The 57671-nt window shown below is 41.9% G+C and carries 56 protein-coding genes and 1 pseudogene (2 of these 57 cut by a window edge); 30 read left to right on the top strand and 27 right to left on the bottom strand.

Features of this window, described 5'->3' with window-relative positions; genetic code table 11:
- From DDV96_RS04415 to rplS, 27 genes and pseudogenes are all read left to right on the top strand, one after another.
- On the top strand, positions 1-1073 hold the 3' portion of the coding sequence (locus DDV96_RS04415; RefSeq protein ID WP_116693519.1) for a tetratricopeptide repeat-containing sensor histidine kinase. The gene continues 814 nt to the left of window position 1, outside the view; 1073 of the gene's 1887 nt are visible here — the last part of the coding sequence; the start codon falls outside the window, past its left edge; the stop codon is at positions 1071-1073.
- The gene (locus DDV96_RS04410) at positions 1073-1822 is read left to right on the top strand and encodes a LytR/AlgR family response regulator transcription factor (protein WP_116693518.1); all 750 of its coding nucleotides are present in this window, start codon (positions 1073-1075) and stop codon (positions 1820-1822) included. The genes DDV96_RS04415 and DDV96_RS04410 overlap by 1 nt, the downstream gene beginning before the upstream one ends.
- Before the next feature lie 195 nt (positions 1823-2017).
- The gene (locus DDV96_RS04405) at positions 2018-4096 is read left to right on the top strand and encodes a thiol-activated cytolysin family protein (protein WP_116693517.1); all 2079 of its coding nucleotides are present in this window, start codon (positions 2018-2020) and stop codon (positions 4094-4096) included.
- Between the two features lie 78 nt (positions 4097-4174).
- The gene (locus DDV96_RS04400; RefSeq protein WP_116693516.1) at positions 4175-4711 is read left to right on the top strand and encodes an ester cyclase; all 537 of its coding nucleotides are present in this window, start codon (positions 4175-4177) and stop codon (positions 4709-4711) included.
- 96 nt (positions 4712-4807) lie between these two features.
- Entirely contained in the window at positions 4808-5740 is a 933-nt protein-coding gene (locus tag DDV96_RS04395; RefSeq protein WP_116693515.1) for an NAD-dependent epimerase/dehydratase family protein, read from the top strand.
- Between the two features lie 52 nt (positions 5741-5792).
- A complete protein-coding gene (locus DDV96_RS04390) occupies positions 5793-6725 on the top strand; it encodes a nuclear transport factor 2-like protein (protein WP_116693514.1) in 933 nt (310 codons plus the stop codon).
- A gap of 213 nt (positions 6726-6938) precedes the next feature.
- Positions 6939-7712, top strand: a complete 774-nt coding sequence (locus tag DDV96_RS04385) for a hypothetical protein (protein WP_240607675.1) — start codon at positions 6939-6941, stop codon at positions 7710-7712.
- Between the two features lie 127 nt (positions 7713-7839).
- Positions 7840-8175: a hypothetical protein gene (locus tag DDV96_RS04380; protein WP_116693513.1), complete on the top strand. Its 336-nt coding sequence runs from the start codon at positions 7840-7842 to the stop codon at positions 8173-8175.
- Positions 8176-8264: 89 nt separating this feature from the next.
- Positions 8265-8780, top strand: coding sequence for a hypothetical protein (locus tag DDV96_RS04375; protein ID WP_116693512.1), 516 nt, complete (start codon positions 8265-8267; stop codon positions 8778-8780).
- A gap of 20 nt (positions 8781-8800) precedes the next feature.
- Entirely contained in the window at positions 8801-9349 is a 549-nt protein-coding gene (locus DDV96_RS04370; RefSeq protein WP_116693511.1) for an acyl-CoA thioesterase, read from the top strand.
- Positions 9346-9870: a RidA family protein gene (locus tag DDV96_RS04365; protein WP_116693510.1), complete on the top strand. Its 525-nt coding sequence runs from the start codon at positions 9346-9348 to the stop codon at positions 9868-9870. Before DDV96_RS04370 ends, DDV96_RS04365 begins: the two co-directional genes overlap by 4 nt.
- A 68-nt stretch (positions 9871-9938) precedes the next feature.
- Positions 9939-10244 (top strand): EthD family reductase, encoded by a 306-nt coding sequence (locus DDV96_RS04360; protein ID WP_116693509.1) that lies wholly within the window; start codon positions 9939-9941, stop codon positions 10242-10244.
- A gap of 108 nt (positions 10245-10352) precedes the next feature.
- Positions 10353-10619: a hypothetical protein gene (locus DDV96_RS04355; protein ID WP_116693508.1), complete on the top strand. Its 267-nt coding sequence runs from the start codon at positions 10353-10355 to the stop codon at positions 10617-10619.
- 227 nt (positions 10620-10846) lie between these two features.
- The gene (locus DDV96_RS04350) at positions 10847-12127 is read left to right on the top strand and encodes an MFS transporter (protein WP_116693507.1); all 1281 of its coding nucleotides are present in this window, start codon (positions 10847-10849) and stop codon (positions 12125-12127) included.
- Between the two features lie 95 nt (positions 12128-12222).
- Complete coding sequence (locus tag DDV96_RS04345; protein ID WP_116693506.1) at positions 12223-12717, top strand: VOC family protein; 495 nt, start codon at positions 12223-12225, stop codon at positions 12715-12717.
- Positions 12718-12793: 76 nt separating this feature from the next.
- Positions 12794-12964, top strand: coding sequence for a hypothetical protein (locus DDV96_RS04340; RefSeq protein ID WP_165805946.1), 171 nt, complete (start codon positions 12794-12796; stop codon positions 12962-12964).
- Complete coding sequence (locus DDV96_RS04335) at positions 12961-13731, top strand: DUF6090 family protein (protein WP_116693504.1); 771 nt, start codon at positions 12961-12963, stop codon at positions 13729-13731. Before DDV96_RS04340 ends, DDV96_RS04335 begins: the two co-directional genes overlap by 4 nt.
- On the top strand, positions 13732-14466 hold the full coding sequence (locus DDV96_RS04330; RefSeq protein ID WP_116693503.1) for a DUF6090 family protein: 735 nt from the start codon (positions 13732-13734) through the stop codon (positions 14464-14466).
- Positions 14467-14925: 459 nt separating this feature from the next.
- The gene (locus DDV96_RS04325) at positions 14926-16095 is read left to right on the top strand and encodes an FIST signal transduction protein (protein ID WP_116693502.1); all 1170 of its coding nucleotides are present in this window, start codon (positions 14926-14928) and stop codon (positions 16093-16095) included.
- 107 nt (positions 16096-16202) lie between these two features.
- The gene (locus tag DDV96_RS04320) at positions 16203-17366 is read left to right on the top strand and encodes an FIST signal transduction protein (RefSeq protein ID WP_116693501.1); all 1164 of its coding nucleotides are present in this window, start codon (positions 16203-16205) and stop codon (positions 17364-17366) included.
- A gap of 4 nt (positions 17367-17370) precedes the next feature.
- Complete coding sequence (locus tag DDV96_RS04315) at positions 17371-18531, top strand: FIST signal transduction protein (protein ID WP_116693500.1); 1161 nt, start codon at positions 17371-17373, stop codon at positions 18529-18531.
- Positions 18528-20741, top strand: coding sequence for a sensor histidine kinase (locus tag DDV96_RS15985; RefSeq protein ID WP_240607674.1), 2214 nt, complete (start codon positions 18528-18530; stop codon positions 20739-20741). Before DDV96_RS04315 ends, DDV96_RS15985 begins: the two co-directional genes overlap by 4 nt.
- On the top strand, positions 20738-21109 hold the full coding sequence (locus DDV96_RS04305) for a response regulator (protein ID WP_116693499.1): 372 nt from the start codon (positions 20738-20740) through the stop codon (positions 21107-21109). Before DDV96_RS15985 ends, DDV96_RS04305 begins: the two co-directional genes overlap by 4 nt.
- 76 nt (positions 21110-21185) lie before the next feature.
- On the top strand, positions 21186-22226 hold the full coding sequence (locus tag DDV96_RS04300; protein WP_116693593.1) for an adenylate/guanylate cyclase domain-containing response regulator: 1041 nt from the start codon (positions 21186-21188) through the stop codon (positions 22224-22226).
- 55 nt (positions 22227-22281) lie between these two features.
- A complete protein-coding gene (locus DDV96_RS04295) occupies positions 22282-22857 on the top strand; it encodes a Pycsar system effector family protein (RefSeq protein ID WP_240607673.1) in 576 nt (191 codons plus the stop codon).
- A 135-nt stretch (positions 22858-22992) separates the two neighbouring features.
- Positions 22993-23454 (top strand): annotated as a pseudogene (tnpA, locus tag DDV96_RS04290) (IS200/IS605 family transposase).
- Positions 23455-25160: 1706 nt separating this feature from the next.
- Positions 25161-25511, top strand: coding sequence for a 50S ribosomal protein L19 (gene rplS, locus DDV96_RS04285; protein WP_116693498.1), 351 nt, complete (start codon positions 25161-25163; stop codon positions 25509-25511).
- Positions 25512-26432: 921 nt separating this feature from the next.
- Here rplS and DDV96_RS04280 read toward each other — a convergent pair.
- The 5 genes from DDV96_RS04280 to DDV96_RS04260 form a co-directional block, all read right to left on the bottom strand.
- Positions 26433-26984, bottom strand: coding sequence for a T9SS type A sorting domain-containing protein (locus DDV96_RS04280; RefSeq protein WP_165805965.1), 552 nt, complete (start codon positions 26982-26984; stop codon positions 26433-26435).
- A 114-nt stretch (positions 26985-27098) separates the two neighbouring features.
- Positions 27099-27983, bottom strand: coding sequence for a DUF5777 family beta-barrel protein (locus tag DDV96_RS04275; RefSeq protein ID WP_116693591.1), 885 nt, complete (start codon positions 27981-27983; stop codon positions 27099-27101).
- A gap of 2 nt (positions 27984-27985) precedes the next feature.
- Positions 27986-28363 (bottom strand): OB-fold protein, encoded by a 378-nt coding sequence (locus DDV96_RS04270; protein ID WP_116693496.1) that lies wholly within the window; start codon positions 28361-28363, stop codon positions 27986-27988.
- 8 nt (positions 28364-28371) lie between these two features.
- The gene (locus DDV96_RS04265) at positions 28372-28923 is read right to left on the bottom strand and encodes a YceI family protein (RefSeq protein WP_116693495.1); all 552 of its coding nucleotides are present in this window, start codon (positions 28921-28923) and stop codon (positions 28372-28374) included.
- Between the two features lie 6 nt (positions 28924-28929).
- Positions 28930-29295 carry a cytochrome c gene (locus DDV96_RS04260; protein WP_116693494.1) on the bottom strand — a complete coding sequence of 122 codons (366 nt, stop codon included), beginning with the start codon at positions 29293-29295 and terminating at the stop codon, positions 28930-28932.
- 428 nt (positions 29296-29723) lie between these two features.
- Between DDV96_RS04260 and lptB the strand changes: the two genes are divergently transcribed.
- Positions 29724-30467, top strand: a complete 744-nt coding sequence (gene lptB / locus DDV96_RS04255) for an LPS export ABC transporter ATP-binding protein (RefSeq protein WP_116693493.1) — start codon at positions 29724-29726, stop codon at positions 30465-30467.
- A gap of 162 nt (positions 30468-30629) precedes the next feature.
- Here the strand turns inward: lptB and DDV96_RS04250 are convergent, their stop codons facing one another.
- Positions 30630-31370: a CDP-alcohol phosphatidyltransferase family protein gene (locus DDV96_RS04250; RefSeq protein ID WP_116693492.1), complete on the bottom strand. Its 741-nt coding sequence runs from the start codon at positions 31368-31370 to the stop codon at positions 30630-30632.
- A 126-nt stretch (positions 31371-31496) separates the two neighbouring features.
- On the opposite strand from DDV96_RS04250, the gene DDV96_RS04245 reads away from it, so the two are divergent.
- Both DDV96_RS04245 and DDV96_RS04240 read left to right on the top strand, forming a co-directional pair.
- A complete protein-coding gene (locus DDV96_RS04245; protein ID WP_116693590.1) occupies positions 31497-32564 on the top strand; it encodes a putative type IX sorting system protein PorV2 in 1068 nt (355 codons plus the stop codon).
- Positions 32565-32770: 206 nt separating this feature from the next.
- Positions 32771-33925, top strand: a complete 1155-nt coding sequence (locus tag DDV96_RS04240; protein ID WP_116693491.1) for an Lnb N-terminal periplasmic domain-containing protein — start codon at positions 32771-32773, stop codon at positions 33923-33925.
- 1251 nt (positions 33926-35176) lie between these two features.
- Here DDV96_RS04240 and DDV96_RS04235 read toward each other — a convergent pair.
- The 21 genes from DDV96_RS04235 to DDV96_RS04135 all read right to left on the bottom strand — a co-directional run.
- Complete coding sequence (locus DDV96_RS04235) at positions 35177-36562, bottom strand: sugar transferase (RefSeq protein WP_116693490.1); 1386 nt, start codon at positions 36560-36562, stop codon at positions 35177-35179.
- A 34-nt stretch (positions 36563-36596) separates the two neighbouring features.
- Positions 36597-37613: a glycosyltransferase family 4 protein gene (locus DDV96_RS04230; protein WP_116693489.1), complete on the bottom strand. Its 1017-nt coding sequence runs from the start codon at positions 37611-37613 to the stop codon at positions 36597-36599.
- Positions 37614-37619: 6 nt separating this feature from the next.
- Positions 37620-38444, bottom strand: coding sequence for a GNAT family N-acetyltransferase (locus DDV96_RS04225; protein WP_116693488.1), 825 nt, complete (start codon positions 38442-38444; stop codon positions 37620-37622).
- Positions 38441-39292, bottom strand: coding sequence for a polysaccharide deacetylase family protein (locus DDV96_RS04220; protein WP_116693487.1), 852 nt, complete (start codon positions 39290-39292; stop codon positions 38441-38443). Before DDV96_RS04220 ends, DDV96_RS04225 begins: the two co-directional genes overlap by 4 nt.
- A 90-nt stretch (positions 39293-39382) precedes the next feature.
- A complete protein-coding gene (locus DDV96_RS04215; RefSeq protein WP_116693486.1) occupies positions 39383-40327 on the bottom strand; it encodes a glycosyltransferase family 2 protein in 945 nt (314 codons plus the stop codon).
- Between the two features lie 186 nt (positions 40328-40513).
- Complete coding sequence (locus tag DDV96_RS04210; protein WP_240607672.1) at positions 40514-41866, bottom strand: O-antigen ligase family protein; 1353 nt, start codon at positions 41864-41866, stop codon at positions 40514-40516.
- A 5-nt stretch (positions 41867-41871) separates the two neighbouring features.
- Complete coding sequence (locus tag DDV96_RS04205; RefSeq protein ID WP_116693485.1) at positions 41872-43041, bottom strand: glycosyltransferase; 1170 nt, start codon at positions 43039-43041, stop codon at positions 41872-41874.
- Positions 43005-44069 carry a glycosyltransferase family 4 protein gene (locus tag DDV96_RS04200; protein ID WP_116693484.1) on the bottom strand — a complete coding sequence of 355 codons (1065 nt, stop codon included), beginning with the start codon at positions 44067-44069 and terminating at the stop codon, positions 43005-43007. The genes DDV96_RS04205 and DDV96_RS04200 overlap by 37 nt, the downstream gene beginning before the upstream one ends.
- Positions 44066-45391 (bottom strand): glycosyltransferase family 2 protein, encoded by a 1326-nt coding sequence (locus DDV96_RS04195; RefSeq protein ID WP_116693483.1) that lies wholly within the window; start codon positions 45389-45391, stop codon positions 44066-44068. The genes DDV96_RS04200 and DDV96_RS04195 overlap by 4 nt, the downstream gene beginning before the upstream one ends.
- Before the next feature lie 3 nt (positions 45392-45394).
- Positions 45395-46453, bottom strand: coding sequence for a glycosyltransferase family 4 protein (locus DDV96_RS04190; protein ID WP_116693482.1), 1059 nt, complete (start codon positions 46451-46453; stop codon positions 45395-45397).
- Between the two features lie 58 nt (positions 46454-46511).
- Positions 46512-47567, bottom strand: coding sequence for an exostosin domain-containing protein (locus tag DDV96_RS04185; RefSeq protein WP_116693481.1), 1056 nt, complete (start codon positions 47565-47567; stop codon positions 46512-46514).
- Positions 47568-48317: 750 nt separating this feature from the next.
- The gene (locus DDV96_RS04180) at positions 48318-49493 is read right to left on the bottom strand and encodes a glycosyltransferase family 4 protein (RefSeq protein ID WP_116693480.1); all 1176 of its coding nucleotides are present in this window, start codon (positions 49491-49493) and stop codon (positions 48318-48320) included.
- A gap of 3 nt (positions 49494-49496) precedes the next feature.
- Positions 49497-50339 (bottom strand): sulfotransferase family protein, encoded by an 843-nt coding sequence (locus DDV96_RS15815; RefSeq protein WP_165805964.1) that lies wholly within the window; start codon positions 50337-50339, stop codon positions 49497-49499.
- Positions 50340-51398, bottom strand: coding sequence for a glycosyltransferase family 4 protein (locus DDV96_RS04170; RefSeq protein ID WP_116693479.1), 1059 nt, complete (start codon positions 51396-51398; stop codon positions 50340-50342).
- Between the two features lie 261 nt (positions 51399-51659).
- A complete protein-coding gene (locus tag DDV96_RS04165) occupies positions 51660-51980 on the bottom strand; it encodes a GIY-YIG nuclease family protein (RefSeq protein ID WP_116693478.1) in 321 nt (106 codons plus the stop codon).
- Positions 51981-52180: 200 nt separating this feature from the next.
- On the bottom strand, positions 52181-53566 hold the full coding sequence (locus DDV96_RS04160; protein WP_116693477.1) for an asparagine synthase-related protein: 1386 nt from the start codon (positions 53564-53566) through the stop codon (positions 52181-52183).
- A 293-nt stretch (positions 53567-53859) separates the two neighbouring features.
- A complete protein-coding gene (locus DDV96_RS04155; RefSeq protein WP_116693476.1) occupies positions 53860-54243 on the bottom strand; it encodes a GxxExxY protein in 384 nt (127 codons plus the stop codon).
- A gap of 246 nt (positions 54244-54489) precedes the next feature.
- Entirely contained in the window at positions 54490-55482 is a 993-nt protein-coding gene (locus tag DDV96_RS04150; protein ID WP_165805963.1) for a glycosyltransferase family 2 protein, read from the bottom strand.
- Between the two features lie 4 nt (positions 55483-55486).
- A complete protein-coding gene (locus DDV96_RS04145) occupies positions 55487-56443 on the bottom strand; it encodes a glycosyltransferase (RefSeq protein WP_116693474.1) in 957 nt (318 codons plus the stop codon).
- Between the two features lie 2 nt (positions 56444-56445).
- Positions 56446-57072, bottom strand: a complete 627-nt coding sequence (locus DDV96_RS04140; protein WP_116693473.1) for a NeuD/PglB/VioB family sugar acetyltransferase — start codon at positions 57070-57072, stop codon at positions 56446-56448.
- On the bottom strand, positions 57069-57671 hold the 3' portion of the coding sequence (locus DDV96_RS04135) for a DegT/DnrJ/EryC1/StrS family aminotransferase (RefSeq protein WP_116693472.1). 477 nt of this gene lie beyond the right edge of the window; only the last 603 of its 1080 coding nucleotides appear in the window; its start codon lies off the right edge, out of view — the gene reads right to left on this strand; its stop codon occupies positions 57069-57071. Before DDV96_RS04135 ends, DDV96_RS04140 begins: the two co-directional genes overlap by 4 nt.

The following is a 57671-nucleotide window of genomic DNA, read 5'->3' as shown; positions in this document are numbered from 1 at the left end:
TGCCCCCAACGGCAAATATAGGCCACGTGTATTTACTGCAAGGAAACTATGCCAAAGCCCTGCCCTACAACTTAAAGGCCATAGAAATTATGAAACGTACGGGAAACACCAAAAACCTTTGGGAGAATTACATGCACGTTTCCAACATATACCGGGAATTGGGCGATTATAAAAATGCCTTGGATTATCATGAACTTTACGAACAAGGCCATTCCGATTACCTGACCACGATTACTTCCAGGATGGAGAGTGAAGCTCACGTAAAATATGAGACAGCAAAAAAAACGATTGAATTGGAAGCCCAAAAAGCAAAAATTGCCCATCAAAAAAGAATACAACTGCTCTATATTGGCCTTGCGGCATTGCTTGCCATTATGCTCTTCGGAATGTATTTTACCATTAGGAACATACGAAAAAAACGGAAAGCTCTCGCCCGTTTAAACACCGAACTCGACGCCAAGAACAAGCAAAACGAACTGCTTTTGAAAGAAATACACCACCGGGTAAAAAATAATCTGGAAATGGTAAAGAGCCTAATTTCCTTACAATCGGCCCAACTTACCGATAAAGCCAGCAAAGAAGCCATGCTCGCCAGCCAAAACCGGGTGCAAAGTATGGGGATCATTCATCAAAAACTATATCAAGGCACCGATCTCGGCTCTATTGAAATGAAAGACTATTTCATCAACTTGGGTGAAGGGGTCTTGGATACGTTCAATGCCGAAGACAAAGTAAAGATAGAATGTGCCATGGAAAAATTGAATTTAGATATCGATACCGCCGTACCCATTGGCTTGATCGTTAACGAATTGCTCACCAATGCTTTAAAATACGCCTTCCCCGGCGGCACCGAAGGAAAAATAAACATCACTTTAAAAAAGGAGGACAACGATTTAAAACTGAAAGTAACAGATAACGGCGTGGGCAAAGCTGAAGGCACCGCCCCCAAGGGAACCGGCTTTGGCTCCCAGTTGATACAATTGCTCACCCAACAGCTCAATGGGACTTTTATAGAGGAAGACACAAAAGGGACCAGTGTCTTTTTCATTTTTAAAAACTATAAAACAGCCTAATGCCGCAACCAGTAAAAATATTGATCGTTGAAGATGAAATGGTCATCGCCGCTAACATTTCCTTGCAATTGAGCGAAATGGGTTACGAGGTAACGGGCATTTTGCCCCGGGGCGAGGAAGCGTTGGTGCAAATCAAGGAACACACGCCAGACATTGTTTTGATGGACATACAGCTAAGGGGCGAACTGGACGGTGTTGAAACGGCCCATTTAATGCAGGTAGAAAACAACATCCCCATTATTTACCTTACTGCAAATGCCGACGATGCCAACTTTAACCGCGCCAAGGAAACCCATCCTTATGCATTTATCTCCAAGCCGTTTAAAAAACTCGACCTGCAACGGGCCATCGAGCTCACTATGGAACGGGTAAACTACAGAAACAATTCAGAAGAAGGTGGAAATTTCGAAAAAAAACAACACGATCCGTTTATTTTAAGCGACCGTATTTTTGTCCGGCACCAAGAGCGGATGGTAAAAATAGACATCAAGAACATTTATTACATAGAAGCAGACCGAAATTACTGCCGTATTTTTTCCAAAGACCGCGAATACCTCTTGGTTATGCCCTTAAAGGATGTCGATGAAAAACTACCTGCAAAGCACTTTTTGCGCATCCATCGGTCGTACATCATCAACCTTACCTGTGTCGATGAAATTGCCGGTACACACGTGGTCATTTCAAAAAAAGCCATTCCTATGAGCAAAGCCATGCGCATGGAACTTCTTAAGCGTTTACAGACTATATAATTCCTCTGTTCGTATTTCAAAAACCAGACTTCACAAATTTCAAATCTTACTGCTTTTTTAAAAATAGCTTCGGCAATTAAAAACATCCTTTCGGACAGAAATACACGCCGTTCGTCCTAACTCATTTGTTTTCAAGCTATTTGTATCGTTATTTCGGAAAACGATTCAATACAAACCTTATAAATCAACAGCAATATGAAAACAAGTAACACTACCTGGCCCAAAACCTTACTCCTTACCGTTTTTTTCACGGGTCTCTTGGCCTTTCAAGGTATTTCACAAAACCTTCAATATCTGGTAAGCGAGTATTCCGAAAATTATTTGATTGCCAATGCCAACGGAACGGTGACCGAAACACAAGAACCGTCAAATTGGGCCAATGCCACTTGGGAACTTGTCCAAACTGGAAACGATGGCGAAACCGTTTTAAAAAATGTAGGTACCAGCCAATACCTTCAGGCCATGGATGATGGCACCCTTAGGGTTGGTGCTAAAAATCAAGAAGGTTCCAATTGGTATAAAACCCTTTTGGAAGATACCGATGGATACACCTATATCACCCTTTGGAACGCTATTTCCCAAGGCTATCTGTATTCCGAAAACGGTGCTGTGGCCACAGCTTATTTAGAAGATGAAGCCCCAGAAACAGTTTGGATTTGCGAGCCTGCTTTTGACCAAGGTACGGTTGCCACAACAAACGGCACCCAAGGTAATTGGGATAACGAAGTCAATTCCGAAGACTTCGATAGTGGTCTTGAAAACGAAACCGGTGCTCTTGACACAAATGCAAGCGAAAACAGCCCCAACAGCAACAACCAAGGCTCAAACAACAGTGGCGGCCGTACTACGGTTCCCGTTGGAAATAGTGACGCTCAAGCCATCAATGACTATATTAGGTGGCTCAGTTACGACCCACGGGTGCTGTTGAGTGTAAACAACCAAGGCTCCATTGTGCCGGTGCAAAAGAAAACTTCGGAAGGCGGCGAAACCAAAAAAGAAGGCAACAACAGCGTGATCGTTTGCCGAAAAACAAGTTACAACCTCACTACCAATGTAGAGGATGTAGCCATCATGCGGCCCACCAATGGTATTATTTGGCCCGGTGCCCTTGTAGTGGCCAATCGTTCTTTGGCCGAAGGATTACCCACGCCCATAACTTCGGTAACCAAAGCCCCCACCCGTATTACGGTAGATCTGCCCGGTTTGGGCGATAGGGGCAGTGTGTTGGTTCAAAATCCATCAAACTCCACTATTCAAGCGGCCATTGACAATATATTGGAAACTTGGAACAACAGCCCCGATTACAAAACGCAGCCAGCCGTTTCCACTTATAAAGAGACCATGGCATATTCCAATGAGCAAGTTGCCGTGAAACTTGGTGTAAATTATTCGCAAATGGGCCTGAGCGTATCTACTGAACTGGGCGTGAGCACCAGCAACTCACGAAAAGTGTTTATCGTGATGTACAAACAGGTTTTTTATACCGTTAACTTAGACCTCCCTCCCAACCCGGCCGATTACTTTGCACCCACTGTGGGTATTGGCGATATACAAAGCGCCATGAATGAGACCGCGCCTCCGGGCTATGTGCAAAGTGTAAGCTATGGCAGGATATTGATGTTCCGTATGGAAACCAGTGCCAGCACCAAAGACATTGACGTAAAAGGCGCATTTGAATATACCACAGGAGCTCAAAGCGTAGGCGTAGAAGCAGAAACACAGTATAAACAAATTCTCGAAAACTCAAATATAAGTGTCATTACCCTTGGGGGTGACGCGCGAGCAGCCTCTGAGCCGGTAAGTGCGAAAAATGCTGGTGACCTTGCAAAGTACATTCAAGGCGACAATGCGGTGTATTCCCGCAATAATCCCGGGGTTCCCATTTCGTATACGGTTCGTTTTTTAAAAGACCATACCGTGGCAAAAATGGGCCTTACCACCGATTATTCAAAAGAAGAATGCGAAGAGTTCCCCAACCTGTACGTAAAACTGAACCATGCGGGAGCTTATGTAGCCAAGTTTTTCTTAGACTATACCGTAGAAGGGCAACCCAAGAAATGGGAATCTGGCGAAAAAACCGCTGGATGGACCCAAACTGTAAACCTTCCCTACAATGCAAAGAATATTCGGCTTAATGCGGTAGCTGCAACTGGGTTGGTCTGGGATCCTTGGGGCGAGATCATAAAAAAGACCCTTAACGGAAACGATGTAAATAAATGTTATAAAGTGGTCGGGACTACGCTGAATAGAAATTTCGACAATAATTGCAATTAGGTAATCAACCAACCTGCAAGCTACCGGATGAAAAAGGGTATTAAAACCTTGTGGGTTTCTAATTTAAACAACTGAATTATGAGAAAGATACTTCTACTGGGGCTTGCAATAGTCTTTATCACAAGCTGCGAAAGCAATATGAAACAACGTTATACGCAGCAATCACCCGAAATTGAAACGTATAAACAAGTAATCGATGCTTATGAAAACCAAGATTGGGACGCCTTGACGAGCCATTATGCCGATACGGCCAAGATTATGTACAACAAGCAGGAAAAAGATGGCATGACCAAAAAACAACTGTTGAAAATGCACAAAGAAGATGCAGAAGCCTTCAATAGTTGGGAGTTCTTAAATGGCGAATCGGAGTACGAAATGGTCGTGACCGACCGAGGGGAAACTTGGGTAAACTTTTGGGGCATCTGGAAGGGCGACTTTAAGCCCACTCAAAAGACCTATACCATTCCGGCACATTATACAGCCCGATTTGTAGATGGCAAGATTGTAAAGGAATTTGGCTATTGGGACCTTTCAGCACTCTTGATGGACTTACAGCAGATAGAACAGCAGAAAGAACTAGCAAAGAATAAAGAGTCAGATCTTGAAGCTCAATAGCAAAGCCAGACCTCAAGGTTTCCAGAAATCTTTAAGGGCTTTGAAAAACGACGATAGAATATTAATTAAAGATACCTGCATTTGCGGGCGAAGGATATGAAAACAATAGGAATAATAGGCGGTGCGGGCTTTATAGGAAGCTACGTTACCAAAAAATTTTTGGAAGAAGGCTTTAACGTAAAAGTCTCGGTAACCGATATAAAAAAGAGTGAAAAATACCAACATCTTTTCAACCTTACCAACTCGGACAACCTGAACATTAATCCGTTACAGGTAGAAAACTTGGAGGCATTGAACGATTTTATTAGCGATTGTGAAATTGTGATCCATGGAGGTACTCCTTTTCAACTGGATGTAGACGATCCGCAAAAAGAGCTTTTTGACCCCACCATAAAAGGCACGGAAAATTTCCTGAAAGCCATTGTGGATGCACCCTTGATCGAAAAAGTGGTCTTTATTGCTTCGGTTGCGGCCTGGAACACCAATTTCCCATTGCCCTCGTATGGCAAGACCGTCACCGATACTTTTGATGAAACCGACAAAAAATTCATCAGCCAAGAAAGCCATCCATACGCACAGGCCAAGTTTATCGCCAACCAAACCGTTGATGATTTTATAGCAAAACATTCAGACCTCAATTTTGAAATCTGTTCCGTATCGCCCGTCATGGTCATGGGCAAATCGTTGAGCAATCGGGAGGATTCTACATCTACGGGAATTCAGTTTTTGTTCAAAAACAAAATAGCCCCCAATCCATTCATCCAGATGTTCTATGATGAAGATGTACCCATGGCTATTGTGGATGTGGACGATGTTGCCAACTCAATTTATAAAGCCGCGACAACTTCTGGCCTACACGGAAAAAACTACCTGTTGAGCAGCGAAACCTATCCGGTTTCAGATGTGAGCTTAATGCTAAACCATCAAGCCCCAAAAAACAAAGCCACTATAATCTACGGAAATAGGATGGCGCAAAAAGACTTGGGGATGAAATTCAAACCCGTTCAAGAAACCTTAAACAGTTATTAAAACTAAACTCACAGCTCACAAATTATAATAGTAACCAAATAAATTCAATACAATGAAAACAACAATAATCTCGGCAATGATGCTTATAGCCTTCATTTGCACAGCACAGAAAAAGAATGGAACCGTTTATATTGAACATCCTGCCATAGATGCGGTAAACCAATTTGTAGCAGCTTCGGTAGCCGGCGATCGTTCAAAAATGGCAAGCTATCTAACCAACGACTTTAAAGCCTATAACGGCACTACGGACAGACTGAGCGACAAGGGAAGGGACAAAGAAGCTTTTTTGGACAACCAAATGATCTATCACGACCGCTTGGATTATTATGCCATAGAGCCCTTTCCAGGCTCTTATCCAGACGCCATTGAATATAAAAAAGACAACCCAAATGACGAAGTCTGGGTACAGAGGTGGGATATGCTGAAAGGCGTAGATAAAGAAACGGGCGTAAAGATAGATGCCGCTTCGCACAGGCTTTATACCCTCACCAAAGACCAAAAAATAAAAAGGCTCATTTTTTACAACAACGGAAGCGTCATTGACGAAATCCGATCCAGTTTTGCCGATAGGACCAACGGAAAACTCTACAACCATCACGAAAACATCAATACGGTACGAAAACTAATGTACGCCATCGAGAACGATGACTGGGACAAAGCATACGGTTTTTATGCAGGAGACGCACGGTTCATAGATTCCAGCTCTCCCGAGTTTAAGAGTATTTCCTTAGAGGAACAAAAAATCCTCGACAAACAAATATTGGACAAGTTTGAGGTTGCCAGCATTGATATAGTGGGCTATCCAGACTATTTACATTACGAAATGGGCGATGCCCGGGTGGTGCAGTCGTGGTGGAACATCAACTTTGTGCGTAAATCGGATAAAAAAGCGATTACCGTCCCCATACACTACCAGATGTACTTTGACGAAGACGGAAAAATAACTTCGGAAACCGCTTATTACAACCCAAAATTGTTGGATTGAAAAATGACTCAAGGCTCTTAAAGGGGAGATAAAGACGAAGTTGAAGTTGAAGTTGAAGTTGAAAACCATGTACAATTGACAGGTTAACAATTAGGTCTTACGTCCTACACCCTATAGCCTTAAATCAAAAAAAAAAAGCTCCCCAGTTTTTAAACTATACTAAATTAATACTAATCCGTTTCCGCCCGTGGCGAAAACACAAAATCAAACATTATGAAAAAGTTAATCTTTTCCTTGCTTTTATTACCGCTCTTGACAATAGGGCAAAACAGTACCGAGTACGGTGTATTTGAAAATGACCTCTTAATACCCAATCCCACACAAATAAGCCAATTTGAAAAGGGAATCACAGCTCACAATAAAAAATACCACAGCGAAGCGCCTCATGGCGTTCGCGTGTACTGGATAACCAACGGACCCCGTACCGGAAGCTACGTTTGGGTTATGGGCCCATTTCCATGGAGCTCCATGGACAATGGTCCCGCACAAAAAGAAGGGCATGATGCCGATTGGCGTAACAACGTATCCCCATACCTTATGCCAGGTAGCGGATTCGAGAGTTCATATTGGAAATTCAATGCAGACCTCTCGCGTTTTCCGAGAGACTTTACCATAAAAAACATGGCTGTGGACACTTGGGACATTAAACGAGGCAAATACAAAGAAGCCATGGCCCTGGTAAAAAAAGTCCACGATGTGTACACGGCAAAATCGCCGGACGACACCTTCGGAATTTATACCAACGAATTTCCCAGCACCAAGGAAGGAAGGGATTTGGCCGTTATTTCGTTTTTCGACAAATCGGCCTGGTTGGGCGAAGACCATAGCATCGCCAAAAAATATGACGAAATGAACGGTGCGGGCAGCTGGGATCAATTTTTAAAAAATTGGATGAACGTGACCAATGGTGGCGAAACAGAAATTTGGATGTACCGCCCAGACCTTAGTGGCATCAGTGGCGATGTAAAAGTTTCTGAAAGACAGTAATTAATAGTCTTTAAATGTCAGTTCGAGCGCAGTCGAGAACTCCAATACAAAATCGATAACCTATAAGATTTCGACTACGCTCAACCAGACATGAATTCAATAGCTATCATCGTAAAGTGAAAAAATCATGAAACCCGAACAAAACCACTGGACCAAAGAAGAACTTAAAACGTACATTCTCCTACTCTGTGCCAAAGCAGACCATGTGGAAGCCGAAGAAGAACTTAATTTAATAAAATCCAAAACTTCCGCTGAAACATTCGATAAAATGTACCAAGAGTTTTGCAAAGATGATGAAGATAAAAGCCTTGAAAAAATACAAGATGCCATTGCATACCTTGATTACTCAAACCAAGAACTGGCAAAACTTAAAATGGACATACAACAAGTGTTTTCAACAGATAACACTATAGTAATGAAAGAACGTAACATGGGATGGATTTTGGATAATATTCTCTATTGAAACTGAAATTGAAGTTGAAATCGAAACTGAAATTGAAACAAATTAAACATCACGCTCATAACTCATAGCTCAATAAAACATATAAAATTATGAAACCAAAAATACATATCCTGATTTTTCTTCTGTTGTTGGCAACCGTTTCGATATTAGCCCAGAACCCGGATCCTCACGGAACGGAGGAGTCTGCAATTACCGGGATGCTACCTTCGGAATTTATTCAAGAAAAATCAGATCCCAGTAAAATAATTTATAAAACAGGAAATCCAGCCGATTGGCCTGACAATCTGGATGCCACGATCGCCGCACCCAACAACCACAAAATTTTATTGGAAAACGATAAAGTGCGGGTCATGGAGGTAATACTGCAGCCTAATGAAATTGAGCCCTTACACCACCATCGTTGGCCAAGTGTTCTCTATATTCAAGAAGCTGGTAATTTTACGGATTCTGATGAGGAAGGAAACATCATTTTTGATTCGCGAAAACTGCCGGAACCTTTAATCTTTCCCTTAACTATGTTTAAAGAGCCTGAAGCACCACATTCGGTTGTAAATCTAAGCAACACCAAAACTATAAGGCTTATTCGGGTTGAGATGAAACAATAAAAATATTACATACCATAAAAATGATCTATTACTGGCTACATCTTATATACCTGTACATTGGCGCCCGATTTTTTTGGAGCAAAGTAGACATAACATCCAATCAAGTTAATCACCGGCGGGTAAGTCTATTTGACTGTGATGCCTTAAAATATATGGCCAATTCAAGATATTTCTACTATATGGATTTTATCCGTTTCGAAAAATTGTTCCGCTCAAAACTCTATGAAAATTCATTTAAAAAAGGGATGTACCCTGTTTTTGGGGCTCAAAAAATTATTTATAAAAAACCGTTAAAGAGATGGACAGCATTTACCGTAACATTAATGCTCGAAGGCTGGGACGAAAAATGGTACTACCATAAGCATATTTTCAGTAATAAAAATGGAATATGTGCTATTGGATATACCAAAGCAGCATTTTGGAAAAACCATAAATTACAAGATTTGGCACCCATATTCAAAAACTGTGGTATGACCGAAACGGAAAAGAAAATACCCTCTGAAATAGTCCATCTTTTTGAAAATGACCAACAGCTTTTAAAACATAAAATCAAAAACAATTCAAAATGAAAACAACAACAAAATTCACAATATCCGCGCTTGCTTTAATGGCAATATTTTCATTTTCGAGCTGCAACGAAAAAACCAAAGCAGAAACAAGTGTTATAAAACCTGAACCTATTGAAACTGCGGTTGTAGATGAAACTCCAGACTATTTTCTATTACGCCCCGAAGTAGAGAAAGCCTACGGTTATACCCACGCCGTAAAAATTGGTAACGATATAAAAATCTCTGGTGCCGTAAGTATGGACGATGAAGGCAATCCTACTGCCGTGGGAGATATTGAACAACAAATGAAAAACTGCTATGCAGATTTGGAAAAAATCCTAAAACACTACGGCTGCACTTTTGACGATGTGGTGGTGGAAAATGTTTTTACCACCAATATGCCCAAGTTTCTGGAAGTAGCAGCTTACCGATCAGAAATCTATAAAAACCACTTCCCTACCGGGTCGTGGCTTGGGGTAAAGGAATTGGCATTGCCCGAATTTATGATTGAAATTGAAATGGAAGTACATAAGAAAGAGTAGGTAGCAGTTAACCCTCCGACTCCGCTCAGGACAAGTAGGGAAAATAAAATAACAGTAAAACAAAAACCATGATTAAACTAACAGTCCTCTATGGACATCCAACAGACATTGCCGCATTCGAAGATCACTACACCAATACCCACTTGCCCAAAGCGGGAAAGATGAAAGGGCATACAAAGCTCGAACTCACCAAGTTCACGAGCGCACCGGACGGTTTAAAACCTGCGTATTATCGCATGGCGGAATTTTGGTTTTCCAGTCCGGAGGCCATGCAACAGACCATGGGTTCGCCAGAGAGACAGGCCACAGCGGCAGACCTAAGCAATTTTGCAACCGGTGGCGCAACGCTCTTGGTGGGGACTGTGGAGGAATGAGTGTCTTGAAACACCTTGCGTTTAAGCAACGAGGATTCAGGTTTTAAAAAATAATGGAGGAGCCAAAAACCATATAGAGTAGGCACTAACAATTTAAATCACAATACAATGACAACAGTAGTAGGACGCCACAAAGTAGGCGATTTTAGCACTTGGCTCAAAGGCCATCAAGACAGGGTAGATGCATTTGCACCCGCTGTTTCCAGTTTTAAGACATTTCAGGACACGGACGATCCCAATTCCATAGTATTGGTACTTGAAGTTACTGACATGGAAAAATTCAAGCACATTTTAGAAGACAACAGCAGTCTTGAATTACAGAAAAAACATACCGTAATCAGGCCGATCACCGTGTCGGCACAAGTAGATGTATAGCAATGGATTTTTATTGTCAGGACTTCTTTTTTCAATGCTATTTTAAAAGGTGTCCTTGGCAATTAAACGGAATTCAAAAATAGCAGTAAAGCCTTGCTCTTTTCCTTTCATTAAGAATTGGATTTAGAAAGAAAGTCGAAGATTTTTAATAATTATAACTAAGCAAAATGACAAAACCTTGCAAAATACATTCGCCACCAAGTTTATAGAATAAATAGAAAAATAATATGGGATCACAAAAAACAAAAATCAGATTAGGCCGCAATTTAACTGATAACGCCTTAACGCGATACATTACCTTTTCGGCACTCTACACCGCTCAGGGTATCCCGGAAGGCATTACCTTTTTTGCAATCCCCGCTTGGTTGGCGATGAATGGGAAATCGCCTTTGGAAATAGCCGCATTTGTTGGTGTTATCGGTATTCCTTGGAGTTTCAAAATCTTGATTGCTCCTTTGATGGACCGTTTCACTTTCTTGGCCATGGGCCGAAAAAGACCCTGGGTCATCTTCGGGCAGTTGGGTTTGATAATTAGTTTTCTATGTATCGGGTTGGTTCCCGATCCACTAAACAACCTTTCCGCTTTGATGGTTGCGGGTTTTTTCATCAGTTTTTTTGGCGCATTTCAAGATGTGGCAACCGACGGAATGGCGGTAGATGTAATCCCCGAAAACGAACAGGCCCGGGCCAATGGCCTAATGTGGGGCACCAAAACAATTGGTATTTCAGCGTCTTTGGTTATTGGCACTTGGCTTATAAATACCGTGGGTTTTTCAACGGCTATTTCCTCCCTTTCCATTGCAGTGGCAACCATCATGTTTTTTCCTATTTATTTTAGAGAACGATCTGGCGAAAAATTAATGCCGTGGACACCGGGCGCCGCATCACCAGATTCCAAACAAACACAATTGAAAAGTTGGAAACATATTTTTAAATGCCTCTACAGGGTTTTACGCTTAAAATCGAGCTGGGTGTTTGCCATTGGGGTTTTTACCGTAGGGTTAATGTTCGGGCTTATAGATACACTTTTGCCCATTTTCAGTATCCAGGAATTGGGATGGACAAACTCTTATTTTTCCAATGTTTTTTCAATTACCACGGTGGTCGGTGGTTTTCTGGGGATGTTTATTGGCGGCTATTTGGTGGATTACTTCGGAAAAATCAAGATGCTATCGATCTATTTAATTTTCATAATAATTCTTATAGCCATATTTGCCTTCCTTACCAATTTATGGAGCCAGAATATTGTTGTTTATGCCTTTCCTCTCCTATTACACGCTGTACACTTTTTTATGTATTGCGGTTTTCGCATCGGCCATGCAATTGTGCTGGAAAACCGTTGCCGCCACACAATTTACCCTTTATATGGCACTTTCAAATATGGGCCGTTCCGCCGGCGCTGCTATGTTGGGAGTATTAAAAACCAATTTTACCTGGGAAACCGTCTTCCTTATTATTGCCATCACCCCGGCCATCATGGTGGTTCTTATCCAACTTATAAATTTTAAGAAACACCGAAAAACGGTAGAAAGCTTCGTTGTCTTAAAACAAACCTTAGTGGCACCCGCTGTAATTAAAGACTGATTAAAAACACTCAACCAAAATGAAAAACTCAAAATCAACTCGAAATCCATTTTGTTTTTTACTAATTGTAATAAGTATTGGATTTGTTTCCTGCAAGCAAACCCCAAAGGATGAAAATTTAGAATCCACCTCAACTAATAAACCGTTCGCCTTGTATAATCATTCGACATTTGTGGTCAAAAATGTAGATTCAAGTGTCGCATTTTATCATTACGTTTTTGAATTTGACACCATTCATTTTCCATTTCCTTACAGAGAAAACATTAGAGCAAAATGGATGTCAACCGGAAATGGAGGAGAATTGCATCTGGGTCATTTCATAGGGGATACCACTACATATTCCTATCCCGCACACATTGGATTTACGGTATCATCTATGGATACAGTTTTATCAAGGCTAAAAAGGTTAAACTACAAGCTGCCCGAAATGGAAAATATGCCAAATGGAGAAAAGACCATTCATATTACAGATATTGACGGGAATAATATTCACATAATTGAACGGAAACCATAAAACCAGTGTGCAATGAGCTGAAGTTAAGTTAATTGCCAATCAAATGAAAAAGTTCTTTAGAAATATTAGGAAAAATATGTTGAAAGAAGGCAAAACCGACAACTATCTAAAATACGCCATCGGCGAAATCATTTTGATTATCATTCAAAAATATTACCTAAATTTAAAAACCATCACATACTGTTCCCCTCCTAAGAGGGGAACACAGATTGCCCATCCGAGGAGGGGAAAAGATTTCGATTTATGATTAAAATTTTTAGAAATATTCGCAGAAAGCACCTTTCCAATAGCCGTTTTGGCAAATACCTCCTATATGCCATCGGCGAAATCATCCTCGTGGTTATTGGTATTTTGATTGCGTTAAGCATTAACAATACCAATGAAGCCAACAAAACAAGGGCAAAGGAACTGCATTATCTCGAAAACATTAAAACCGATTTGATGCTGAACAATGAAACGATAGACAATTTCATCGAAAAAAGAAAAACCCAGATTCAATCGGCCAATACGGTTTTGGAATATTATGAAGGAAAGCCCTTGACCGATCTGGCAGATTTTAGCCGGAACTGCCTAAATGTATATATCTGGCATAAATTCTATCAAAACAACAACACCTTCTTGGAGCTTACCAATTCGGGCAATCTGGCATTGCTTTCCAACGATTCCATCAAAAACGGCTTATTAAACCTAGATGCAATGTATAAGGAATTAAAGGGCGAAGAAGAACATTACCGGTTTGATACCGAATTGCTGCTCTATGAACCCAGTTTCCGGATTTTGGACATCAACCCCGTTACCAAAAAATACCTGTATGATAGCAGCAACGGCCAAGCTGGGGAAGATCTGGAACTGCCCCGAAAAGATTTTGAAACCTTGCTAAAGGACATCAAGCACAAAAACGGGTTTGTAATGGCCGTGTATGAATTTACGGTTATGAACGGGCAGTTGGAAGGGATGAAAGAAAAATCCAACAAACTTATTCGGTTAATTGATGCTGAATTAAAAAAGGATTAAATGCTAAAACTTTTCCGAAATATTCGTAAAAAACAGCTAGCCGATAGCCGTTTTGGTAAGTACCTACTCTACGCCATTGGCGAAATAATCCTCGTGGTCATTGGTATTTTGATTGCTTTGAGCATCAACAACTGGAACGAAAACCGAAAATCAAACGCTGAGTTGCAGCTCATCCATCAAAACCTGATTCAGGAATTTGAGGCCAACCGCGATGCGCTGCAGGAAGTATTGGGAGCCATTGCATATACCAAAAACGGGAGTTTGGAAAATTTGGCGCTAATCGGTTCAAACGAACCAATGCCTTCCGAAGCCGAACTCAATAAAATGATTGAAAAATCGCTGTTCTTCCCCACATGGAAACCGAGCAATTTTACCTTAAACGAACTAAAAAACACCGGAAAATTATCCCTTCTGAAAAACAACACTTTAAAAGAACTGCTCTTCAAATGGGAAACCCAGATTGAAATCATAGAAGAATGGAACCGAAGGGTAGAAAAAAGCTCGCAGGACATTGTGGACTATTTAAAAATCAATGGCTCCCTGCGTAATCTCAATCACAAACGCATTGGTACCGATACGTCTAAACTGGAAATCAGCAATATATCTTTGTTCAACGACAAAATATTTGAAAATTTATTGGATGAAAAAGCTTTGTATTCGCAATTTATGGAACATAACTTCCAAGATGCGAATGTGATGATTGAGGAAATTTTAAAAGAAACCAACAAGCAATAATTATAAAGTGAAAATCAAGCTACTATTCATCGGCTTACTCGCAACGCTTCAATTAAACGCTACACAGAAGTCTCTGTGCCTTTGTGGTAAAATCAACCAATTATAACAAACACAATTTACTTTCTAATCATTTCAGCAGGACTACTATTTGGTTGTGTCGAAAAATAACAAACTGCAAAAACCCAAACCGATTGCAATTCAAATTATTTCGAATATTAAAATAGTACCGGCAAGCACCTCAACCATCCTATAATACAGCTTCGGTAACAATTTCAGCCCCTTCGGAAGGTTTTAAAACGGCTTTGTCCAAAACCGTTCTGCTTTTTTGTCCAGATTGATTAGCTTGAATTATCAAGCGATATTTATATGGATATTTTCATTATCTTTAACATACTCCTCATCAGCACCTTATCTCCTTTTACCCCATTGAACGTTGCTTGGTTTTAAAAGAACCCATATATGAAAGCGAAATCAATAAAAGGAAAATCCACTGGGGCAATTGCAAACGCCTTGGAAAAAAGTATTGCGGAAGATTTTACGCCTACCCTGGCCATCGTCTTTTCTTCAAAGGCTCAGAATATAGGAGCAATTGGCACATTGCTCGATTCAAAAAACATCGAAGTTTTCGGCATTACCACCAATGGCGAATTCATTGACGAACAAACCGAAAAAGGCTCCGTCGCCATCCTGTTGTTGGATACGAACAAGGATTTTTTCCAAATTTATTTTGAAGAATTCACCCAAAAAGAATACAGGAAAACCGCAATGGCCCTTGCCCAAAAAGCCAAGGAAAAATTTAAGGCACCGGCTTTTCTTATGGGAATCAGCAATCCCGAAACCGATGGCGAGGAAATATTACGGGGTTTTGAAACTGTTATCGGCAAACAGGTCAACGCCTTTGGTGCAGGGGCCGGCGATGATTATGCCTTTACGGAAACCTTCGTTTTTACCAACGGCACCATAAGCAACAAAGGCATTGTATGCCTAGTGTTCGATGAAGAAAAAATAACGCTCAAAGGCATTGCCACCTGTGGTTGGAAAGCCGTCGGCACCGAAAAAACCGTGACAAAAAGCGAGGGAAACCACGTGTACGCAATAGAAAATGAGCCTGCGCTGGACATTACCGTTAAATATGGCGGACTCGAAAACGTAACCCCAAACAGCAAAGACCTGCTAATGGAGCTTGCGGCCAATTTCCCCTTACAACTGCAAAGGGAAAAAGGGGATCCCATTATGCGTCCACCTCTGGTGGTAGATTGGAGTGACCGTTCCTTTTTTACCAGTGGTTCCGTGCCACAGGGTGCCAAGGTGCGTTTTTCGGTGCCACCCGATTGGGATGTGATGAACAAGGTAGTAACAGGCGTCCAAAACCTAAAAGAAACCGAAATGCCCGAGGCCGATGCCCTGGTCGTATTCAGTTGCGCTGGAAGAATCCTGTCCTTTGGCCCATTAATGACACAAGAACTGGAAGGCGTAAAAAAAGTCTGGAACGTCCCTATGGCGGGCATGTTCAGTAATGCGGAACTGGGCCGCGCCACGGGCGGCAACCTGGAAATGCACAATTTGACCACATGTTGTGTGGCTTTAAAGGAAAAAGCCCCATCTCCCTCCGCAAAAGGGAGGAATTAAAAAAGCTCCTCCCCTTTTTTCAAGGGGAGAGCCTGTACCGAACTTAATTCGGTATGCCGAAGGCGGAGGAATTAACGGAGGGGTTACATTTTTAACAACAAAGTAGTATGAAAGCAATAGCAATCAAGGGAAAATCAACCAAGGACATTGAAGCCTCCCTGGCACAATGTATGGCCGATGGGTTTGTCCCCAACTTGGCCATTGTTTTCACTTCCATAAAACAAGACTGGCAAGCGGTCAGTGCTGTATTAAATCAAAGAAATATTACAATTTTTGGCGCCACAACAGCGGGCGAATTTATAGACGGCGACATTCAAGAGGGCAGCATCGCCCTAATGCTGCTCGATATAGACCCGGCCTATTTTACATTGAAATTCCTCGAAACAAGCCCAGAAACTTCCTTAGAAACAGCAAAAAAATTAGGCCATACAGCAAAGAATACCTTTACCAATCCTGCCCTTATCATTGCCACAGGAGGAATATTTATAGACGGCGAACAAATTGTGGAAGGTATTTTAAAAGGATTCGGAAAATCTACTGCTTCAAACGGAAGGGAAATAACCCTATTTGGCGGCATGGCCGGGGATGACCTAATTGCCGAAAAACCTTTGGTATTCACCAATGGAAAAAACAAGGACAACGCCCTAATAGCCCTTATTATTGATAAAGACAAGATAGATGTTCGCGGCATTGCCAGCTGTGGCTGGAAGGCCGTCGGCACCACAAAGACCGTTACCAAGAGCGAAGGAAATATTGTTTATACCATAGACGACAAACCGGCTTTGGATATGCTGATGAAATACCTTGGCGTGGAGGTAAAGCAGGAAGACAATAAGGACATCGTGGCATTTCTAAACTCATGGTATTATCCGTTACAATTGGAACGTGAAAATGGCGACACCGTAATCCGCGCCGCCCGATTTGCCAACAGTGAAGATCGTTCGCTTATCTGTACCGGAGGCGTGCCCCAAGGCGCAAAGATCAAGTTTTCATTACCGCCGGATTTTGATGCCATTGAGACCGTTGTTTCAGAATGTGAGAGCATTAAGGACGATGCCCAGCAACGGGCCGATGCCTTGGTTATGTTTTCGTGCGTAAGCCGGCATTTATCGTTTGGCGCTTTAATGACAGAGGAAATTGAGCAGGTGCAAAATCTTTGGAATGCGCCAATGGTAGGCTTTTTTACGTATGGCGAATATGGAAAATCAAAAATTGGCACCAACGAATTTCACAACAATGCGTGTTGTGTGGTGGCACTAAAAGAAAAATAATAATATGAAAGCAAAATCAATACACAGTTCATCTGTCGCTGACATCCAAAAAACTTTGGACCAAGTTGTTGATAGTAAATTTAAACCAACCTTGGCCATCATTTTCATGTCCATTAAGCATGATAGAAAAGCGATTTGCGAATTAATGGATTCTAAGAACATTGATGTTTTTGGTGCAACTTCTTGTGGCGAGTTTACCAACTACCATCAAACCGAAGGGGAAATTGCCATGTTACTTTTAGACTTATCAAAAGAACATTACAAAATACTTTTTGAAAACATAAGGGATAAAAACTTGGAAGAAACCGTTTCAAACTTGACCCGTGCTACCTTAAATTATTTCAGCAATCCATCTTGTATTCTTTGCAGTACTGGAATGACTGTGGAGGGTGAATATTTTGACGGTGAGCCTTTCATTAATAGTATTAACGAGGGTTTTGGTCCGGATCGAACATACTTCGGCGGAATGGCCGGTGACGACTGGACGTTTTCGGGATCCTTCGTATTTACCAATCAAAAAGAAACCGATTTGGGGATGACCGCACTTGTTCTCGATGCAGATAAGGTTTCACTAAAGGGAATGGCCATCACTGGATGGAAACCGATGGGTATTTCCAGAAAGGTAACCAAGAGCAAAGACAAACTGCTCTATACCATTGACGGCAAACCTGCAGTAGAAATGTACTATAAATATCTTGGTCAAGCCGATAAGCTGGGAGATGAAAGTTTTGACATGTTTAAAGACCTATCCATCCACTACCCTTTTATTGTAAAAAGAGCCACGGGCGGAACTGTATTGCGGAGTCCGTTTCGCATTGATCAGTCAGAGCAGGCGCTTGAAATGGACACAGAAATACCGGAAGGAACGGAATTTTGGTTTACAATGCCACCAGATTTTGATATTGCCGAAGAAATCACTGATCGAGCGAGTGAACTTAAAGATGAAAATGGTACCGATGCCGATGCCCTACTTATATTTTCATGTGCTGGCAGGCCACCGGTTTTAGGACCGCTGGTTTCTGTTGAAAATAAAGGTTTGGCCGATGTGTGGAATGCCCCTATGGCAGGCTTCTTTACGTATGGGGAATATGGAAGAAGCCCTGGAGGTAAACAGGAATATCATTCTGGTGCCTGCTGTTGGGTAGCCTTAAAAGAAAAAGCATGAACCAGCACCTTCAAAAAATACTGGATTTTATAGCGCAATCGGAAAAAATTTCCGAAGAGGAAAAAACGGCCCTGGTCCAAGCAGCAAAGGATGCCGACCGCGCCCTGACCATTTCAGAATTTAAACTGGAGCGCACCGAAAAGGTAAAGCGTACCACGGCTATTCTTCTAGAAGAAACCATCGAGGAACTGGAACAAAAACGGAAGGCCATTGAAGCCCAAAACAGGGAACTTGAGATTGAAACTGCTCTCGAAAAAGTGCGCACCGTAGCGCTCAGCCTGAGCAAATCCGACGATATGCTCGATATTGCCAAGGCCTTATACGAGCAATTGTTGCAGCTTGGATTTACCGATATCCGCAACGCCCTTATTGACATAAACAACGAAAAATCAGAAACATTTACCGACTACGATTATTCCGAACTTATGGGCGGCACCGTAACGCAAATGACCTATAAGGACGACCCTACACTCAAGGAGCAGGTTCAGGATATCGCCAAAACCACCGATGGCTATTCCGAAATGGTGCTCGAGGGACAACAATTGCAGGACCTCATCGAGATGCGCAGGCGAAACGGCGAAGCAGATGACCCACGGCTGAATGCTGCCACAAGTGTTTCGTATATACTTTACGCTTTTGGAAATGGCGCCATTGGCATCTCCAACTTCGGGAAGCTCAACAAAGACCAAAAGGCCATTCTGGACCGCTTTAGAAACGTGTTCACCTTTGCTTATAACCGGTATAGCGAATTGGCCAAGGCCGAGGCTCAAATGCGCGAGATCCAGCTGGAAGCAGCCCTAGAAAAGGTACGCTCTGTGGCTCTTATCATGCAAAAACCCGATGATATGCTGGCGGTGGCCCAGGTACTTTATGAACAATTGCAGGAGCTGGGGTTTACCGATATCCGAAACGCCATTATCGATGTGCACAATGACGACGATGAAACCTTTTGGGATTACGATTATTCCGAAGAAATGTCCGGTAGCATCACGCTTTTATCTTACAAAAACGATCCCGCCCTAGAGAAACAATACCGAAAAATAATAGCCACTACCAACGGTTTTTATGAAGAAATAATCAAAGGAAAGGATTTAAAGGAATATGCCAAGATGCGCATCCGTAATGGCGAGAAGGACGATCCGCGGTTGTGGAACATCGACCTGCTTTCTTACTATCTCTATTCTTTTGGCAATGGGGTCATTGGCATATCCAATTTTGGCCTCCTTACCGAAAAGCAAAAAGACATCCTTTCCCGTTTCCGGAATGTGTTCACCTTTGCTTACAAGCGGTATCAGGACCTGAAACAGGCAGCATTGGATTTCAAAAATCTTGAAAAAGCAAAGAAAAGTGCCGAAAAAGCACTGAGCGAGCTACAAGAAACGCAAGAACAATTAATCCAATCTGAAAAAATGGCGAGTCTGGGGGAGCTTACCGCAGGGATTGCCCACGAAATTCAAAACCCACTGAACTTCGTCAATAACTTTAGTGAAGTAAGCCAAGAGCTAATCGACGAAATAGATGAAGAAATAGCAAATGGCGATATGAATGAAGTAAAGCTATTGTTGACCGATATTAAACAAAATTTAGAAAAAATAAACCACCACGGAAAACGTGCGGACGGTATTGTAAAAGGCATGTTGCAACATAGCCGTAAAAGTACTGCAGAAAAAGAACCCACAGACATTAACAAGCTAGCGGATGAATACTTACGCTTAGCTTATCACGGGCTTCGAGCAAAGGACAAGAGCTTCAACGCCACCCTTGAAACCAATTTTGACGAAACAATTGAAAAAGTAAACGTAATTCCGCAGGATATCGGCAGGGTACTATTGAACCTGATAACCAATGCCTTTTATGCCTGTGCTGAGCGCAGTCGAAGTGCCTGTAATGAGAAGAAAAAATCAGATAAGGAAATTGACTATCGACCTACAGTTTCAATTTGCACTATGCAAAACTCCCCCCTTAAGGGGGGCAAGGGGGGTATAACCATTTCAGTAAAGGACAACGGCAACGGTATTCCCAAACACGTTGTAGATAAAATATTTCAGCCTTTTTTTACTACTAAACCCACCGGGCAAGGAACAGGTTTGGGATTGAGTATGAGCTATGACATTATAACCAAAGGCCATGGAGGCGAACTTAAAGTATCAACACAAGAAAATAAAGGAACAACATTCACAATTATAATCCCTAAACCACAAGCACAATGAAAATTTTAGTAGTAGACGATGAACAAGACATAAAAACCCTTTTTCTGCAACGCTTCCGAAAAGAAATAAGAAAGGGGCTTATGGATTTTGAGTTTGCTTTTTCAGGCGAAGAAGCCCTCGCCTATTTAAATCAAAACGAACAGGAAGCCGTATTGATTTTAAGCGACATCAATATGCCGGGAATGAGCGGGTTGGAATTGTTGGAACATATTAAACAAAAGTTTCGTAAACCGCCTCCAGTAGTGATGATGATAACAGCTTATGGAGATGACGAAAACTTTAACACGGCCCAAAGGCTTGGAGCAGACGACTTCTTGACCAAACCTGTGGATTTTAACGTTTTAAAAGAGAAGTTAATGCAGCAATGATGAAAAGCCGAAGGTGAAAGGCAAATGACCAAATAAAAATATGAACACTGAACAAAATAGTATAAATCCAAAAGTTATGGCAAAGATATTAGTAGTTGACGACGAGGCAGACTTGGAAATGCTCATTAAGCAGAAATTCCGAAAACAGATACGCGGGGGCGAATATGAATTCTATTTTGCTGAAAATGGTAGAGTTGCTCTTGAAAAACTGGACACCGAGCCTGAAATGGACATTGTATTGAGCGACATCAATATGCCCGAAATGGACGGCCTTACCCTATTGAGCAAACTCAACGAATTGAGCCCGCTTATAAAGTCGGTAATCGTATCGGCTTACGGCGATATGGAAAACATCCGTACCGCGATGAACCGGGGAGCGTTTGATTTTGTAACCAAACCCATCAATTTTGAGGATCTTACCCTCACTATGGAAAAAACCCTTAAACATGCCCAACATTTAAAAGAAACCCTACAAGCTGTCAAGGAAAACAACATCCTTAAAATGTACGTGGATGAAAACGTACTCAACTTTATGGGCAAAAAGGAATTTGAATCGACCATCATGGCCAACGAAACCATTGAGGCCACGGTCATGTTCGTGGATATTTGTGGATTTACCGCCATTAGTGAAACGGCCTCGGCAGATACGGTGGTGACGATGATCAATTCGTATTTCGATGTGATGGTAAACGAAATCATGGAACAAAAAGGATATATAGACAAGTTTATTGGCGATGCGATTATGGCGGTTTTTACCGGCGAGTATCACTTAGATCGATCAATCGATGCTGCTTTAGCCGTCTGCGGAAAGATAAACAGCTTACCGGCTTTTGGCCGAAAGTTACAATTTAAGCCCAAAGTGTCCATTGGTATAAAAAGCGGGGAGATGATTTCGGGGAATATAGGCTCGGAAAGTTTAAAACGGTTGGACTATACGGTTATTGGTGATACGGTAAATACCGCTGCAAGACTTCAAGATGCCGCAGGAGAAAACCAAATAGTTATCAGTGAAGACTGCTACAGTAAAGTAAAAGAATCCTTTAAATGTGAGAAAATAGGTGACATCACGTTGAAGAATAAAGCAAAACCATTGACTATTTATCAGGTGTTGGAATAAAATAGACCTGAGATATGAGACATTAGAATTATCAACCAATTTAAAATGTAAAAGAATGAAACCAAACGATCCGAATAAAAAACCGCAGAAAATAGAAGCGCAGGTAAAAAAGCCTTCACACACCGAAGAATTGGTCGATCATTATTGGGGCAGTATCAATTATGTATTTGGGCTTATAAAAGCTTCCGAGATTAAAGCCGGGCTTATCCTTTCGTTTTATGGAATCTTGTTGAATTTTATTTATCAGAATATCGGGGTTATGTTAATTCAGGCTTCAAAAGATATTCCGCTTTATGTTATCATGGGGTTGTGGTTTGCAGCTACTGTAGTATCTATTTATTTCAGCATACGCTGTTTTATGCCAAGGATTGAGGCTAAATACGACAAGAATATGTTCTTTTTTGGGGATGTGGTCACGAAATTCGGTTCGATTAAAGAATTTTCAAAAACGTTTTATAAAACCAGTCTGGACGAGGAAGAATTGTTTGACCAATTGGGGCAACAGATATTTATTATTTCAAAAATAGCAGCTTATAAATTCAGAAATGTAAATAGATCATTGCGGTTATTGGCACTGAGTCTTGCGTTGTTATTGGTTGTGGTTGTTTATACTTTTGCGATAGGTTTTTAAGATTTAGTTGGTGAAATTTGAAAAGATGACGTCCAGATAGGCCTTGCATTGAGCATGTGGAAATGGACAAAATAATGGTAGAAAACATAAAATAGTAACATTCTCGTGCCGTTAGGTACGGCATATAAAAGGACAATGGCAAATACTTATACACAAATTCATATCCAGGCCGTTTTTGCGGTTCAAAACAGGCAAAGTCTTATAAATAATAGTTGGAAGGATGAATTATTTAAATACATAACAGGTATCATTCAAAACCATGGTCACAAAATGCTCGCCATAAACGGTATGCCTGACCACATTCATATTTTAATTGGAATGAGACCTGTGTAATCACTCTCAGATTTAATGAAGCAGGTAAAACAAGATTCATCAAAATGGATTAATCAGAAAAGATTTGTAAATGGAAAGTTCTCATGGCAATCGGGATATGGCGCATTCTCATATAATAAAGCAGATGTGCCAAGGGTTATTAATTATATTAAAAATCAAGAGAAACATCACAAAACAAAAACGTTTGCTGAAGAGTATTTGCAGTTATTGAAGGATTTTAAAATTGAATATAATGAAAATTACCTTTTTAAACCTATCGAATAATATATGCTGTACCTAACGGCACAGGAAGAATAATTTTATTCTGATGGCTACCATTATTGAGTCCCTAACGGGACAAAATATAAAAAAACAATACCAGCTCCAATAATCTCCTACCATACACCCTGCATCAGGCACCCAGCACCCAACCAAAAGCCGTCAACCTATATCAGGGACGTACAAATCCGGGATTCCTACCGGACTCCCAGATTCACTCAGACACCATAACAAAATGATGTCGCTTTATTGATTACTGGAGGTTAAGTGAAAGCTGTCAACTCTATTTAGCGAAGCACAATCTTCCAGCACCAGCATCCAGCATCCAGCATCTGTTACATCAAGTGATTTTGATTGACTTGTAAAGGCAAACAAAATCTTATCGAGATGCAGCGTCCAGCATCAAACATCAAACATCAAACCTCCAGCACCCACACCCATCATCCATCATCCAGCATCGAACATCCAGCCTCCAGCAAAAGTGTCTTCGATACTAATCCGGGATTCCTACCGGACTCCCAGATTCACTCAGACACCAAAACAAAATGGTGTCGCTTTATCGATTACTGGAGATTAAGTGAAAGCTGTCAACTCTATTTAGCGAAGCACAATCTTCCAGCATCCAACACCAGCACCAGCATCCAGCATCCAGCATCTGTTACATCGAGTGATTTTGATTGACTTGTAAAAGCAAACAAAATCTTATCGAGATGCAGCATCCAGCATTAAACATCAAACATCCAACCTCCAGCACCCACACCCATCACCCATCATCCAGCATCGAACATCCAGCTTCCAGCAAAAGTGTCTTCGATACTAATCCGGGATTCCTACCGGACTCCCAGATTCACTCAGACACCATAACAAAATGATGTCGCTTTATTGATTACTGGAGGTTAAGTGAAAGCTGTCAACTCTATTTAGCGAAGCACAATCTTCCAGCACCAGCATCCAGCATCCAGCATCTGTTACATCAAGTGATTTTGATTGACTTGTAAAGGCAAACAAAATCTTATCGAGATGCAGCGTCCAGCATCAAACATCAAACATCAAACCTCCAGCACCCACACCCATCATCCATCATCCAGCATCGAACATCCAGCCTCCAGCAAAAGTGTCTTCGATACTAATCCGGGATTCCTACCGGACTCCCAGATTCACTCAGACACCAAAACAAAATGGTGTCGCTTTATCGATTACTGGAGATTAAGTGAAAGCTGTCAACTCTATTTAGCGAAGCACAATCTTCCAGCATCCAACACCAGCACCAGCATCCAGCATCCAGCATCTGTTACATCGAGTGATTTTGATTGACTTGTAAAAGCAAACAAAATCTTATCGAGATGCAGCATCCAGCATTAAACATCAAACATCCAACCTCCAGCACCCACACCCATCACCCATCATCCAGCATCGAACATCCAGCTTCCAGCAAAAGTGTCTTCGATACTAATCCGGGATTCCTACCGGACTTCCAGATTCACTCAGACACTGAAACACAATGATGTCGCTTTATCGATTACTGGAGATTAAGTCAAAGCTGTCAACTCTATTTAGCGAAGCACAATCTTCCAGCATCCAGCATCAAAAACTTTCTGTACTTTACACTTGTTCATTTCCTTAAAAAAGCTATCTTTGCACGCGATTTAATCCAACCTCTGGCGAAAACCGTGTATGTTGTTTTAAACGAGAACCATAGATAAACAAAAACAATGGAATCGTTAATTAAATTTGTTCAGGACGAATTTGTAACTAAAAAGGAATTTCCAAAATTTGCTGCTGGTGATACCATCACAGTATATTATGAAATTCGTGAAGGTGATAAAACAAGAACCCAGTTTTTTAGAGGAGTTGTTATTCAAATTAAAGGAACAGGAACTTCCCAAACATTCACCATTAGAAAAATGTCTGGTACAGTTGGTGTAGAGCGTATTTTCCCAATGAATTTACCTGCACTGCAAAAAATTGAAATCAACAAAACTGGTAGCGTGCGTAGAAAACGTATTTACTACTTTAGAAACCTTACCGGTAAAAAAGCAAGAATTAGGGAAAAGCGTAGCTAACCCTGCTCTTTCAAAAGAACACCAAAAAGCGATCTGTTACAGGTCGCTTTTTTTTATGAACAAATGTTAATAACCAATGTTTGTAAGCTGTTTATATTAAACAACTTAAATTATTTGTAGAATTAAAAAACCGATTTATATTTACCATATCAAAATGATATAACAGTCATTGCGAAAACATAAAGTAACGTTCTTTATACATCTTTTTTTAATCGTTTGAGAAGCTAACGATCTCACGAAAGTCAGTTTCGAGATTAAAAAAAGTAGAGGCAAATTTTAGGTTTGAAGTGTATTTTTACACTGCAAAACCGTTCTAACAAGTTTGACCTCGACTGTTGAAATCAAGTCACAGCTGCAAGGGTTTAATAAACTTGCTTCACATTGTAAAAAATGAGCTGGTAACGACGGATTTCACAAGGAGCCATATCAAGGTAGCAATACGATGATATGGCTTTTCTTGTTTTTATAGGTGAGACTTGCCATAAAAATGCAATGGAAATTGCTTGACTTTTCTATACAAAATAAAGCATTCAAAATATTTTCAATACAACACCGATAAATTTTACGAATAATTATTGAAATTTTGAATGTTAGAAGTATTGCCAATTGACCTGAAAATTGAAAAATCAAACTTTGTGTATCAATTCATAAATACATAGAGTTACGGAGTTTCAAAATCATTTCAATATATAAAAAAAGAGGGTGCTAGGTAAACTATTGTGGGTGCTGTATTAATAAATGGAGTGTCTGGTCGAGCGCAGTCGAGACCTACCGACCTTTCGACTGTGCCTGTCTTCCGACAAAGGCAGGCTTGAGAAGACATTTCAACTAGATGCTATTTTTTCTACTAAAAACAATCTAAAACCAAAAAAGAGGATATCTTATTGGATAGCCTCTTTTTTTAAAAAAATAAAAGTAAAATTATTGCTTTGCAATTTTAAAAGATGATTGTAAGGCTCCAGAGGTGGCATTAACAAAATAGATGCCGCTCTGCAGACTTGACATATCAATTTCTGTAACATTACCGTTAGCTGCCCCTTGTGCCACTAATTTGCCCAAAATGTTATAAATTTTGTAGCTATCCAGCTTGAAAAGGGAGGCAACGGTTAAGCTGTTCGCTACAGGATTGGGGTAAAAAGAAATATTCCTGCGAAATTTATCTTCGACCGACATAACCTCATCAACGGTGATGGTACCTTCCATACCTGAATGTACGTCGCATTCGTAATCATTTACACCTACTTGCATAAAAGTGTACGAAAATTGAGTGCCGTTCCCAGTTATTATCCCACTGTCAAAATCTTCTTGACTTCCTGAGTCACTGGTCACGGAATGAGGAAGTTCGTCTGTCCAAGTCCATCGAACGGTATCGCCGGTTTCTATGGTAATGCTAGCATCTGCGTTTGGGATACCTACATACCAGTCAAGGTCAAAAGTTGTTTGCGCATGCACGGCTGTAGCCATGAGCATCATAATGAGTACTAGTTTGATTTTTTCCATAATATTTGATTTTAGGATTAGTAATTATTTTTCATTCATATAGTTAAGTTTCATATCCAGTTTTTTATGTATTTTTCTAAAACGGTACTAAAAAACCCGACTTAAGTTAAACCCAAAAAAGAAGTCGCCTTCGTTCCAATCGCCTTGCCCTTGTATTATAAAACCGTCTTCAAACATACCTTGTGCATTGGTAAAGTGCATTTGGAATACATGACCGCCAGTTTCGATATCGACACCCACCGATAAAGGGTTTCCGAAATTAGAATTTTTGTTTCTGTTTAAATGTATCCCATAATCTGCATTAATGCTCACACGGGTGGATATTTTGTACCTCCCGCCCAGTCCTATCGCATATTGGTTATGGTCTTCATCATAATTAAAAGTGGTTCCATCTGCTAAAACATTTCGACTGCGGGTTGCCAAGTTTTCATGAATAAATGTTGGGGCGAGCAACAGTGAAAATGATTTATTAAATTTTCTGGATATTAAAAGTTGCGAGGTATAATTAAACCTATCAACGAACTCCAGATTTGCGTATTGGTCTTTTTTTAGGGAAGTATTTATTGTGGCCAAATGATAACCAACCAGCGTTACTGGAAAGCCATCGCCCTCTTGGGTAAGCAATCTATATTTGGCGTGAATTCCGTATTTTTTTTGAAAAGAGCTTCTTGCGACCCCCACATTCAGCCAATCGGCAAAGCCATAAATAAATTTTAACTGCGTTACGGCATTGTCTAACCCAAAAAAATCGTCGAACCCATTTTTTACCGAGCCGAACCGATGGGCTACTACAAAGTAAAAGTCCTTTTTACTGGCAAGCTTGGTCGTTTCAAAGTTCACTACTTTTAATCCCTTGAACGCCGCTATCACCGTTTTATCCTCAACTATTTCGCTCTCAAGATCTTTTAGCAGATCGTCTTGCGAAAAAAGACCCAGTGGGAGAAAGAACAGTAACAGTGTAAATTTTTTCATCTTTATTTTATTAAAGTACATTGATCCAGTTTTACAATTTCAAAAAGCTCATCATACCCAATGCACCGGCCTTTTAGCACTACATTATCAGCCTCTTTTAGCTCAAGGTCAGGCTCAAGAAACTGTGCATAGACACTTTCATTTAGGGTTATAGCGCCCTCCTCCATACTGCTTATGGTCCCGGTCACGGTTATGGTCTTGTTCAGGAGGTCATCACCGTTGTTTGTTTTAAACCGTTCCAGTAAATAGGGTGCGGAAATCTCAAGTTGCGAGGTTTCCGATTTAATGTCCCTGTGGTCTTGGTACACATAGTTATAGGCCAAAAAACCACCAACTGCGAACAACAAGATCAGTATCAAGAATATTCTTTTCTTTTTCATCGGTTGTTTTATTTTTGTTTTTGAAGCTTGAAAACAGCAGCGACGTTAACGTCTTCTGCAATTTTTTTACTTACTATAGAGGGTATCTTTATATTAAACTGTTCAGGCCTTAGCACAAACTGCGCAGCAAGCAACAGTGTTCCGTCCGCTATGGAAATGGTTGCCGGTATCTCTACTTGCTGTTCCACTCCATGCAGGGTTATGGTTCCGAGTATGGTGTATTCACTTTTTTCTGACAATCTTGAAAAATCAAAATCTTTTATGGTACCTTTAAACGTGGTCTTGGGATATTGAGAAGATTCAATATAATTTTCATTGAAATGTTCTTCCATTAAAGCCACTTTAAACCGAAATCCTTTCATTAGGGCGAGTACCGCAAAATTTCCTGTTTCAGCTTCGAGAACGGCGCTCACATTGGTGTTTTTTGCTCTCACCTCTTCAAATGAGGGAACAGAAGCTTCAAAAGTTAGCTCCCCTGTTTTTGTAATATATTTTTCTTGCCCAATAGCCGTAACGGCATATGCAAATAGAATAATGGATAGTAGCGTGTTAGTTTTCATACCTATTTAGTTTTCCAGGAGCCCGTCTTGGTTCCATTGTATTATTAAATCAATTTGTTGTTGCGGCAGCCTTGGCCCGCCCAAGGGCATTAAACCATCTTCACCTTCGTTTCTGCTTATCCTATCGATCAGGCCTCTGGTTTCTACGGCGCTTTTAACTTCAGTATAGTTGGTTAAAGGCATCGGTGCCCCGTTTTGCGGTGGGTTGCTGTGGCACGCTATGCATTCGTTATCAAACACAAAAGCAACCTCCTTATAGGTCACAACCGCTGCGGTATCTTCTTCATCGATCTTCGTAATATCATCATACGTAGTAGTTGAGCAATTTGCCATTAAGACAGAAAGAAGAAGAAGAAGAACGTATCGTTTCATAGCGCGCTTGTGTTTTTGGCTTAAGTACTATTAAAACATTTCAGAAAAGAAAAACCCTACCACCGCCCATAAAAAATTACCAAATAAATCAAACTTTTTTAAAAAAACACAGGCTATTTTTCTTAAAATAGTAGCTTTTTAACACCTTAAAAGAGATAAAGCAACCGTATCATCAATAAGACACATGAAGATGGAATTTGTAGTAGTTTCAGAGGTTTTGGATTATTTAAGCACAGAAATAGGTAATAGCGCACAATGTAGAAAGGTATGCAGACTCAGTTTTAGTACTGTATATACTTAGCATTAAAGTTTTATGTTTTTTTACTGAATATAGTTATAGCTCCACACCTACCTCAAAAATACCATGCACCATATGCTTCGTTTTAATTTTAAGTATCTTTACCAAAATTTTGAAACCATAGCAGCGTATGAAGCTTAGAGCCGACAACCTTGTTAAATCGTACAAAGGCCGAAAAGTAGTAAAAGGAATCACCGTAGAGGTAAACCAAGGGGAAATCGTTGGTTTATTGGGCCCTAATGGTGCAGGAAAAACTACTTCCTTTTACATGATTGTAGGACTGATAAAGCCCAATGGCGGCCAAATATTCTTGGAAGGCACCAACATTACCAAATTCCCCATGTACAAACGGGCGCAAAACGGGATCGGGTATTTGGCGCAGGAGGCTTCGGTTTTCAGGAAGTTGAGCATTGAAGACAATATTTTAAGCGTGTTGCAACTGACCGACCTGTCCAAAAAAGAACAGCACCTGAAAATGGAGTCGCTTATCGAAGAGTTTGGTCTGGGCCACATCCGCAAAAACCGGGGCGATCTATTGAGTGGTGGTGAACGTCGCCGCACCGAGATTGCCCGTGCCTTGGCGACCGATCCGCATTTTATATTGCTGGACGAACCCTTTGCAGGGGTGGATCCCGTGGCGGTGGAAGACATTCAACGTATTGTGGCCCAGTTAAAAAAGAAAAATATCGGTATTCTTATTACCGACCACAACGTACAGGAAACCCTGGCCATTACAGACCGCACCTACTTAATGTTCGAGGGCAGTATCTTAAAACACGGCGAACCCGAAGACCTCGCCAATGACGAGATGGTGCGCAAAGTCTATTTGGGACAGAATTTTGAACTTCGGAAGAAAAAATTGTTTCAGGATTAAAAAAAACTATTGTCAGGTCGAGCCTGTCCGACCGGTAGGCGGATGTCCATGAGGAACGAAACGGGTGTATCGAGACCCCTTTATACCTGCAAATACATTCTCCATACAATTTAGCTTGCCCTACTGGCAACCCAAATCACGCGAACTCACACCCACAACACCTTACTGTTTGTTCGGTAAAAGCGACAACAAAATATATACTGCAATAATTACAGGGATCGCAATAAATTTTAAGAGGAAGACGGCCAGCAGGCAAGTTAAAATGAAGATATAGCGTGTTAGATTGCCCTTTACGTTCCACGTTTTAAATTTCAGTGCAAAGAGCCGGATTTCTGCATTTAGAAGCACACAGCTCAACAAGGTCATCCCAATTAAGACCCACGGATTTAAAATGACCGCTTCCATCCCTTCCACATATTGAAAATGCAAAATAAGCGGTAAACTCAAGACCAACAATGCATTGGCAGGAGTTGGCAATCCAATAAAACTGCTCGTTTGCCGGGTATCTACATTAAACTTTGCCAATCTGTAAGCAGAGGCAACCGCTATCAATAAACCAATAAAAGGCACATAGCTGCTCAGGCCACTGTTCCAATTGTTTTCAGCAAACATATCGGTGATGATCAAGGAATGACCTAAAGTGGCTTCCGATAACAGTTGAACCATCACAACGGCCGGTGCCAAGCCACTGGTTACCACATCGGCCAAGGAGTCAAACTGCAAACCAACCTCGCTCTGGGCGTTGAAAACCCGAGCGGCGAGGCCATCAAAAAAGTCGAAGAAAATACCTGCGAACACAAAAAACGAAGCGGTGATCAAATCGCCCGAAACGGCAAAGAGTACGGCCACACTTCCGCAGAGAAAATTGAGGGAGGTAATGATGTTGGGTATGTGTTTTTTCATAGTATAGGTGTCTATTTGTAAAAATAGCAAAGTATTTTCGTCTAAGGAGATATAAATACAATATGTAGCCAATTTTAAAGTTTACTATTGTGTAAAATTGTAGGATATTTGCGCAAAATCAACAACTTGAAGAAGAATTTATTTTTACTTTTTTTATTGATCGGCCTAACGGTCTATTCCCAAACTACGAGAAAATACTCGAACGAGTTTATGAACATTGGGGTCGATGCCGCCGCTTTTGGTATGGCCAATGCCGTTACCGCCTCGACAGCCGATGTAAACTCCGGCTATTGGAACCCGGCTGGCTTAGTGGCCCTAGAGGACAACCAACTTTCCCTCATGCACGCCTCTTACTTTGCCAATATCGCCAATTACGATTACGGGGCCTTTGCCATGCCGCTCGATGATAGAAGCGTGGTGGCCCTATCGTTGATCCGCTTTGGCGTGGACGATATCTTGAACACCACACAGCTTATTGACGATCAAGGCAATATTGATTATAACCGAATTAGCTTATTCTCTACAGCCGATTATGGCGTAACCTTCTCCTATGCCCGGGCGTTGCCTTTAGATGGCTTGAATGTTGGGGTAAACGCAAAGGTAATTAGAAGGATCATTGGTGATTTTGCGTCTTCGTGGGGCTTTGGTTTTGATGCCGGCTTGCAATTCAACACCGGCGACTGGAAGTTCGGGTTGATGGCACGAGACATAACAACGACCTTTAATGCTTGGAGCATTGACGAAGAGGAGTTCTCCACCATTCAAGGCGCGGTAGAAGGCCAAAACCAAGAACTGCCCGAAACCACCGAAATTACCATCCCAAAACTGCAATTGGGGGTGTCCCGAAAGTTTGTGTTCCATTACGATTTTTCGCTCCTGGCCGAAGTGGATTTCAACTTTCGCTTTGCCCAGACCAACGATATTTTTTCTACTTCTTTCACCAGTATGACCCCTGCCGCCGGACTGCAGTTTGGCTATATCGATCTGGTGTTTGTACGTGCTGGCGTAGGCAACTTCCAGAACATCCAACAACTGGACGGAAGCGACTCGGTAGGCTTTCAGCCCAACATTGGTGTGGGCTTTAAATACAAAGGCATACAAGTGGATTATGCCTTGACCGATATTGGCGACCAAAGCGCCGCGCTGTATTCCAATGTGTTTTCGCTAAAGCTGGATTGGAGCGTTTTTAGGTAGGTCTCGAGGTGCCTTCGATACATCACTCCTATCGTCGCGACACTCAGGCACCTGAAAAAATAAGTAACACTTTACAAAAAATTCAACTTCTTATTGTTTTCTGAAATATGCCGAGAAAGCTTATTTTTGAAGTAATAATCTAAAAACCTACTGTTCTGAACGCGACACTTTTCTTTTCCAAACCAGTTTATCTTTTTACACTCATAGTGTTCTTTTTTCTGAACACTTCGGCGAAAGCACAATACACTTCCCTTTCCGAAGCGGCTGAAGTAAGCATCTTGACCATTGGCCCTGGTGACCAATTGTACGATAAGTTTGGGCACAGTGCATTTCGCATACAGGATAAATCCAAAGGGATCGACAGGGTTTACAATTACGGCGTGTACGATTTCAACACTCCTAATTTCTACACTAAGTTTGCACGGGGCAAGCTGTTGTACCAATTGGGGGTAAGCAGCTACCAGCCTTTTTACAACAGCTACGTAGCCCAAAACCGGTGGATAAAACAGCAAACCCTTAATTTAACGTATTCGGAAAAGCAGGCGGTTTTTAGTTTTCTTCAGAACAATGCCAAGCCGGGAAACCGAGAATACAAATACGACTTTTTTTACGACAATTGTGCCACTAAAATCCGTGATGTCCTCAAGGATGTTTTAGACGGTGACTTACAGTATAATGATGATTTTGTGGAAGAAAACCATACCTTCCGCGAACTGATACAGAAAAACCTGCATTGGAACACTTGGGGGAGCTTGGGCATCGATGTGGCCTTGGGAGCCGTGATCGACCAACAGGCCACCGCTTGGGAATATCAGTTTTTACCCGACTACATCTTCAAAGCTGCCAAAACAGCAACCATTACCCGAAACGGAAACAAAGAGTCCTTAGTGCAAAACACCGAAACCCTCTTTAAAAACAACCCAACAATAGACAGTCCATTCTTTTTCACGAGCCCGGTGTTTGTTTTTGGGCTGCTCGGGATTTTAATTGTCTTCATCACCTACAAAGACCATCAAAACAACACCCGAAGCCGGTTGATGGATGCCATCATTTTCTTTACTACGGGCTTGATTGGGGTGTTTTTACTATTGCTGTGGCTGGCCACCGATCATACCGCGACGGCCAACAACTACAACTTGCTGTGGGCGTTTCCGTTGAGTTTGTTTCTTTCGGGGATGATCGCAAAACGGTTCCCAAAATCGTGGCTCAATAAATACGTCTTCTTTTTAATCGTACTCTTAGGGTTATTGACGATGCATTGGTTTACAGGCGTTCAGGTTTTTGCCAAAGCACTTATCCCGTTATTGGTGGCATTGGCCATTCGGTATAGTTTTTTAGCTGGGTTTTTGAAGCGGCAGTAAAACCGGATGCTTCGATACATTTTGCTACGCAAAACACTCAGCAACCTTAGATGGGTCTATTAAGTTGAACAGCTTCAAGGTGGTTGAGTGAATTCAGAAGCCTGCAAGGATACTGAATTTGTACCGAAACCACACAGCACAATTTCTAAAAAGTCCACTCACGGTGGTTGCGTGAATTCAGGAGCCTGCAAGGATGCTGAATTTGTACCGAAACCACACTGCACAATTTCTGAAAAGTGCTCTCACGGTGGTTGAGTAAATTCAGTAGCCTGCAAGGATACTGAATTTGTACCGAAACCACACTGCATGGTTTTTGAAATGTCCGCTCAGGGTGGTTGCGTGAATTCAGTAGCCTGCAAGGATGCTGAATTTGTACCGAAACCACACTGCATGGTTTTTGAAAAGCCCTCTCACGGGGTTGCGTGAATTCAGGAGCCTGCAAGGATACTGAATTTGTACCGAAACCACGCTGCATGGTTTTTGAAAAGTCCACTCACGGGGTTGCGTGAATTCAGGAGCCTGCAAGGATGCTGAATTTGTACCGAAACCACGCTGCATGGTTTTTGAAAAGTCCACTCACGGGGTTGCGTGAATTCAGGAGCCTGCAAGGATGCTGAATTTGTACCGAAACCACGCCGCATGGTTTTTGAAAAACCCTCTCACGGTGGTTGAGTGAATGCAGAAGCCTGCAAGGATACTGAATTTGTACCGAAACCACACTGCACAATTTCTGAAAAGTCCACTCAAGGTGGTTGCGTGAATTCAGAAGCCTGCAAGGATACTGAATTTGTACCGAAACCACACTGCATGATTTTTTAAAAAGCCCTCTCACGGTGGTTGAGTGAGTTCAGAAGACTACAAGGATGCTGAATTTGTACCGAAACCACACTGCGCAATTTCTGAAAAGCCCTCTCAAGGTGGTTGAGTGAATTCAGGAGCCTGCAAGGATGCTGAATTTGTACCGAAACCACGCCGCATGGTTTTTGAAAAACCCTCTCACGGTGGTTGAGTAAATTCAGAAGCCTGCAAGGATACTGAATTTGTACCGAAACCACACTGCACAATTTCTGAAAAGTCCACTCAAGGTGGTTGAGTGAATTCAGGAGCCTGTAAGGATGCTGAATTTGTACCGAAACCAAACTGCATGATTTTTGAAAAGTCCACTCACGGGGTTGCGTGAATTCAGGAGCCTGGAAGGATACTGAATTTGTATCGAAACCACCTACCTGCCCTGAACGGAGTCGAAGAGAACTACTGCCCCCTAAAAAAGATAATCGTGCTCAAGGTTTTCAGGATAATCTTGCTGTCCAAGAAAAAACTGCGTCGTTTAATGTAGTAGAGATCGTACTCCAGTTTTTCGGTGGCGTCTTCCTGCGTCATGCCGTATTTGGCATTTACCTGCGCCCACCCAGTCACGCCGGGCTTTACCAGATGGCGAATTTCGTAGAAAGGGATTTGTTGCGACAAGGTTTCCACAAAAACTGGCCGTTCTGGCCTGGGGCCAATAATGCTCATCTCGCCTTTAATGACATTGATAAACTGGGGTATTTCGTCGATACGGGTACGGCGTAGAAATTTTCCGAAGTAGGTAACGCGGGCATCTTTCTTTTTAGCATATTGCGCCCCATCCTTTTCGGCATCGACCACCATGCTGCGCAGTTTGTATATCTTGAAATGTTCGCCGTTTTTGCCCACCCGTAGTTGCTTGTAAAAAAAAGGGCCCCGGTTTCCCAAGAGGTTCCCAAGGATAATGATGGGGGAAATCAAAATACCGAACAACAGCCCAATGACCGAAAGCAGCAGGTCCATCAACCGGTGAAAAAACAGGTAGAGTTTGTTTTGGTTGCTTCGGCTAAAGGGAAAGTAGCGGTAAAAATCGTCGGCGATGTAGTGCACCGGCACTTTGCGGTTCAGTTCTTCATAAACGTGGGTGTATTCTTTAATGGGGATCCCTCTTTCCAGTAAGCGGATAAGCTGGTTGTTCAACGGGAGGGTCATGTCTTCGGCTTTGGAAAGGGCCACCACCACTTCCGAAATGGCATACTTTTCTATGGTGCGCGACATAGCGGTGCTTTTAAAAGCGACCAGCCCATCTTTTTCATAGCGTTCCTCCCCCGTGTTTATGTAGCCGAACACCCGGTAATTGGGGTCCGATTTTTCCAAAGACCGTACCACTTCTGCAATCGTTTCGGAATTGCCTACCAGCAGCACCCGTTTAAAAAACCGGGGGGCCGAAATAAAGGTGATGTAAATATAGCGCCAAACAAAAAGGGCGGTGGTCACGGCCAAGAAAAAATAGACGATCTGCAACCTGTTGGCCGGCAACTGGGGCGTATAAAAAGGGGTCAACAAATAAAACAGCACCGTTACCGAAGCCGTCAACACGATGTTTTGCACCACCACTTCCAGTTTTGCGGCCTTTTGGAGGTTGTAGAGTTCAAAAATAGTGGCGAACACGGTAAGGTAGAGCGCCAGTACAATGGACCACACCCAATGTTGGGAAGTGATTAAAAAATAATCGAAACTGAACACCTCCCCTATTCCGTAGAGCAAGAGCAGCACACTGGCAATATCGAAAATGCGCAATAGGATTTTCCGTTCGGAAATTTCAAAATGAATGCCTCCTTTTTGGGTCATTTGTTGGGGATTAGTGCCGTAAAAGTAGAAAAAATTAGCCGTTTAACAGGGTTTTCCATTTTTCTTTAACGGTGTGCCAGTCAAAATGTTCGGCTTTTTTCCTTGCTTGCAGCGAAATGGCCTGATGGTCCACCTTGTTTTCGAGCAGCTGTTGGATGGCAGTTGCAAATCCCGTTACGGTTTTGGGGGGCACCAAAAGCCCATCTATCCCGTCTTCGATTAAAAAAGGAACGCCCCCCACCTTTGTGGAAACCACCGGCAGCCCCAAGGCCATCGCCTCGATTACGCTCACGGGCGTATTGTCCACATTAGTGGTGTTTATAAAGAGGTCGAAGTGCTTGGCCCGTTCAATCCATTCCGTTTTCGGCAGTCCGCCGGTAAAGGTTACGGGCAGTTTTCTTTGTGCGGCATACGCTTTGCATTCCTTGAGGCTACCATCTTTTTCGGGGCCTATCATACAGAGTTCGGCATGGGTATAGCCTTTTTCCAGCAGTGCTTCCAACAGTTGCAGGGCCAGCATGGGATTGTATATTTTTGAAAAAGAACGCACCCAGAGCAGCTTTGGCGTTAGCTCTTTCCGAAGAAGAAAAGGGTACTGCTCCACTTCTATGGTATTGGGGATGTAGGTTAAATTGGTGTAGCCCTCTTTTTTAAAGGCATCCAATAAATAGCCGGAGGGCGCCACATTGGTCTTGGCCTTGCCAAACAGTTTTTGGCTTTGCTTTTTGCTTTGTTGCAAGCGGGAAGGGAGGTTGCCGCCGTGCAGCATGGGGATGTACGGAATATGGTAAAAGCGGCACAACCCCGCAACGGCAACGGCATACTGAAAGTTCAAGGTACTGTAGGTGTCGATTAAGACCACATCGGCCCAGGTTCGGTTTTTGAGCACGGCCCTTAGCATATCGATCATCCGCAATGCCTTGTTTTTCTGGGAAGAAGCGGTTTTAACGGTAAACCCCTCCTCGTTCAGTTTGCGGCCTAAGCTTTCAACCGTGCTGAGGGTGTTGCCTTTCTTGGAGAGTTTGTTTCCTATGTAGAGTATGCGTTTCACGTGTTTTCAGTATGCATCAAAATCAACCGATTCAAATAGCATGTCTTGTTTCTCGATTTTTGGAATGTTGGCGTTCAGGTTTTTGAATATCAGGTTCAATGGGGAGGGTTTCAGCCTTTTGGGCATAGCGATAAACGCCCCAGTGGTTTTCAGGTTGTTTGCCAGACCAATCCAAAGCTTGATGGACAGGGATTTTTGTATGGGCCTGTCCGCCGCCTTATAGTCGTGGTACAGCAAGACGTTAACAAATGGTTTGTCAGTCTTGCAATACATGTTTTTCCCGTTGAATGCATAGGCCGCATGGGGGTTGGCGAGCCGCCATTGCAATGCTGCTTGGGTCCAAAGCGGTTGTACGGTATAGGTTGTTTCTTTGTCATAGCGAATGTGTCCCACCCCAAACTTTACGTCCAAGGGGGCCACCAAATAAAAGCCCAATTTTTTAATAAAGCCGGGGGTACTGTTCTGGTTGGCCACACCTATCACAAAATCGTACCCCAATGCCGTGGCTTCTTCGTAGGTTTTGGTGGCCAATTTTGTGAACAGCCCTTTCCCCCTGTGGTCTTTGTGGGTTGCCGTATTTAAGGACAACAGCCCTTTTAACGGGGTTCCGTTTATAGTATAGCGCACCGGGATGGTCACGTAATGCCCCGCCAGATTTCCCTCGTAAAAAGCATCGTACCCTACTACATTTCCCATAGGGTTCTCCTCGTATTGCCATCGCAGGTAGGCCGGGGTAAATTTATCGGTGGTGGTAAAAACACCGCTCAATAACCTAGAGTACCGTGCCAAGGCATCGGGGGTCGTACTTGTTTTTTTGAAGGTATAGCTCATAATAGGTGATTTTCCACATACCGTTGGTATGGAATGATGGTATAATCGGTTTCCGCTTTCAGCGCGTCCAGCCTTTTAAAGACATTTTTTCGGTTGTTGCGCATCAAGAAATTATAAAAGTGGCTGTTGTTGATCTCCGGGTGCATAAACTGTTCTTGGTCCACATCTATATCGTAAGGGTGGAAATAACTCAGTACCGGTTGCTCTGCTTTAAAATATGTTTTAAACCTTTTTTTAATCACATAAAATGGCAGGTTCCTAAAGTAAACCCCTCCCGCAAAAGCAACCTCCTTGACCGTAAACCTGTTAACGGTCATAGGCAATTCTATGATGCCATGGGGTGTTTTGTTAAAATCATGGCCATGGGCTTTCCAGCCGAAAAACGGGTTGTCTGCGGGATAGACAGAGCTGGAATACGTCAAGCCCAGTTCGTCCATCACATCGTAAGCCCAAGCTGTTTTTTGTGTCAGGGAAAAATAAGGGGCCCTAAACCCGCGTATGGTTTTGGCACCCGCTTTAAGCAAGCTCTCGATGTTGTGGTGCAGGTCTTTTTTAAAACTTGTTTTTATCATGGTGTCCAACGCCTTATGGGTATTGGTATGGCAGGCTAATTCATGACCTTCGGCAACGATATCCTTTATTAAAGAGGGATAGGCCCGTGCGATGTCACCCACGGTAAAAAAGGTACAGGTAAAACCGTGTTTTTTAAGCCAAGCCAAGTACCGGTAGGTGTTCTCGGGAACCCGTTCTTTGTAGGCGGTTCCCTTCTTCATCCTAAACCGGATATCCTCCAGGTCGATACTGAACAGGAAAAAGGGCTTCGGCTTTCCGTTTGTTTTGTGGGCCATAGTTTGAAATTGAACGAGTTATAGTTTATGGTTCATCTTTTAATTGGAAAAACAACCGGATACTTCGGCTGCACACAGCACTCTGCTACCTCAATCACGGTCGGGGGTTTTAAACACATCAAATTGTACGGCCTGCAGCAGTAACTGAAATCCTAAAATCACCAATAGGGCACTAATCATAATAGTTCCCACCGGGGTCGGTATGCCTTGGTTGGCATAGTGGTACCAATTGATGCCGCCATACACCGCCCCACCAAGAAACAACAAGTGCCCAAAGATAATGTACAAGGTCCCAATGTTGAAATCATATACAAAATAGGCCTTCCAAATACGCGATACCAATTTTTTTAGCAGGTTGACACCGAACAGCCACGGCATCTTGAACAGTTTCATATTCGATTTTTCATTTCCATAAATGGCCGGCATCGCCAGTTCCTTGATTTTGGCTTTTTGATGGTACAGTTCTGCAATCAGGGAGGTTTCAAAAAAATAGTTGTTGGCTATTGGGTTTTTGTCCATCAACTGTAAACTCTTTGTGGAGATGGCAAAAAAGCCATTGTTAAAATCGAAACAGTTCCAGTAGCCTGTCGCCACCTTGCTTAAAAAAGAAAGGAAAAGGTTCCCAAAACGGCGGGGCCACGGCATGCTTTTCAAGGCCTCGAAATCCCGAAAGCGGTTCCCTTTTACAAAATCGTGGGTACCCGCAAGAACGGGAGCGACCAAGTGGGGAATATACTCGGTGTCCATTTGGTCGTCGGCGTCCAGCTTTACCACCACTTCCATGGCGGGCACGGTTTCAAAATGGGCAAATCCTTTTTTGGTCGCCCCACCAACGCCCAGGTTTTCCGGCAACTTTAAGATGGTGACCGTATCATTATGGCTGTCCAAACTATGCGGTAGCGGTTCTGGGCTGGCATCGTCCACAATAACAATATGGTCGCTGTACTGCAACGCTTTCTGCACTACGGCCTCAATCTGTACGCTGGCGTTATAATACGGGATGACGATACCTATATGTTGTTTGTTGCCATTCATCTTTCCAACAAATTTAAAACTATTATAATCGATAGGAGCTACAATAATAAACCTTTTGTCCTTTAATCGTGCCCTTTGTCAATCAACAATCACTTTGCACCATGAAGGGTTGCTTTTTAGGGGTCAAACGGTATTCTTCTTAAATTGCCTCACTCCACACCATCCTACGATAAAAAAAACAACACCTTATTTACTGATTTTTTTGTGCACAGTGGGTTGTTTCTTTTCCTTATATTCAATGTTCAATAAGGCCAGTCCATAAATAAAGGCAGGGGCTGCAATGCGCATGGAGCTATGGGCAATGGTCAAAAACCAAAACACCATAAATGGATAAAAATAGATATTGTTCCTCCCTGACAGCTTTGAAAGCAACGGCACAAAAATCAATATCAGTAGCGCAATGATACCAAAGAAACCGTGTTCAGACAGCATTCGGGAAATCTCATTATGGGAGGCAACTGCTTGGCCCAGTTCATCTTCAAATTCAAACTTAACGTTGCCCACCCCAATGCCAAAAAACGCATTCTCTTCAAATGTTTCAAACTCGGTTTTAAACAACTCTGCCCTGCCCGTGGTTACATCTTCCTTTTCCCTCCCCAAGGCATCTTTGTTTTCATACCTGTTGCCTATCATTCCCCCGGTTTGCAATAAAGCCAAGGACCACACTGCAACGCCTATAAATACAAGGGTAAACAACTTAAAGCTCATTTTAACCTTGGTTCTTATCCCGGTACTAAAGTACAACACAACAGAAAAAACCACCATCATCACCCCTGCCACGAGAACCCCGCCCCTGGAAAACGTGACCAAGGCCCGATAGGCCATTAAGACCATAAAAAACAGCATGACCAGATGCACCAATTTGTTTTTATACGGAATAAAAAACCGACTGTACAATATAAAAGCCCCCAAGCCCAATACCGTAGCCACTTGATTGGGGCCATAGCCGCCAGACAAAGCTGCATTACTGGCCGTACCAGTAACAAGTTCCCTTAAATTAGGGGCATAGATAAAGATATAGACCGTAGTGGCGATCAAGGGCATGACCAACATATCCAGTACCTCCAGGAAATCCTTGAATTTTATACTACGTCCATAACAATATAGGCTAATGGCTCCCAAGGTCAACGGGCCACTTAAGTTAAAGAGCACCGCTATCCTAAAATTGACGTCGTACCCGATATTCTCTAAAGAAACCAGCACCCCAGGAAACAATACCAGAATATAAATCAAGTATGAAACAGCATTATACCGGAATCCGTAGAAAAAAATCCCGAACAGCGAGAACAGGATGACCGCATATTTGGCGGTTTCATATAAAATATAGGCCCCAGTCATTCTAAAGAAGACCTCAGCTCCGGTAATATAAGCGGCCGCCATTAAGATCTCTTTGTGCTTATTGGTCTTGGTTAAAATACGGAAAACCCAATATCCCAACACCAATAACATATAACCCAACATCAGCGATTCAAACGCATAGGCAATTATGCCCAAAGCTACGTGCAGCAAAACATTCCGTAACGGTTTAATATGTTGCAATCCTTTTAACGTGATGGTGGTAGTTCTTTATTGGTTAAAATTTTCCGTTGTATTTGCTCATTATAATGACTGTAGGTAAAACGTGCCGCCATCCTATAATTATATACTATTGCTTTTTTAAAGGCGGTTTCAGTCATCGTCTGGGTTTTTACAAGGCACTGTTGCAGTTGGGCAACCGAAAGCGGATCGATCAAAAAACCATTTTCCCCATCTGCAATGTATTGATCGACGCAAGAAACATTTGAAACAATAGGCATACACCCAAAGTTCATCGCCTCGCTGATTACTTTTGGGAAACCTTCGCTCTTGGAGGGCAATATCAAAAAATGGCATTTTTTATACAAGGCATACACCTCTTCCCGTGGCAAGCTGCCGTGCAAGATGATGTTCGTAGACAAAGCCTCCACTTTTTCCTGTACCTGTTCCCATAAGGGGCCGTCACCAATGATATGCAACAAGCCCTTGAAACCAGCCGTTTTCAATGTGCTAAAGGCTTCAAGCAATAGAAATATTCCTTTATTCTCGTTCAGTCCGCCCACAAAACAATAATTGATTTCTTGCCCCAATGTTTTGTCATCAACACATTTTTTACCCGCTTCCCGGTCGTTTTCGTCCAGGCACGGATTGTCAAAAGCGATCACGTTGTTGGGTTGTTGCTCCCACTGGCCGTTTACGGTAACCACGCTGTTATCCCCTAATGTTTTCAGTTTATGGCGTTGCAAACGGTAAAAAAACGGAGCAGGTTCGGTCCAGTTTCCGGCATATTTAAACCAAAATCGTTTGTTAGGGTAGTTTTTGGAAAGCCACATGGCAATATAGGCCGGATTGGATGGCGCCCTGCTATGGACCACGGGATGTTTTTTTATTTCATTGTGGATCACAGCGTACATCTTGGGGTAGTTTTTCAGGATAGCCATCTTATCCTTGGAACGCGGGCCTCCCACAGTATCCAACAAAATAGGGCGTATTCTTTTTGAGGGTAATGCTTTAAAAGGTACCCGGCCCAGCTTATCCGGCTGGTTAAACCCAATCCAAGTAATATGAGCGAACAAGGCCAACATAGCTTCCAGCTCCCGTACCACAGGTTCAAAAGCAAGTATTTCACTGTCTTTTTGGCACATAGCAGTATCTGAAACCACTAAGAGCGAAGTATGTGTTGATAGATGTTTAGGCATGTGGCCACATAGTTTTGTTCTGAAAAAAACTTGGTATAATACAAACTTAACTGCTTCTCTATGCTTTTAAAATAGGTTGGGTTTTTTAAAACGCCCATGATTTTTTTCGACCAAGTCGTCGCATCAAAGGTATCCATAATCAAATCATATTCATAAGCTTTTAAGGTATTTGCAACAGCTCCTGTATTGTACATGATGAACGGCAGGTGCTGCGCCATGTATTCGATAGCGACTAAAGGACCGGTTTCAGAGGTGGCACAATGTACCGCCATTTTATAGTTTGTAATCAAAGAGGCACTCGCTGTTTCATCAACAATGATATTGATCCGTTTGGTAAGCCCTCTTTCGTCTAGCTGTGTCAATATGCTTTCATAGTATTCCCGCTCTACGACTGCCCCATATAGGTCTAAGCAAATGGTATCGGGAAGCTTTTCTGCCAATGATAATAGAAATTCATAGTTCTTTTGCTCCCTGAAATTGCCAATCACCATGATCTCACTCTGGATGTTGGCTTTTTTTACTGGCTTCTTCTTTCTAACGATATTCTTCAATAAATAAATAGAAGCATTTAATCTATGCTCGTTGGCCCAAGCAACCAGTTTATCGCTCACTCCAATATACGCATGGCAATTTTTTATACATTTTTTCAAATAAAGGGAAATGGATTCATCCGTATCTATTGAACCGTAATGGTCATGAAATACTACCTTATAATTCCTCAAAAAATAAGGAACCAACAATGTTAAACCTACATACCTTAAAACGTGCCGAGAGTGCACATGCACTATCGAATAGGAGTTCAGGATTAAGAAAAGTCGAAGCAATGTAAAAGGGTTGTACTTATTTTTTCTGTTAAGGTAAGCTACCTGTATGTTGTTTTCCCGAAGCTCTCCATCAAGCTTTGAAGGGTACAGTAAATTTAAAAAATCGACGGCAACGCCTTCTCTTTTCAGCAATATGGATAAATCTACTGCCACCCGCTCGGCTCCTCCTACTTCCAATCGATCTATAAGCTGTAATACCTTCATGCGCTCAGTTTTTTAATACGTGCGCCTTGTTTGATTTTTTTTGAAGCCAAAGACCACGATTTTAATACTTGAAAAAGCACAAGAGGAAACAATAGTAAAGAGAGCAAGCTGCCAAGAACCATCATCAATTTGTTTTTTTTGAATTTATACGGCATAATAGATGGTGGCACCGTTTTTAATAAAGAAAAAATTGCTCTTTTTTTACCATAATAGTTTCTGAAGAGATACAAGACACTTGGGATGGGCCGGGGCGCCAACCATTTTTTGGGCCGAAAGCCGTCCCAACTTCCCATTTCGCGCAAGCCGCCAGAGCCCACCTTTAAGTGCAACCGACCGGCATGCGGATTTGAAATGTTCAAAAACCCCTCCAAATGGGCGCGCAAGCCAAACTCGCCATCCCCCATGCGCTGCTTTTCAAACTGCCGATCAAAAAGGCCTATTGCTTCAAATACTGCTCGCTTTATCAATACATTTCCTGTGTCCAGTTGATCCGACACCCGGAAGAACGCATAATTGGCCGGGACTTCGGCTCCCGATTGGGAGATGGAAACGCCAGAGGAAATATCGGCATTAAAAAAATCAAGGCACCGTAAATGATTTTCTATCCAATCTTTTTTCACCCGGCTGTCATCGTCGTACAACAACAGCAAATCGCTGTTTGCTTTTTCAATGGCGGTGTTCCGTGCCAACCACAGGGCTCTTTCTTTTTGATGGATCACCCGTAAATGCAACGAAAACTGTTTGTAAAAATCTGGTTGAAAAGGCTCGGATTGGTCCACGACGATCACTTCAAAGTTGGTGTGGGTTTGCAATTCTAGGTCCTTTAAGCCGTCTTTTAGGTACGTGTAACGGTTGAGCGTGGGGATAATGACCGTCACTTTTTTTGAAACTGGGTGTGGAAGGTTATCCCAATTAGGATGGTGTATGGGCCTTTCAAGGTAGGGAACACGTCTAATGTTTCGGGTTTGCAACCAACTCTTGATTTCGGCTACCGGGTTTTTAAAACTGCACAGCCGCAACAACAACACATACAACACCCAAGCCGGATGGAAATACAGGCGGATAAAGGTATATTCATCGATAACAGGCAGTTTTTCAAACCTTTTATATGTTGCTGCAGGACCAATATAGCCCTTTTGTAGCGCCTGCCACGAGCAGTCGTATACCCGTGCTTTTTCGCTTTTAAACACGGGGTTGGGCGCTACTTGGTCAAGTAGTGCTTCAGGCAAGTGCTCTGGGATGGGAAACACCGAACTTCCATCGTTTCGGTACAGTTGAAAGTAATGGGTAGGCTGTAGGTATTTTAAAAAGGAGAAAAGCATGTTTTATTTTAAAACGTGTTCAAATGAATTAAAGGTGCGCTCCCTGCTGAAATTATCATGGTATAATTTTTTAAAATAGGTTGATTTAAAGCCCTGACCATTCATATATTGAGTGATTTTATAGGCTAATTCTCTATCATTTAGAGGATCAAACTGAAAATTATTTACCGCTACCGAAGGTTTTATAAATTCTAATGCTCCAAATCTATTGGAAACCAATACTGGCACTCCTAAACTAATTGTTTCTATAAAAACAAATCCGAAAGCCTCATATAAGCTAGGTAAAACCACTAAGTCCATAGCTGTATAAAACCCAGGCATTTTATCTATAGAAAGGTCGCCCAAAAATACTACATCTTGACCCAAACCCTTATCTACAATGTATTTTTTTATCTTATTCTCTTTATCCCCTCTTCCAGGTATGTAAAGTTTAAAAGGTAAATTAGAACTGCTTTTGATTTTAACCAGAGCATCAATCAGAACTTCATGGTTTTTACCCTCGACCAAACGGCCTGGACATCCAATTTTAAAAACCTTTGAATTGTCAAAATTAAAATCCGTTAGGCTATCATTTGAAATTGCCGTCCAAAAAGGAACAATGTGTATTTTATTCTTAGCCATCGAAAAAGTACTAATAAGGTCTTCTTGTAACCGCGGAGAATTTACAATGACTTTATCTGCTAATTTTGACAACCATTTTTTTATAAAGACATTTAAACGTCCTGGTTTAGTATGACTGCTTTCTGTGTGGAACCAAGCTATGTTTTTAGATGTTCCTGCAACTGTACCGCACAAAAGTGCAGGATATACATAATTGAAATTTGAAATTATAATATCGGGTTTTGTGCTTTTAATAATTTTGTAGGTAGTAAGATAATTGTGTAAATGACCTCCTTTTCTTTCTATTATAATAGGTATTCCATCAACATTTTTCTTTTCAGCTCTTTTTTTAAGTGAAAAGACGACCACGTGTTTGCCCGATGCAGTTAATTTTTTACATAGATCGAAAAAAAACCCAGATAAAAAACTTTTGCTGTATGTAAAACAAAATAAGATTTTCATTTAATTAGGCTGATTTCTATAATTAATGGCACCCTTTTATCCCTACTGTGCTCAACTATCATTTCTGTTTTACTAATTCTTTAAAAAATCCACCTAAAGTCAGTTTTTCTTTCCACAACGTTCTATTGCTTTGCTGTAAAGCTATAAAATCTGGAGCAGATAAGGCATCGTGAAATGCCTTGACTTTTTGAGCGACCTGGTGGCGTTCGTTATAGTCCACCCAAACCACATGGTTGCGCCAATCGATTGTATCCTGCAACGGCAAATACCCATCAGTATCGATATATACCGGGATACGCCCCATCATCAAGGTTTCGTAAAAACGCACCGAGAAATTACCGGCACCACGCACACACAACACGTAATCTGATTGCAGGATGTTATCGTAAAACTCCTTGGTAGTGCGGTGTTGCGCCTTGTTTTTGGTCACCCCGGCCCGGTATTGTTTTCGTTTAATGAAATTATCGGCTATCACATCGCTCCGTTCCAGTGTTTTCAGCAAAGCCGCCCGCAACCGGGAGGTGGACCCCACGGTCTGGGGTTCTTCTGCCCGTAAGCCCAATTTGGATTGCATGAGGTAGAACAAGGTCCTGAACAGTTCTTTCCCAGTGGTCAAAACACGATCATCGGCTTGCCCACAAAACCCCACCACCGGTTTTGGGCTGTAGTGTTTCTTTAGAAAAGCCTCTTCTTCATAGTGTTGCGTTAGGTAATCGGTAATGAACACCGGCATTCCGCAATGCCCTTTTTGTCCGTTGGCCCGGTAACCGCTGAAGCGGAACACTTTTACATGGTCAAACTCAGGGATTTTCACGCCAAAATCGCCTGCGTTGTACGACCACACCTGTTTTTGTGATGCCTTGGCCGCTTCAATACACTCCAGGGCTTTTGGCAACTGCCTGTTTTTTACATAATAATTCCAAGCCATGGGCAAGACCACCACATCGGCCTCGGTTATGGTTTCCACCAACTGGAAATCGGTTTCCGATACGCCGTACAGTTTTATGCGGGCTTCATCGGTAAACCCTTTGCCTTTGATAAAAGGCTTCAACAATGGAAACACCTCCCGGCGGAACCGGGGGTCGTAATGCGATGTGGGATAGTACAGTTTCACTGGGGGTAAAGATAGGGTTTCTTGCAGTATTATTTTAGGATAAAAAAGTAGGTGCCATGCATCCGTGTTGAAGTGTTTGCCGTAGTAGGGTTTTTTGGGAAATCCACTGCATTGTCCCCTTGAGGGGACTTTAGGGGTGTATAACGCGAAATGTTTGTTGTTTTAGCTGGACACACCCCTACCCCCTTCAAGGGGGGAATCCCGCGGCATTGTCCTCTTGACTTCGGCTTCGCTCAGCACAGGCTCTAAAGGGGGAATCCCGTTGTATTGTTCTATATCGACAAGCCTGCCTACACATGTCAGGTCGAGTGCCCGTGAGGCACGAACGGGTGTATCGAGACCTTGTTTAATAAGACCATAGCGGTTTAGTCGAAAACAGGAAAAATACACCTCTTTCGGTTGGCCGGAATGTCAGGTTATTTGTTTTGAGTGTGATATGGTATTTAAAGTTATTGCTTTCAACAGCCGGTTGTTTCGATACAATCCCGATGCGCTTCGCTTTCGGGATTACCTGCCCGAAAATTGGTAGGCGGGCTCAATCACCTGAGATAGGGCTTTTTATGAAAAGCGTGGTTTTGGCAAAGGAGGACTTTTTGGATGTTCGCGATTTATTTGTTACTTCGGCTGGACACCCCCCTACCCCTACTTCGGCTTCGCTCAGCACAGGCTCTCAAGGGGGGAATCCCGCGGCATTGTCCTCTTGACTTCGGCTATGCTTAGCACAGGCCCTCAAGGAGGGATTCCATTATCTTACTTCGACGAATAAAACCCAACAAACTCCCGTTGCTGCTTTTCTATGGAAAATTCTCTTTCTACCCTTGCGGCGGCTTGTGCTGTAATGCGTTTTTGTGCTGTTGCTGGAAGCGCTAAAACCGATTCAATTTGTGCTGCGAATAGCTCGGGGACTAATTCGGGTACTGTCCAGCCGGTTTTATCATGAATGATATTTTCAGACATGCCACCCGTATTGGAGGCAATAACCGGTACACCAATAGCTTGTGCCTCTAAAACCGCATTGCAAAACCCTTCAGTTAGGCTAGTTTGTACATATATATCAGAACCAGCCATTGCGCGAAGTGTTTCTCGATGTGTTTTTTTCCCTGTAAACACTACCTTTTCTTCTAATCCTAATTCATATCTATGATACAAATAGCGCTCTGTATCTTTTTTAGTGCCCGCTCCTATTACTTCCCATACAAAATCAATGTGCTGGTTGCGTAAAAGGGAAGCTGTTTCCAATAAAAGATCGATTCCTTTAATATAATGCAGTCTTGCAACCGTTGTGATTTTTATTGGAATATTGTTTTTTAATGCGTCCCTCTTGGGTACCTTTTCAATGGTTACGGCTGGTGTTATAATTTGATACGGGGTTTCTTTAGGTAATCCTAAGGTATATGCTTTGTTTAGAAGATATTTTGAGATGCTATGCACTTTATCTACTTGATGCCATAAAAGTTGATAAGCATCAGGATGTTTAAGCGGGTAAATATTAATATCATACCCTCGAAAACTCACGGCCATCTTGGCACCAATCGCTTTGGCGACCAACTCCCGGTCTATGGCCATGGTGGCAAACCCAAAGTGCAACCAATCGGCCTTCAGTTTTAGTAGCGTGGCGTTTAAATAGGTTTTTTCAATGGTGCGTTTTAAGGAGGTGCCCGATTTCCGTTCCAATCGAATGTAGCGCAGCACGCGACCGAGGTAGGGAAGCAACGACATCCCTACCCACAACAACCGAACTAACTGTACCCAAACCGATTTTGAAACCGTGGGGTGGGCACGGTGTTCACATCCGCTAAACCGTTCGGGAGTGGCGGCCGTTATCAACACTACTTTATGCCCCTGGGCTTGAAGGCCCTTTATTTTGGACTTAAAAAAGGTTTCGGAGTATCCGGGCGGAGAAGAAAGTACGAGTGCTATTTTCATGACTTAGTGTTCACGGGCGTATAGGTTGATGCTAAAACGGTCTAGATAGTGATTGATGAGCGCATATTCTTCCGCTGTGAAAGGCCGCGGCTTGTTCTTACCGGTGATGATGGTGCTTTTGGGATGGGTTTTGCTGGAGGGTTTGCGGTACACACTGTCAATATTTTTTAATGGCTCTAAACGATGTTCCTTGCAAATATTCAAAAACAAATTGATATCGGCCTTTATGTTTTCATATTTATAAACCTTGAAGCGCTTTTTGCTGTCCAAAAAGGGAACCGAGTTTTCAATGCACCAGCGAAAGCATAATTTTTCCAGATTAGATTTAAGCGTTAGTGCCGTTATATCGATCCCGTATGTTTCGTTGATTAGTTTGCACAGGTCTTCTTGGCCGGTAAACCAACTTAAATTGTATAACCATGGGAATTTCACCCGTTGTTGCGAGGCCAATACATCATACGGGTTGCGAACTATAAAAACCACGGGGATGTTGAAATGGTTGGCCAAGTACCCAGCCGCCAAATTACACCGTACAAACTTGATGATGAATTTCTTCGGAATAAAAGGCCACAGGTGGCGTTTCCATTTGCGGTTGCTTAGCTGTGCAATCCAATCGCTGTCCACCCGGTTGGCAAAAACCCTTTTTAAGTAGTGCTTGATAGGTTTTGACGTGTTTTTTTCGGTAATATACCGGTCGCAGATCAATTTCCCGTTTTTGGTATTGAACTCATGTTCGGGCTCAAAAAGCATGCGGTAGCGGTGCTGTTGGGCGATGAGCTCAGAAAACCAACTGGTACCGCTACGGGCGGAACCCAAGACCACCAAATGTTTGTTGTACCGTTTCATTTATACCAATTTATCATATAGTTTTGAGTAGGAAGCTACTTCTTTTTCCACATCAAACCGTGCCGCTATCTGTACCGCTTCTTTTCGTTTTCTGAAATAATATTTTTCATTTTCCAATAACGGCTTACACTTGTCAACAAAGTCCTGTGGTTTTTTTAGATCGAAAATGTTTTCTGAAATGGTTTCCTTGAAAATATACCGGGACCCCCCACCGGAATCGGAACAGAGCACCGGCACGCCACAGGCCAAGGCTTCCAATATTGACACCGGAAGGCCTTCTTTCTTAGAGGCCAAAACAAAAACATCTTGTTGTTGCAAAATCCCCGGCAGTTGATTATTGGGGACAAATCCCTCTATATGGACCCTGCCCTCCAAATTTTCCTGTTGTATCAGCTGTTGCATTTTTTTTAGATAAGCCGTATCGGCCTTGCCATAGATATTTAAGTGCACACGCTCTGGAAGCGCTTTTAAGGCTTTTATGAGGAACATTTGGTTTTTATTGTCTCCAATATTCCCTACGGAACAAATGGTGAACTTTTCGGAGGCCTTCAGTTTTACGGGTGACGGTTTAAATAGTGCGGTATCCACACCATGGGGAATAAAAGTGATTTTTTTCTGAAATATTCGGTTTGAAAAGAAACGCGATTTCATTTCTGGGTTGTCATAGGCGATGTGTGTGGCCAAAAGGCTTTTTAAAAACCAACGTTTGGACCAGGCGTCGTTTTTTTTAGTGAACAGATAGGGTACGCGGGCCAGTTTGCAGCCGATCGCTTCCACAAATTCCGATTTGTAGTCCCAGGAATGGACAAGGTCTATGCGCTGTTTTTTCAACAGCTTGGAAAAGGCAAGGGCATCTTTCCTTAGGTTGCCGTTTTTTGCCAACACGACCTGGTTTTTTTGAGGAATTATCTGGGGGATGGTTTCTGGAAACCGCTCTACCCCTATCAAGGGTTCAAACCGTGTTTTATCTATGCGTTCCACCAATGCCATTACTACGTATTGGCTTCCAGCTGTTTTAAAGTTTGGGATGGTATATAGAATGCGTGTTTTGCTTGGCATATTGAAATGTGAATTTCAAAAGTAGTGTTTTTAAGAGGCTAAAACAATACTGAAACGATACTGAAACGAGTTCAGCATGACAAAGGGGGGGGGCTGAAACGATGCTGAAACGATGCTGAAACGAGTTCAGCATGACAAAGGGGGGGCTGAAACGATGCTGAAACGATGCTGAAACGAGTTCAGCATGACAGGGGGGGGGGGGGGGGGGGGGGTGTCACCCTGAATTTAGTTCAGGGTCTAATGCCCACCATCCATAATTTGTCACCCTGAATTTAGTTCAGGGTCTAATGGTTTCCATAAATTATTCCAATCAGGATTCTGCTGCTCAATAAGATTAATTTTCCATTGCCGATGCCAGTTTTTTAGTTGTTTCTCTCTGGCAATAGCATCATGAATATATTGGAATTGTTCAAAATAAACTAATTGTTTTAGCCTATACTTCGCGGAAAAGTAACCTCCTTCACCCTTGACGTGTCGCTCCATTCTATCATCAAGCCCACCGGTAACTCCTATATACAACACACCATGAGGTTTGTTGGTAATGATATATACCCAATAGTTGTGATAGGTTCGGTGTGGCATATAATTGTAATGTGGTTGTTATAGATAAAGATAAGGAAAAAGATGCTGAAGATGCTGAAACGATGCTGAAACAATACTGAAACGAGTTCAGCATGACAAATGGAAGATCAGATGCTGAAACGAGTTCAGCATGACAAAGGTTCAGCATGACATAGAAATAAGGTTTGTCACCCTGAACTTGTTTCAGGGTCTAACTTGTTTCAGGGTCTGTTATTAGCATACCAAACACTCAACGTTAACAACATACTTACGGGGTGGGAATAGGTGACGGGATCTTGGGTTTTAAATGCGTTGTAAAATTCGGTTACCACGGATTTTGGGACAAACGAATGAAACTGTGGGTTAAAAATATAGCTTTGCAATTGTTCGTCGTTTTCCATGCCCAAAAACTGCAGCTCCCAATTACGCTGGATGTATTTTTTGCCCAGAAGTGCGTTGCCTTCCCGTTGGAGTTTGTTGCTTATGCGATACGGCAGGTTTCCGGGGGCCTTGTTTTTATGGTAATTATTGAGGTTGTAAGGTTTTTGTGCCTGCCACATAATTTTGGCCAGTTTGGGGCTGCGTTGCTTGATGTACGCAATTTGCAGTTTCCTGTCCGCCAAATATTCTTCGGGTAGGGTGCAAATAAACGCGCACATGCGGTTATCGTAATACGGGAGGTGTATGGGGTGGGCTTCTTCAAAAACAGACAGGTTGACGCTGGTCCACCGCGGGGCCCAATACAACGACTTGAACGCCCGTACCTTTGCCCCTTTATGGTCGATATCGATTTGGTTCAATAGTGCCTCCAGCCTTTCTTTTAAATAGGCTTCAAAACTGCCTTCCAATCCCCATTGAATCCAAAGCTTATTGGCCAAGGCCAAGCCTCCTTTTTTGATTATTTTTTTATACAGGATTTCCAATTCAGGAAGGTGTGCTTCTTTTTTGCCCACGCCCCGATCAAACAGTACATCACCCCAATGGCCCAAGGAAAAACTGCCTTGCATTTTTTTAAAGTCGTCCAAGACCGCCATTTGCCTGGGATGGGTAAACTCGGAATAACACCCATTGATGTTGGCCAGTTCATCGATTACCTGCCATAAATAATTGGGGGGGATGATAAACGGTTGAAACCGAAAGTTACACGTCTTGGCAATTTGCGCACTGATGTGGTGCTCTTTAAACCCACCGGCAAAGGAATAGGAATAGGAATGCACCTCAGCCTTCTGTTCGTGCAAGGCCACGGCTTGGGTGCGGCTGTCCAACCCACCGGAGAGCGGCAGGATAACCGGCCGGTTGTTGGCCTGTTCTGCTACAATGGTTTCAAACAATTGGGTAAATTCGTCCAAAGCGGTTTCAAAACTGATATTTCGTGGACTGTAATGCCATTTAAACCAAGGTGTGCTTTTGAGCAACATGCCGTTTTCGTCCATACTGTTTTCAGAAGCCGGGGGGAGTACTTTTTGGTTTTGGAAATAGGTATCTGTATCGAGAAAAAAACCCGTGGCTGCAAAAATGCAAATGGCTTTTTTGTCCAGTTCGTGCGGGGCTTCGACTTTTGCGAATTGTTGGCGGGGTGGGATTATGGGCGTTTTGATGATGTTCATTTAGTGCTGGGTTGGGTTGGGGTTCACGCAGAGACCGCTGTGGGGAAAACACGCAGGGGTCGCTGAGGATTTTTTGGGTTTTGAGTTGCTGTATGCTCATAGTGTTGGGTTCACGCAGAGACCGCTGTGGGAAAAACACGCAGGGGTCGCTGAGGGGTTTTGGAGCTTAAGATATGATATTCTGTTAAACCTACGCATCCTCAGCATGAAAAAATCTCTGCGTCCTCAGCGTGAAAAAACCCCAGCGTTCTCAGCGTGAAACCTTATCAGCATCTTCAGCGTGAAACAAACTTTTAATCTTCATATTTGTTTACTATTCTATGCAATCCTTGTTTTAAGTATTTTGAATTAAAATTAATCAATAGTCCAACACGTTTATCATAAAGCTTTAGGTAGGTCAATAGTTGTGAAAAGTGAACTGGCGCAAGCGTTTCAACGGATTTCACTTCGACAATAACCTGGTTTTCAACTAAAAGATCCAACCGATATCCGGTGTTGAATTCCAGATTTTTGTATTTCAGAGGTACGCCTAATTGGCTTACCACTTCAAACCCCTTTTCTCTTAAATCAACCTCAAGGCATTTTTCATATACACTTTCCAATAACCCTGGACCGAGGGTGCGATGTAATTGGATAGAGGTGTCAATTATTTGACCCGTAATAATATTGATTTCCATAATGAAAGGTTATTGAAGCCATAAAACTATGAATTTAATTTAATAAAAATAGTGTTTCAAGATGGGGATGCGGAAAAGTTTCTCTTAGAAGCGTAGCGATTTCTCGCTGAGGAGGGCTTCTCGCTAAAGTGGGGGTCTCTCGGAGGTTTTAGTGTTGTTTTTTCGCTAAAGATGGCGGGATTTTTCTTCTCTGCGAGCCCCAGCGTGTTTTTCTCAGCGGATCTCTGCGTGAAAAACACTTCGTGGTTAATCCCTCAGCACTTCCTTTGGCTTGGTTATTTGCACCACCGCTTCTTCCTTTCGTTTTAAAATGTTGAACACACGGGTTTTGTGCAATCGCGCCAGTTCTTTTTTATTGTAATGTATGTTCTTTTTATAGTAGTTTTTTAAAGACGCTTTATCATGCTGCGGATCATTGACCAGTTTTATCCACAGGCTTTTTAATGAATTTATTTGATTACCGCTCAAATAAGTGATCGACCTATTTTTGAAATTTCGATACTTCTTTAAAAAATCCTCAAAATCGTAGAGGTGGTAATGCAGGATGTTGCCTGCTTTTTTTTCCCGGGGTTTGTCGCCATTGTGCTTTTGGTACCGATGCACATTAAAGGGAATCAAATCGCTGTGCACGTTGATGGCCGCCTTGCCCATGGTATGCCCCAGCCAATAGGAGGTTGTGATATGTTTTTTGGTATAAGGGTTATACAGCTTTCTATAAATCCTGTCGAACCGCGACTTGAAATTTTTCTGTTTTTTAAACAGGGTTTCCTCGGCCATAACATTTTGGTAGGCCATTTTTCGGTTGACCATTTCTAGCGTTGGCAAACGGATGACATCGTAATTTTCGGTTATTTCGGCATTGAAAAAATCAGTTAGGGTTTGCTGACCTTTGTTCCGTGTTATAAACAGTTCGTCGGCATCTAAGGAAACCAACCAATCTATCCCTTCTTGCTTACACTGTTGCAACGCATCGTAGGTGTTTAGGCACTGTCTTGCGGTGTGGTGTTCCTCAGCATTGCTCCAAAACTTTTTTAGAAAAGGTAAATCGCTGTATTGTTCTGCCGATACGGAATTCTGAGCTTGTACGTTTTTTAGATCGGCAATGGTCTCTGGGCCGTTATCGGTGGTATGGTCAAAATAGACAAAAACCCGGTCTATGCCCAGCCCCAGGTGGTACAGCAGGTTTGGCCGCAGCAGGCGGGCTTCGTTTTTGACGGTAAGGACGACGGCAGTTTTCAATAGTTCAATAGATTAATAAATGATTAATTACCTTTTTAGTAAAGATTATGGTTGATGAAGACTTATGTAACGGTAGTTTTATTATATAATAACCTAACCAGAATTTATAAAGTTTAATTTTTGGCATATCTTTCAATAATTCAACTTCACTCATAAAATAATGACATGTTCTCTTATATAGTTTTTTATCAATGGCTTTAAGCTCAAGCAAGTTTTTTAAAATTTCTCCGACATATTTTTTTTTATATATTCTATGCACAAAAGACAAACAGGCAATACTTGTTTTTATTTTATGCTCATATTTACGGCTAATTTTTATCATACTAAACACACCGGTATCGTGAATTCTATAAGCGCCAGTTATCTCATCCAAAAATTTAATCTTTCCTAAAGTAGATTGATATACCAACATTAAGGTATCCATACCAGGCGATGGTTTATGTATTACACTGAAATCTCGATTTTTGAATACTCTTGTCAAGGTAGGAGCCCATATAGTCATATCTTTATGGGTATAAGAGGACTTTTTTGCATTGACAATTAATTTTTTTTTAATTTGTTTACCTAAAAAATTAACTACTTTAATATTAGTAAAACACATCTCATATTCTGGATTTAACTCCAAGAACTTTACTTGTTTTTTTAATTTTGATGTATCTGTCCAGTAGTCATCACCTTCACATAAAGAAATATATTTTCCTTTACACACTGACAGGGCAAAGATAAAATTGTCAATCATCCCCTTGTTTTCAGAATGATTAAAATATTTAAAAGTTATTTCAGGGTTATCCTTGATTAATTTAGTGATAAGTAAATCTGTATTATCGGTAGAGGCGTCATTTGCGATTATAAATTCAAAATCGAAATCAATACATTGACTTAAAACACTTTCAATGGCCTGCGTTATATACTTTTCATGATTGTATGTAATCATGCAGACAGAAACTAGAGGGTTATCCATATTTAAATAATTCGAGCGGGGTTACCTACCACTGTTTTGTTTGAAGGAACATTAGACAGTACTACTGCCCCTGCACCTATTATTGCATTATCGCCTATGGTAACATCGGGTAAAATGGTTGCATTACTACCTATAAAGACATTTTTCCCAATACTGCATCTCCCTGTTATTGACACGTTGGGTGCTATTTCAGAAAAATCCCCTATTTTAGTGTCGTGGCTAATTGTAGAGTTAATATTTACCAAAACCCCTTTCCCCAATGATACCTCATTAGTTATAATAACGCCTTGCATCAATTGGCAACCATCACCTATATGAGTGTTAAAAGAACCTATTTTGGCAAAGTTGGAAATAATGGAGGTAAGTGTACCTCCCAAACTTAAAAAAGTATCTGCCATTTTTCTTCTATTTATAACCCCTCCCAATCCCAAAGTAAAATGGGCATTATGATTTTTAAAATAGGCACTTACCTCTTCAAGGTTCTTTAAAACTTGAAAGCGGCTATATAGATCTGAACGGTAACTATTAATATTATCGAAAAACACTGTTTCATTATCTTTCAATTTCATTTCACAGGAGACTATTTCCAACACTTCTTTTGCCATTCCTTTTGTTCCAATTATAATCATAATGCCATTGTTTTTTTAATACAATTTACTATTGTGCTTAACTCTATCTCAGAAATATCATGGTACAGCGGTAAACATAATATGGTTTCGGAAATATTCTCTGCTACTGGTATGCTAGGAACAGATAATATGTATGGTAATTTTTCAAGACTTGGATAAAAATATCTTCTAGGAAAAACATCTATGGTGTTCAAAGCTTTCTGCACTTTGAGCAACCCTTCTTCTGTTTCAAAAATTATAGGAAAATAAGAATAATTCCAATGAGTCTCGTTTCTTACTTTTAATTGTTTAAAGCCTTGAAGCTCGTTTTTATAGAACTGTACTGCTCTTTTCCTTCCTACAATTATTTTTTCCAAGTGCGGGAATACAGCTAGGCCCATTGCAGCTTGTAATTCGCTCATTTTAGCATTGATACCTAAGCCTTGAAAGGCCTCTTTACCTTTATGCCCAAAATTGTGATGGTAAAACAACTTGTTTTGCAGTGCTTTATTATTTGCAAATATAGCTCCCCCTTCTCCGGTATGGAATAACTTTGTGGCATGAAAACTACAGGTGCTGACATCACCGTATTCAAAAATACTTTTCCCTTTATAAGAGAC

Source organism: Marixanthomonas spongiae, from assembly GCF_003095375.1.
Lineage (GTDB): Bacteria > Bacteroidota > Bacteroidia > Flavobacteriales > Flavobacteriaceae > Marixanthomonas > Marixanthomonas spongiae.
This window is presented reverse-complemented; position numbering and strand designations above follow the sequence as displayed.

Coding starts and splice junctions, on each gene's coding strand:
- DDV96_RS04410 (WP_116693518.1), top strand. CDS start 1,073: ATGCCGCAACCAGTAAAAATATTGATCGTTGAAGATGAAATGGTCATC.
- DDV96_RS04405 (WP_116693517.1), top strand. CDS start 2,018: ATGAAAACAAGTAACACTACCTGGCCCAAAACCTTACTCCTTACCGTT.
- DDV96_RS04400 (WP_116693516.1), top strand. CDS start 4,175: ATGAGAAAGATACTTCTACTGGGGCTTGCAATAGTCTTTATCACAAGC.
- DDV96_RS04395 (WP_116693515.1), top strand. CDS start 4,808: ATGAAAACAATAGGAATAATAGGCGGTGCGGGCTTTATAGGAAGCTAC.
- DDV96_RS04390 (WP_116693514.1), top strand. CDS start 5,793: ATGAAAACAACAATAATCTCGGCAATGATGCTTATAGCCTTCATTTGC.
- DDV96_RS04385 (WP_240607675.1), top strand. CDS start 6,939: ATGAAAAAGTTAATCTTTTCCTTGCTTTTATTACCGCTCTTGACAATA.
- DDV96_RS04380 (WP_116693513.1), top strand. CDS start 7,840: ATGAAACCCGAACAAAACCACTGGACCAAAGAAGAACTTAAAACGTAC.
- DDV96_RS04375 (WP_116693512.1), top strand. CDS start 8,265: ATGAAACCAAAAATACATATCCTGATTTTTCTTCTGTTGTTGGCAACC.
- DDV96_RS04370 (WP_116693511.1), top strand. CDS start 8,801: ATGATCTATTACTGGCTACATCTTATATACCTGTACATTGGCGCCCGA.
- DDV96_RS04365 (WP_116693510.1), top strand. CDS start 9,346: ATGAAAACAACAACAAAATTCACAATATCCGCGCTTGCTTTAATGGCA.
- DDV96_RS04360 (WP_116693509.1), top strand. CDS start 9,939: ATGATTAAACTAACAGTCCTCTATGGACATCCAACAGACATTGCCGCA.
- DDV96_RS04355 (WP_116693508.1), top strand. CDS start 10,353: ATGACAACAGTAGTAGGACGCCACAAAGTAGGCGATTTTAGCACTTGG.
- DDV96_RS04350 (WP_116693507.1), top strand. CDS start 10,847: ATGGGATCACAAAAAACAAAAATCAGATTAGGCCGCAATTTAACTGAT.
- DDV96_RS04345 (WP_116693506.1), top strand. CDS start 12,223: ATGAAAAACTCAAAATCAACTCGAAATCCATTTTGTTTTTTACTAATT.
- DDV96_RS04340 (WP_165805946.1), top strand. CDS start 12,794: ATGTTGAAAGAAGGCAAAACCGACAACTATCTAAAATACGCCATCGGC.
- DDV96_RS04335 (WP_116693504.1), top strand. CDS start 12,961: ATGATTAAAATTTTTAGAAATATTCGCAGAAAGCACCTTTCCAATAGC.
- DDV96_RS04330 (WP_116693503.1), top strand. CDS start 13,732: ATGCTAAAACTTTTCCGAAATATTCGTAAAAAACAGCTAGCCGATAGC.
- DDV96_RS04325 (WP_116693502.1), top strand. CDS start 14,926: ATGAAAGCGAAATCAATAAAAGGAAAATCCACTGGGGCAATTGCAAAC.
- DDV96_RS04320 (WP_116693501.1), top strand. CDS start 16,203: ATGAAAGCAATAGCAATCAAGGGAAAATCAACCAAGGACATTGAAGCC.
- DDV96_RS04315 (WP_116693500.1), top strand. CDS start 17,371: ATGAAAGCAAAATCAATACACAGTTCATCTGTCGCTGACATCCAAAAA.
- DDV96_RS15985 (WP_240607674.1), top strand. CDS start 18,528: ATGAACCAGCACCTTCAAAAAATACTGGATTTTATAGCGCAATCGGAA.
- DDV96_RS04305 (WP_116693499.1), top strand. CDS start 20,738: ATGAAAATTTTAGTAGTAGACGATGAACAAGACATAAAAACCCTTTTT.
- DDV96_RS04300 (WP_116693593.1), top strand. CDS start 21,186: ATGGCAAAGATATTAGTAGTTGACGACGAGGCAGACTTGGAAATGCTC.
- DDV96_RS04295 (WP_240607673.1), top strand. CDS start 22,282: ATGAAACCAAACGATCCGAATAAAAAACCGCAGAAAATAGAAGCGCAG.
- rplS (WP_116693498.1), top strand. CDS start 25,161: ATGGAATCGTTAATTAAATTTGTTCAGGACGAATTTGTAACTAAAAAG.
- DDV96_RS04280 (WP_165805965.1), bottom strand. CDS start 26,984: ATGATGCTCATGGCTACAGCCGTGCATGCGCAAACAACTTTTGACCTT.
- DDV96_RS04275 (WP_116693591.1), bottom strand. CDS start 27,983: ATGAAAAAATTTACACTGTTACTGTTCTTTCTCCCACTGGGTCTTTTT.
- DDV96_RS04270 (WP_116693496.1), bottom strand. CDS start 28,363: ATGAAAAAGAAAAGAATATTCTTGATACTGATCTTGTTGTTCGCAGTT.
- DDV96_RS04265 (WP_116693495.1), bottom strand. CDS start 28,923: ATGAAAACTAACACGCTACTATCCATTATTCTATTTGCATATGCCGTT.
- DDV96_RS04260 (WP_116693494.1), bottom strand. CDS start 29,295: ATGAAACGATACGTTCTTCTTCTTCTTCTTTCTGTCTTAATGGCAAAT.
- lptB (WP_116693493.1), top strand. CDS start 29,724: ATGAAGCTTAGAGCCGACAACCTTGTTAAATCGTACAAAGGCCGAAAA.
- DDV96_RS04250 (WP_116693492.1), bottom strand. CDS start 31,370: ATGAAAAAACACATACCCAACATCATTACCTCCCTCAATTTTCTCTGC.
- DDV96_RS04235 (WP_116693490.1), bottom strand. CDS start 36,562: ATGACCCAAAAAGGAGGCATTCATTTTGAAATTTCCGAACGGAAAATC.
- DDV96_RS04225 (WP_116693488.1), bottom strand. CDS start 38,444: ATGAGCTATACCTTCAAAAAAACAAGTACGACCCCCGATGCCTTGGCA.
- DDV96_RS04220 (WP_116693487.1), bottom strand. CDS start 39,292: ATGGCCCACAAAACAAACGGAAAGCCGAAGCCCTTTTTCCTGTTCAGT.
- DDV96_RS04215 (WP_116693486.1), bottom strand. CDS start 40,327: ATGAATGGCAACAAACAACATATAGGTATCGTCATCCCGTATTATAAC.
- DDV96_RS04205 (WP_116693485.1), bottom strand. CDS start 43,041: ATGCCTAAACATCTATCAACACATACTTCGCTCTTAGTGGTTTCAGAT.
- DDV96_RS04200 (WP_116693484.1), bottom strand. CDS start 44,069: ATGAAGGTATTACAGCTTATAGATCGATTGGAAGTAGGAGGAGCCGAG.
- DDV96_RS04195 (WP_116693483.1), bottom strand. CDS start 45,391: ATGCTTTTCTCCTTTTTAAAATACCTACAGCCTACCCATTACTTTCAA.
- DDV96_RS04190 (WP_116693482.1), bottom strand. CDS start 46,453: ATGAAAATCTTATTTTGTTTTACATACAGCAAAAGTTTTTTATCTGGG.
- DDV96_RS04180 (WP_116693480.1), bottom strand. CDS start 49,493: ATGAAAATAGCACTCGTACTTTCTTCTCCGCCCGGATACTCCGAAACC.
- DDV96_RS15815 (WP_165805964.1), bottom strand. CDS start 50,339: ATGAAACGGTACAACAAACATTTGGTGGTCTTGGGTTCCGCCCGTAGC.
- DDV96_RS04170 (WP_116693479.1), bottom strand. CDS start 51,398: ATGCCAAGCAAAACACGCATTCTATATACCATCCCAAACTTTAAAACA.
- DDV96_RS04165 (WP_116693478.1), bottom strand. CDS start 51,980: ATGCCACACCGAACCTATCACAACTATTGGGTATATATCATTACCAAC.
- DDV96_RS04160 (WP_116693477.1), bottom strand. CDS start 53,566: ATGAACATCATCAAAACGCCCATAATCCCACCCCGCCAACAATTCGCA.
- DDV96_RS04155 (WP_116693476.1), bottom strand. CDS start 54,243: ATGGAAATCAATATTATTACGGGTCAAATAATTGACACCTCTATCCAA.
- DDV96_RS04145 (WP_116693474.1), bottom strand. CDS start 56,443: ATGGATAACCCTCTAGTTTCTGTCTGCATGATTACATACAATCATGAA.
- DDV96_RS04140 (WP_116693473.1), bottom strand. CDS start 57,072: ATGATTATAATTGGAACAAAAGGAATGGCAAAAGAAGTGTTGGAAATA.